Genomic DNA, 51971 nt, shown 5'->3' on the forward strand with positions numbered 1-51971 from the left:
GGGAAAGAAGTCGCAAACTTTTAGAGGTAGTAAAACAGCAGACTTCAGATCTCAAAACTAATATGAACATAGTCGGAGACATTGGTGTCATCAATCCTGCAACCGCCCAAATTCCAAAAACCATACTTGATGACATCATTTACGATCTATTGCTACCCAAGCAATTATGGATGCTTTTAGCCGCAATATTGAGTCTTGGAGCGGTTATCTGGTTTGTGATATCAAGATTCATGCGCAGACGCCGCAGACGAAAGCAAAAACGCTTCTCTACTTGATAGGAATAAAAACGTAAACCGACAATTTTTGGTGATTTTAAAATTGGGAATGGTGCGTTACGCTTTGCTAACAGCACCCTACTGGACTGACACAGCTAAAATAGTGCATTAGCAAAATCCAAAAATCATTAATTGAAATAAATTTTAGGACAAATCTATTGCATCATTTTAGGCGTGTTAGTCCACTACTTTTGAATTTTTTGGGTTTTATTCAATAACTACCATTCCTGACTCCTGACTCCTGACTTCTGACTCCTGACTCCTGACTCCTGACTCCTGACTCCTGACTCCCAAGCCTAATTTTTCTCAAACTTTTCTTCCCACGCATTGTGACTAGCTTTTGCTTCTTGAATCACTGGTGAAGCCGTTATGAGTTTATTTCCCAACCAATTAACTAAGGATAAAGGAAACTTTAAAGGACGAACAATATCTAGAAATAAGACTACACGGTAACCATCAGTATCATTCCAGACCTCGTGGTAAAAAGTATCGTCGAAAATCAAACTTTTACCTTCTTCCCAATATCTGACTTGGTCTTCAACCTGAATTCGACAATTTTCCTTGGGTTGGGGAACAATTAATCCCAAATGATAGCGAATTACACCTTTGTGTTTGCCGCGATGTCTGGGAATATGTTTTCCGGGAGCAAGAATAGAGAAAAATGCTACCTTCATGCCCGGTATTTTTTCGAGTAATTTTGTGGTTTCTGGACAGCGATCGCAATTTTTGGTGGCTTTAAAACCAAAAGCATAGAAAAAATAGGTTTTCCAACGGTTGTCATTGGCGATGCGGGATTGACGTTTGGAAATATCCTGAAAATTTGGTAGGTCGTCTACCCGTTCCAAAACTTGTTTTAGTTCTTGGCGAATTATCCCCGAGTTAGCTTCTAATTCCTTGGCCCAAGGAAACTGTTCCACGTTGAAAAATATTGAATCTCCCACCAAAGAATTTTTGGCGACCAAGTTTTCTAACCATGAATCCTTGGTGACTAATTTCTCTAGATTTTTGACAGTTATGTCCAACAAACCCTTCATATTTAGCAAATTTAAGATATCTAAAACTTGAAACTTGAAACTTGAAACTTAAAACTTAAAACTTAAAATTACAAATAAACTATAGCCTTTGTATCAAATGACGCAATTTTTGTTCTCTGTCTTTACTGGCGATCGCAGCTAACCAAGCACTTGCAATATGAGGTGCAGCCATTAAAACACCAGAATGCAACCGCCATTTGTTCCAAGTAGTCATCGCTCGGAATAGGGGAAAAATATGCCAGAAGCGATTAATGGAACAAACAACACCATCGCCTAGAGATGTTACCTCATGCCACCATCCACAAGGGATAAAGAGAATTTCACCTGGATTGAGAACAACTTCGTAACGATGAGCAAGTGCTTGCTCAAATCTAGGGAATTTTACTAGATCGGGACGTTCGGGGTAAACCTGAGAGTAATTAGCCCGCAGCTTCAAGCCATAACGCAAATAATTAAATAATGATAGTGGGTAGAGGTTGTAAGTTTGAGAAGGTGGAAATAACACCAGCCGCTTTGAACCATACAATTGTACTAAAGTCCCATCCATCGGATCGTAGTGCAGGGGGGTAACATGGGTATCGGGACAAACCCAGAGATTAGGACTAGTCGCCGGCATTTTCAAACCCATGGCTGCTTCTGCTTGCCGAAGTATGGGTGTATCTTCAAGGGGTGTATTTTTGAGAGCACATCTACCTAAATAAATATCTTTGTTGTAAGCCTCTTCACTGCGTACCATTTGCGCATATTCACGAAATGGCATACTGCGAGACTCAACGCCACTGCCGATGTTATCCCACTGATTTTTTTCTTTTTTATACCTTTCCCAACCGTTGAAACGAACGGGATATTTTCGGTCTCCTAATTTCTCACAGAGAAAGTCTAAATCCCAAACAGGCATAGAATCAAGTAATCCAGTCACAACAACTGGAGTGCCATTTTTTTGATATTCTTGGAAAAATTTCTCTGGAGTTAGGGAAGTTTTATCGATTCGCACAACTTCGTGGAAACAATAGTTTTTTGATAATGAATTATTTTCTTCGAGCGATTGTTGCATAAGTCTTTACTTGTTTGCTAATCCTAGTTACGAATTAAGGGGAATATTGGTTTTGATTTCAGTTCGATTATTTTCTCCATTTGCGATCAGAGAATCTAGCTGTGGATAGGAAATTTGTATTTTTTAGTTATATTTAATACTTGAGCATAAATATTTGAAATTAAGAGTAGTTAGTATTTGGGGTTTAAATCAAATGGGAATTTCACCCCCATTATTAAACCAAGGATGATAAAAAAGTCTTAAAAATTACTATATTTTTACTAGTGTTTGCCTGATAACTTGACTTCGCGCTCGATTGCTAATCCTGCAAGGAGTTGTCTATCTTCACTAATATGGGGGAATTTCAAATGGGATTCGGGTATCCCCTTATCTAACAGTCGCTGTCGAACCGTGCTAAAACTACCACTAGCCAAAATTCGCAAACTGGGTGATGGTAATACTTCATGTTGTCGTTTCTCTTCATAGGAAACATTTAGTTGCTGTAAAGCGCTGTCGAATTTTGCCAAAAACTCCTCTGGAGAAGGTATTGAAGAACCAGAGGGTAATTCTACGTTTAACAAGTAGCGAGGTGGAAATTCATTTTCGGAAAGGGTGACACAAAAATTTTCCAGGGGTGAGTTAAATTCTTCTTGAATTTTCTTAACCGCCTGAATTACATGAAATTCGCTTGTTTTTTCACTGGTAGCAGATAATAACCCACCTACGCGGTGACGGAAAACGATTATGGGAGCTTGTTCGTAAAAACCCACCACTTCAACTACATCACCGATATCGTAGCGATACAATCCGTTATAGTTAGTGACCAAAATTCGATAGTATCCCCCAGCCTTAACTTCGGTCGCCAAAAGTGTTTTTGGTTGTTCTGCATCCCATTCTTCTTGGGGAATAAACTCAAAAAAACCGCTGTCAATAGCTAAAATGGCTCCGTCAGTATTTAGATCGTAACAAGCACCAAAAGTTGCTTCAGATGAAGCATAAATTCCCCCAAATATGGGAGTATCACCAAAATAGGCTGGAAATTTTTCAAAATAAAAATCCGATGTTCCACCACGAGCTGTAGCAACAACAGCAAGATTTTGCCACGCTAACAAAGGAGTAAGTTTACCTTCACTGCGAAGAATTTCTTGGAGTTGAGTGGCTCGCTTGGAATTAGGGAAAAATTGCTTTTCTATTGTATGACGCAATTCAGGTTTGATCTTGAGCCAAGGAGCTAATTCTCCATTTTTAAGATTGTGAATTAACTCTTGAGAATACAATTCAAGATCGTTGGCTAGTTGTAGTGCAAGAACAGGAAAGGTGGCTCCAATAATTTTCAAATTCGGATTTTGGAGAGCGAATAACAAACAAATATAGTTACGGGATACTGGATCTAAGACTTCTAGAGCTTCAGGGGGTTGGGCAAAAAGTTGCTTGTAAATACATTTAGTAAATAGATTCAAATGCAAAACACCACTACTGGAAGTCCCGTAGGGAATTCCACTACTTGTACGTCCGCTAATTAACGTTGAAGTTGTCATCAGCATTTCACCCATTGAATTTCCGCGTTTATGAATCGCTTCAGCTGAAAATCCTGTGGCTACTTGGTTAATTCGATTTAAAATTTGACGCGATCGCTTGGTTACGGGGATTAACTTTTGCTTCCCAGTAGAACCACTACTACGATTGAGGTGAACTACCGGGTCGGGTGTGAGAATATTGTTTTCACCTTTGGTAATTCGTTCAACAAAAGGTTCATAACTGCTGTAAGCTAATATCGGTATAAGGTTGCGAAACTGTTCGACATTTTTAATTTCTTGAAGTTTGTATTTTTTTGCAAATTCTGTATTTTGATAAGCTTTTAGTAACGAAAGCAAAAATTCCTCCTGGACAGCCTCAACTTGACGAGTTTTAGTAACGAAATTTGCTTTAGTAACTTTTGTTACTGCAGTAATTATTGATAGAAATAAGTTCGTCATTCAATCCTCACACTAATTTGTTGTCTAGAATATTCAGGGAGTTTATAGCTATTTGCTAAATTAATTAAAACTCATTACAGTAATGGGTGCTCCTGTGCCATATCAGAGTAATTTAAAAACATTAATACATTGGTATAAAAATGAAGCAAAACAAAATTTTATACAGTTTTTCTTATTCCTTTTATTTGTTTTTCTAATGGCATTTTTAAATGGTTTCTATTGCCCGTAAAAATTTGTTTGAAGACATACCTCGCTTTTTAGTGGCGCAAGCAGGTATTATGTTTGCTGTTAGTCTTGTCACAATTCAAACAGGTATATTCAATGGTGTCATTCGCTCAACGTCACTGTTAGTTGATAATTCTCGCGCTGATATTTGGGTGTCATCAAAGCGGATGGTGCATTTGGAGCTTACAGAATCTATTTTGTTTGACCATGTTGTCAGGTCTAGAAAGGTAAATGGTGTCTCCCGTGCTGAAGCATTGATGACAGGAGTATCAAGATGGCAAGTCCCTAAAGGTCAGTTAACTGTGGTCAAGTTGTGGGGATTCGACCCTCAAGGGCAATTATTTGTTCCAGGAGCGGTTCAGAAGGGTAGTGTAAGTGCTTTACAAAAACCCTATACCATTCTTGTCGATCGTAGCGATTTAAGATCTTTACGAATGAAGAAACTTGGCGATCAGGGGGAAATTGGTTCATTACCAGCAAATTTAGTTGGAATTGCTCAAGATACTCAATCTGTACTTTCTAGCGCATTTTTGTTCGCTTCCTTAAAAACGGTCAATGCCTACAACAATAGTCGTGTTTCTTCCAGAGTAGATTGTAAATTGGTATCAGGGGAGTTTAAGTGTACCAACGTTTATGAAAGGGCAAAAGATTCCCAGGACACAAATAGCTCTTCAGTTCCTGAGCCTCAACCTATAAGCCTTAATACTCCTGTATCTTTTATTTTAATTAAGGCAAAGCCCGGACAAGACCTGCAAAAACTGAAACAAGATTTAGAAGCAGCCTCACCTGACACTCGTGCTTATACTCGCGAGGAATTGTCTCAAAAAATACGCGATTACTGGCAAAAACGTACTGGAATTGGATTTATTTTAGGTTTAGGCGCAGTAGTGGGTATGATAGTTGGTGTGGCTATTGTAGGTCAAATCCTTTATTCTTCTGTATCCGATCACATTAAAGAATTTGGAACCCTTAAGGCTATGGGGGCGTCAAATAGGGTAATCTATGGAGTAATTGTCGAACAATCGTTGTGGATGGCAGTCATCGGATATGTTCCGGGTATGCTGCTTTGTTGGGGGCTAGGAAACTGGACTTTAGCCACTCAAGGTATTGTAATTTTAATCACGCCGCTCACTGCTGTTGGCGTTTTTGGGGTTACCGTTCTGATGTGCGTGGGTTCAGCACTGTTTGCAATTCAGAAAGTTAGTCACGTGGATCCGGCTATTGTTTTTAAAGCGTAATTTAATTTTAAGACGTTATTTAAAATCTCTGGTCTGGTATTGTCTTAATGTTATCTCAGCCAGGACTCATATTATGCTCATCTAATCTTTATATTATACAGAAGATTTATAACTAAATGAATTTGTATTACTAATTAGCACCTGAGTACTAAATATCAATATCCTCAATTAAAAGGAATGACTATTTCCAAACAATTTGAATTTATTGGGAATTCTATAATTAACGGCTGGTCCAGACCTAACCCAATTAACATTTATCCAGAGAAATCCTGTGGCATCTTTGCCGAAGGGATAGGAATGACTTATCAATCCGGTAAAGAGCGCTTTGTCGCTCTCAAAGGAATTGACTTACAAATATCTAAAGGTGTAATTCAATTATTGATGGGGCCATCTGGTTCTGGGAAAACCACTCTGTTATCAATTTTAGCCGGTATCCTAACACCAACTAATGGCAGAGTGCATTTGTTGGACAAAGAAATTACAAAAATGTCCCGCAAGCAATTATCTAGATTCCGTCGCGATCATATAGGTTTTATTTTTCAAGGTTTTAATTTATTCCCCGCTTTAACCGCTGCAGAAAATGTAGAATTAGCTCTTAATATCAAAGGTATAAAAGGAAAAATAGCCCGCCAACAATCTTTGGAGTTACTTTCCCAGGTCGGTTTGGCATCTAAAGCACAATTACTTCCCCGCGATTTGTCAGGGGGACAAAAACAAAGAGTAGCGATCGCAAGGGCTCTGGCTGGTAATCCCCAGATTATTATGGCTGACGAACCGACTGCGGCTTTAGATTCTTATAACGGACAAGCTGTAATTGAATTGTTGTGTCAGCTAGCAAAGGAAGGAGGAACTACAGTTGTAATTGTCACCCATGACCCACGGATTAAAGCTTTCGCAGACAATATTACTTTTCTCGAAGATGGCGAAATAGTTCCTGGCGATAGCTAGCTTCCGTATTTCGTTTCTACTTCCAATTGCTACCTCACACACACTGTCCCGTCTTTAACTATTTTTAGTCAACTTTTATCTTGATTTTCATCATTAATTAGCCGTTGCTATTTTTGTTCGATTCTAAATTTTAAAAACTCTAATCTTGTATCCCTAATTTTTATTTTTGTTCCAAATTCTAACTTTTATTTTTGTGCTAATATTTTTGTGCTAAAAATTTTCTAAATATAGGTACTAAATCTTCGCGGCTCGCAACTAAAGTTGAAAATGAGCGATCGCTATAATCTATACCTACGGACAAAGGAAAAGGGTCTGATTTTAAAGATACCCAGCTTCCACCAGCAGCTTGAACAATTACCCACACAGCAGCAATATCCCAAACTTTTGGTGTCGCTTCAACTCCACCTAAAACCGCTCCATTAGCTACTGTTAAAAAGTTATAGCTCGCAACACCCAACATGCGAATTTTACAAGGAAAATCTGTTTTAAGTACTGAAGTACTCCGAGAACAAAGATAAAAAAAATGTTGGCTACTCGGTTCGTCAGGACTTGTATGAATGGGTTCTCCGTTACGAAATGCTCCAGTCGGCATATCTAAACTAGATGAGCCTTGCCAAAATCCATGAAACGTTTGATCTAAAGTTGGTACGTAAACATATCCAAAAATGGGTGTTCCTTCATACAGCAAACCAAGAGAAATTGCCCACATTGGAAGACCGCGTGTGAAATTAGTCGTTCCGTCTAATGGATCGATTACCCAACACCATTTTTTGGGAGGAAAGACCTTTTCTCCTTCTTCAGAAAGGATGCCATGATCCGGAAAAGTAGTAGCGATCGCATTTACAATTTCTCGATCTGCCCATTTATCAGCTTTAGTAACCAAGCTACCATCAGCTTTGGCATCAGCCTGTACTCGACCGAAATCCTGCATTAACTGCCTACCGACTCTCAAAGTAGTTTTTTGAGAAAATTCAACAACCGTGGTCCAAAAATCAGTCATGTAGCTAATTTAATATGTAGTGAGCTGAAAAATAACAAATTAAAGAATAAGAAATTGAATAAATTCTGTGGCGTCTGAGATTAGAATAAGGATATACAATATCTCAATACAAATATCTCAACACAAATATCTCAACACAGACGAATTATAATACGTTCCTTATAATTTCTCGTCTGTTTATGGTTAACCCACCTAAGAACTACAAACAAGGGTAACCAATTACAAATCACCAATTACCAATTACCAACTACCACTACTTGAATTTATTTATACAGATATACTGAATAAAATCTTGAAAAGTCAATTACTGTAATTAGCCAAGCGAGAAAAAATATAATGAGCAACCAAATTGTCGATCGAGTATTACAAAAATATCGTTCGGATTTAGATGGCTTGCTCGACCGCATGCAGCAGCTAGCTGCTGATATAAATAATTTGGAATTACAAAGAACTGCTGATAGCCTCAGAAAAAATATTAACGAACCATTCTTATTTGTTGTAGTCGGTGAAGTAAAAGCAGGTAAAAGTAGTTTTGTTAATGCTTTGCTCGAAGCAGAGGTGTGTGCAACCGATATCGAACCTTGTACGGATTCTATTCAGCAAATTGTTTATGCACGGAATAAGTTTGTCCGGGAAGTAGAGCCAAATCTAAGGAAAATCGGATTACCGATCAATATTCTTAAAGATATCTCTATTGTTGATACTCCTGGAACTAATACAGTCATCAAAGAACATCAAGTTATTACTGAAAGATATATTCCCAACAGTGACTTGACTTTCTTCGTTCTATTTGCAAAGAATCCTTATCAAAAAAGTGCTTGGGATTTTCTCGACTATGTTAGCGCCCAATGGCGTAAAAAAGTAGTTTTTGTTCTGCAGCAAAAAGATTTACTCAGGAGTACCGATCTCGTTAAAAATATCGAACGGGTTAAAGAATATGCTCATCAAAAGCAAATCCAGTCGCCGATAGTATTTGCAACCTCTGCAGAATTAGAATTTAACGACGAGCAAGAAAATAGCGGTTTTAAAGAAATTAGAGAATACATCAAAAATATAGTTTCTTCTGGAGAGAGTTATAAAATTAAGCTGCGTACAGTTAGCCAAACCACTCAGAAGATTATTGAAGCCCTCAACGATGATATTCAAAGGTTAGGTCTACAGTTAAGCTCTGATAAACAAACAGTAGAAAATATCAAAAATAAAATCGAAGCCGGAAAAAAGCGATCCGGTTTTGAAATTAATAATTTAGTCCAACTACTTTGCACTCGCTACGAAAACATTTCAGCTAGGATTAAGCGCGAATTTAGGGATAGTTTTTCAGTCTTCACGGTAATTAGGCGTTCCTTTATTGGTCTGTTCAAGAAAGATGCTTCCATGCAAGCTTGGATCGAAGAATTTAAAAAACGCTGTGAGTTGGAACTCAAATCTTCACTGGAAGAAATTTCTCGTGAGGGAGCGCAGCATTTTGTTGATGGGATCCGTCAACTACTCGAAGGACTAAGTCAAGACCTGAGTAATATTAAAACTGATCGAATTCAAAGCAATAATATTTCAATCAAAATTCTCGAACGCCGTCAGGAAGTAATTGAGAGCGTTAAATTAAAAGTTGAGCAACTACTTAGTGACGAAGGATTCGTTAATTCTTTGAACTCCAATGCTGACAATATGACCGTCGAAATTGTCGGAGGTGCATTTGCTGCGGTTGGGGGGATGATTCTCAACGTTATTGAATTTGCAATCGCAGATGCAATTTTAAATGCAGTTGGTTTTGCTTTTGCTGGTGTTGGTGTTGTAGTCTTCGCTGTTGGGATTGCTTGGCAACGTCGTCGTATCATTAAAAAGTTTGAGGATGCTCTGGATAATGAGCAAGATAAATTTCAAAGCGATGTCACGGCTCGACTCAATCAAAAACTAAATATTATTTACGAAGAAGTCGAACGAATTTTTGTTGAATTTTACGATTATGTAGAGCGAGAAGAACAAGCGATCGCACCAGTTTTGAATAAATATAAAATTATTCAAAAAGATGCAAACGAACTTGAGCGCGATATGGCTATAAGGCTTAAATAGTAGTTTACTTGCACTTACCTAACCTCACAGCCATCTAGGATTATCATAAAAATGAATTCCACCGTGATAGCTGTCAACTGCTTTAATCCCAGAAAATTCCACAGAAATAGTACCACCGGTGCTTTCAATAGTCTCGTCACATAAAGGCTTCACGGCTAACCAATCGCAGTAATACAATGGTTCGCAAATATCTTGATATTTTGGCTCACCTAATTTATGCCAAATATCGTACTCGTCAAAACTTTTATCTTGGTATTCTGTGATTTCTTTATTTGGATCTATTATTTTAGCTTCTCCATAACAATGGAACTCCCAAATAATACCTTCCTCAAGCTTTTCTAACTCATCCACATCTACATAATCAAGGTAGAAGTTCATCTCAAATAAGAAATTAGGAAATATTTTTAAGCAATCCTTTTCAACAAATTTAATTGCATTTTCTACTTTTTTACACAACTCTCTTAACTTAGGTAATGCTTTTTTTCGAGCTATTTCTTCGTTATCAGCAATTAATTCATAGGAAATATTTAATACTGCCACGAGCAAAATTTAACCTTTTCTAAAATATTTATATCCATCAGATAGCCAGTACATAAAACTCTGTACTTACTAGGTGTTGGGTAGTTTAAAATAACTAATATTAATCTCACATGACCTACCAGCATGAAACAGTTGCAAATACAGCGCAAGTGGTATTTATGCTTTGTAGGATCCATAGTTGATAATAAACAATTAGCATTAAAAACAATGCTGCCCTATTAGTTATATGTCAAAAAGTGAATCTGGTTTCGATCGATCCATCCCCGATCCTGAGTGTAACTTCTTTGTTGTCGGTATTGGTGCATCGGCGGGCGGACTCCGTGCTTTGGAGGAGTTTTTTGAAAATATGCCTACCGATAGTGGAGCTGCTTTTGTTGTAATTCAGCACCTATCTCCAGATTTCAAAAGTCTGATGAAAGAACTTTTAGAACGACGCACCCGGATGGCAATATATCGGGTAACGGAGGGGATGAAATTGGAACCAAATTCAGTCTATCTGATTCCTCCAGGGAAAAATCTGGTGGTAGAAAACCAAAAACTGCACTTACTCGAACAAGAGGAAAGAAATCGCCACGGACTTAACTTTCCTATTGATATTTTTTTCGAATCTCTAGCAAAAAACTATGTCGACTGTGCAATTGGGATAATTTTATCCGGTACTGGTAGCGACGGAACCAATGGCTTGCGAGCCATTAATGAAGCTGGTGGCTTTGCAATGGTACAAGACCCCGCTACAGCCGAATTTGATGGAATGCCCCGTACTGCGATCGCAACGGGAGTAGTAGATCGAGTTCTATCTCCCAAGGAACTAGCCCAAGTAATTAATCAGTTGGTGCGATCGGTTTACGCCAACCCTCCAGGGTTATTACCAAAGTCCCCAAATAAATCCAACCAAGATCCAGTTACTTTCCTTAAATCCTACGATTTACAACGGATTGCAACTATTCTCGCTCAACACGAACAAATTGATTTTTCTCACTACAAAACTAGCACTTTATCGCGGCGCATCCATCGCCGTTATCTAATTAGCGGTTGCAATCATCTCAATGATTTTATTCGCTTATTAGAAACCTCTCCGGAAGAGCGGGCGATTCTTCGTCACGATTTGCTAATTAGCGTCACCCAATTCTTCCGCGATCGTCTTGCTTGGGATTTCTTAGAAACTGATGTAATTCCCCAACTAATCGCTCAAACTCAGCCGAAGGAGGAGTTACGCTGTTGGGTGACTGCCTGCGCTACAGGAGAAGAAGCGTATTCCTTAGCAATTCTGTTAGATGAAGCCGTAGCCAAATCGGACAAACCAGTAAGATTTAAAATTTTTGCCACAGATATTGATAAGGTGGCTTTGGAAAAAGCGACCCAAGGGATTTATCCCCAAACCATTGTCAATGATGTTACTTCCCAACGTTTAGAACGTTATTTTGTTCGTAAAGATAATTCTTGGCAAGTGGTACGCAAGCTACGAGAAAAGCTGTTGTTTGCCCCCCACGACCTGACTAAAGATGCTGGTTTTACTCGCATGAATTTAATTACTTGTCGTAATGTTTTGATTTATTTACAATCAGATTTGCAACAACAAGTATTACGAAATCTTCATTTTTCTTTAGTTTCTAAGGGCGTTTTATTTTTAGGAGAAGCAGAAACTCTCGGTCGCATTGAACCTGAATTTAAACCACTACATAAAAAAGGCAAAATCTACCAAAAACGCAGAGATATTAGGTTAACTATGCCTATTAAAGGGATAGAGAAAAATTCTCGTCAGTTTCTTCCTTATTCCCTACCTAAAAATCCAAATGAAAATCGTCTTGAACCAATGCTAGATAAAGCATTTATTGCTTTTTTAGCGAAATATAAAGCGACCTGTTTATTAGTAGATCGAGAACATAAACTTTTTCACACTTTTAATGATGGGATTGAAGTTATAAAAGTACCTTCAGGTAGAACTACTACAGAAATTACCAAATTAATAATTCCCAGTTTACAATTACCTTTAATTACTGCCCTTCATCGTGCGAAAAGAGAGCGTTCTGCAGTCTCTTATAGCGGTATTAAATTAAATGAATTAGACGAATTAGATAAATCGGGAAAAAAAATAGTTAATAATGTAAAACTTGAAGTTACCTATCATGAAAGCAATAAATTAGCAGACGATTTCTTTACTATTTTTATTCAGGAAGATGAAACTCCACAACAGTTTTCAGGAGAACGCTTTGAAGCCGATGCCGAAGCATCACAAAGAATTATGGAACTGGAGTATGAGCTACAACAAACTCGTGAAAATCTCCAGGCTGTAATTGAAGAACTTGAAACTACCAATGAAGAACAACAAGCAACTAATGAAGAGCTAACAGCTTCGAATGAGGAGTTACAAAGTACTAATGAAGAACTACATTCAGTTAATGAAGAACTGTATACCGTCAATGCTGAATATCAATCAAAAATTGAAGAGTTAACCGAATTAAATAATGACATTGATAACTTGTTGCGGAGTACGGAAATTGGCGTTGTCTTTTTAGATCGAAATCTAAGAATTCGTAAATTTACTCCTGCAGCAACTGTTGCAATAAATCTAGTGGAAGCGGATATTGATCGCCCATTAGAACATATTACCCACAACCTAGATTGCCAAAACCTAATCGAATTACTTTGCTCAGTAATTGACAGCCAAAAATTATTAGATAAGGAAGTTAAGCTAGTTAAACAGGATTTTCACCTGTTGATGCGGATCAACCCCTATTTACTAGAAGACGGTAGATTGGATGGATTAGTAATTACTTTTGTCGATATCCACGAACTTAAAACCATTCAAGAACAAATTCGTTTGGTCAATCAAGACCTACAACAATCCAAATCTCAATTACAACAACTAAATCAGGAATTGGAAGCCAGGGTAGAAGAACGCACCTTAGCCCTGCAGCAATCGGAAACTAGACTGAGGGCAATTTTAGAAACAACTTCATCACTAATTTATCTTAAAGACCTTGAGGGACGTTATCTATTAGTAAATAAGCAGTATACAGAATTATTTAGTTTAACTGAAGCTGAATTATTAGGTAAGAACACTCGGGATATTTTTCCTCAACACATTGCTGAAGCTTTAATCGCCAACGAACACCAGGTTTTAGAAACTAAATCAGTTTTAATATTTGAAGAACAACTTCCCATCTCGGACGGTAGCCTTCACACCTATATTGCCACCAAAGCACCTCTGATCGATGCTAATGGTGAAGTATACGCTATTTGTGGAATTTCCACTGATATCAGCCAACAGAAACGAACCGAAGTCGAACTCAGAGAAAGCGCCGAAAGGGAAAGAGCAATTCGCAAGGTCGTAGAAAAAATCCGCAAAAGCTTAAACTTACAAGAAATTTTCCAAGATACTACCGAGCAGCTGCGAAAAACTTTAAAATGCGAACGTCTAGTTCTTTACTGTTTTAACCCCGATTGGAGTGGTGATTTTGTCGCTGAATCTGTAGTGGAAGGTTGGGAACCACTGTTGGGAAATACGATGCAAACGGGTTGGACAGATACTTGTTTGCAAGAAACTCGAGGTGGTCGCTGTAATCAGCACGAAGCTTTTACCGTAAACGATATTCAGACTGCGGATTTGAGCGATTGTCACCGCGAAATGTACGAACAGATTCAGGTCAGAGCTTTTTGTATCACCCCAATTTTTCAAGGGGATAAACTGTGGGGGTTACTAGCTGCTTACCAAAATGAACTTCCTCGGGAATGGAAAGAAGGAGAAGTTCGCTTACTAAGCCAAGCTGGAATTCAATTAGGTATATCCATCGCCCAAGTTGACTTATTTACTCAAATTCAAAACCAATCTTTGCAACTACAGCAAGCAAAGGAAGCTGCAGAAACTGCAAATCAAGCCAAAAGTGCTTTTATCGCTCACACCAGTCACGAATTAAGGACACCCCTTAATGCCATTTTAGGATTTGCTCAACTCCTCAAGCGCGAACCAAGCAATACTCCAAATCAGCAAAGGGGAATTGATGTAATTCAGCAGTCAGGTCAGCATTTGCTAACCCTGATTAACGATATTCTTTACATTGCTAAAATTGAAGCAGGTAAACTTACCCTAGAATTAAAAGATTTTATTTTACCTTCGTTTTTAGATAGTCTAGTAGCCATTATTCGAGTACGTTGTCAACAGAAAGGAATAGAATTTCAATATCAAGTTCTGTCTGACTTACCGACAATGGTACGAGGGGATGAAACTCGTCTGCGTCAACTATTGCTTAATTTACTTAGTAACGCGGTTAAATTTACACCTGCAGGCAAGGTAACTTTTAAAGTTGGCTATACAAAAAGTTTTTCTAGCGAAAACACACTTGGGTCAACAACAAACAAGCCAGAAGAATCAATTGAAGGTAAAATTCGTTTCCAAATTGAAGATACGGGCATAGGTATTACCACAGATAAATTAAAAGAAATATTTTTACCCTTTTACCAGTTAAATCGCCACCAGTCCCCCCAAGAAGGAACTGGACTGGGCTTAACTATCAGCCAAAATCTTGTCGAACAGATGGGTAGTCAAATTCAAGTTAACAGTATTTTGGGTGAGGGTAGTACATTTTGGTTTGATTTAGATTTCCCTGTTGTGGAAACACCCGTAGCTGTTATTCCAAGTAAAGATTCCAACCTTGACATTACTGGTTACACAGGACAAAAACGTCAAATTTTAGTAGTAGATGATTTAGACAATAACCGGGAAGTTTTAGTTAGTTTTCTCGCACCCCTTGGCTTTGAAATCATTGAAGCCAGTTCGGGAGCAGCAGCGATCGCCCAAACTCGACAACATCAGCCAGATTTGATCGTACTAGATTTAGTGATGCCGGGGATGAATGGTTGGGAAGTTACCCGAATCTTAAGACAAGAAGCAGGCTTTCAAGATTTACCAATTATCATTGTTTCTGCTAGCACTCTCCCAGCAGATGAATCCCAGTGTTATGAAGTAGGAGCAAATGGATTTCTTGCTAAACCCCTGAATTTTGAGAAATTACTCCAAGTTTTAGAAGAGTACTTACAACTAGAATGGGTCACTCAAAATGGCTCAACTCGTTCTCTTTTAAATCAAAAATTAGCACCAGTACTAACAGATACCAATAGCGAAAATATATCTCTAGTTACCCCATCACCAGCACAATTAACTCAAATTTTAGAACTGGTTATGCAGGGAGATATCCGGGGAGTTTTATCCCAAATAGATTTTTGGGAACAGGAAGAACCTGAATTAATTCCGTTTTTACAACAAATCCGTCAACTAGCAGAAACTTGTCAGTTGAAGAAGCTTAAAGAATTCGTTAGAAGTAGGATTTAGGAGTAAGAGGTTAATTAACAGGTCTGACCGCTGTTCCCTTTAAACCAAAATTATAATGTCCTAAACGAGGTGTCTGTCGCTATATTTGTCTCATTATTTTTTTAAGTTGGTATTAGAATTCAAATTACTTTCAGACAGATGGGCTTTGCTCAGATAGCTCATCAGAAGATTCAATGGGAATTGTAAAATAGAACTCACTTCCTCGACCTTTTCCTTCACTGCTAGCCCAAATGCTTCCACCCATACCATTAATAATTTGACGACAGATCACTAATCCCAAACCAACACCACCGACCGTACGTCTAAGGTAGCCTTCCGACTGGGAAAACCGGTCAAAAATTACTTCAAGCTGACTTGCTTCAATCCCTCGTCCTGTATCGCTAATCAGTACCTCTAGCATTAACTCTGCAGTGGTATTAGCCGGAGAAATAATTTTGTCTGTTATTGTCTGCTGTATTTTAGCTGCAATAATAATTTCTCCCTCAAGCGGTGTAAACTTACAGGCATTATCTAGAAGTTTGTAGAATACTTCTACTAATCCTTCCACATCTGCTAAAACAGAAGGTGACTCAGGAGATAACTTTACCTTAATTTCTGGTATTGCTTTTACTTGAGAACTCCTCTGAAGTCTGTTTAAAGCTAAATCGAGAGCATACTCAACTTTTGTGGATTCTATATTACGGTATGCTTTTCCTGCTTCTAGCTTAGATAAAGTTAAAAAATCTTGAATTAGTTCGCCCAACCGTTGGCTATCAGAAAGTGCTGTATCTAACATCGCCTCCCGTAATTCATTTGGCATATCTGGTTCGCTAGACAAACTTTCCAGACATACCCGAATTGTTGACAGGGGAGTACGTAATTCATGTCCGACAACAGCAATTAAATTATTTTGAATTCGCTCTACAGCTTCTAATTGCTGGTTTAAATCTACTAAATTGGTATAAGTACTGGCTTGAGTTAAAGCGACCCCTGCACTAGTCGCTACTGCTTCTACTAAAGCTATATCTTCTGATTGCCATTGTAATTGTCCCATTCCCCCACAATGTAATTCCAAAACACCCAAAAGTGTTTCCTGATAGCGAATTGGAACCATTAACCAAGAATTAATTTCAGCCCGGTTAATTTTGTCTTTTAATATGGGATTTTGCTGTAAATAAATATTTTCAGCTGCATTATTAATTACCAGTGCTTCTTTTTGAGTTTGAGCAACAATAAAGATTGGATTATCTACTAGCGACCATTTTTGACCAATTAATGATGGCATGGTTGGAGGTAGAAATTCATACTCAATTTTCACCTCAATATCGCCAGGACGAACACGATATAAAATACATCGATACTGGGGAAAAATTTGACCCAATTCCCGGACTGTAATTTTGAGTATTTCTTCTGGGTTTAGAGAATAACGCTGGATTTGAGCGATTTTATAAATTAAGTTTTCTTTACGTGAAGCTAGGGCAATTGATTTGTAAGCTTTAAGTAATTTGTATTGACTAGCCTGAAGATAAGTGACCAAACGTTGAGTAAAAATATTAATATCAATGGACTGATTTACCAGCAATGAAGATTTACTAGGTAATCTTTTAGTCACATCAGTCAAATCATTCAAACTATACGATTTTCTTGCTTGCTTTATCTTTTCTCCCAACTCGGGACGATAATTCTGAATTATCCCCAATAACCAGTCCGCTGCACTTATAGTTATATCGTACTCAAAAGTCCAAAACCCCTCAAACCTTTTTCCTTGTTCTATAGGGATTCTCATGTCCCTTAATTCTTTCAAGGAAAGCTTTTCCTGACCTACTAAGCAAGCTGTATATTTATCCCCTACTATTACCAAATACTTTTCTCCAGCTAAAGTATCAGTAATTTTTAAGGGAATAGTATTGTAACCAGAATTAAGTTCTTCAAAGTCAGATTTGTTATCTGGTACTGCTAACACGTAAACTTGATTAGTTTTTCGCGCAATACGATAAAAGCGACGTTCTTGTTGGCGAAAAAAGCGTTCATGCTGAAAATTAGCGATGACCAAAGGCGCATCATCACTGGCTAACACCAAATCTTCCATTGCGCGGGTGAGAGCAAGCAAAGAAGATTTGAAATATACCTGGGGACGAAGACTAGAATACTCTGTAACTAAGTCCCGCAAAAGAGAATTAGTCAGATTCATTTTGTTTCTCACCACGATAAAATAATTCTAAGTCCAGTTGAAATGGCAAGAAAACTTCGAATAAAACCATAAGTTCAAGGCTATAGAACTTCTTTATTTAGCCGTCGAAGATCCCCAATATTATTTACTCTATTATTAATTAGTGCAGTTTTGCTGACACATGTATCATTGGGCAAGATCATTTGATTGAAATCTACTCCCTCGAAAATTATTCCTTCCTGGTTGGTATTGCTTAAGTTGGCTTTAGCTAAATAAGCTCCGGTAAGATCGGCGTAGCTCAGGTTAGCTCCCGTCAAATTAGCACCACGCAAGTCAGCATAACTCAGGTTGGCTCCCGATAAATCAGCACCTCGCAAATCTGCTCCTTCTAAGCAAACCAAGCGCATATCTGCATTATTAAAAAGAGACTTATATAAAGTGGCTCGGGAAAAATTAGTCCGAATCAGCATTCCTCGACTAAATTGTGACTTAATTAGGCTGGCTTGGTTAAAATCTGTCCGCCATAGAGTTGCTCCTGTAAGGTTACTCTCACTTAAATTCGACTTACGCAGTACTGCAAAACTCAAATTCACTCCAGCCAAATTAGCTTTCCACAATTTAATCCCCATCAAGTTGACCTCGCTCAAGTCAGCTTGTTTAAGATTGACTTCAGACCTACTAAAATCAAACTTTCCAGAACCATAAAGCTTGATAAATTTGGAAATACTAATCATTTTGGTTCTGTCTTTGTGCGGGTGCAAATAAAACATTTCATCCGGAACTTATACCCTCAAATAATTTAAAGAGCAGATTGTAAATTTCAATTTGTAATTTTCAATTTGTAATTTTCAAGACAGGTCGCAAGAGTCACTATGGTTATTACAAAAATCAGGGAGACCAGGATTTGCTAATTACCTAAGCGAACTGACTGCATAATCTATCCTGAAGTATTTATTAATTTATATTAACTATTGTAGCAAGCAAATGTAACGAATAGTTACTAAAGGTTGACAAAAATAATAAATATAATAAATAAATAAGTCTGATGATTGGCTGTGTCATTAAAGCTAAAGTGCTATCTCAAGCAAAGACTAGAGATAGTTTAAAATAAATATAATAAGATTTTCTTATCGTTAATAATGAATTAATGTCTCATAAATAATTAGTTTGTAACTTTAGTCAATATCTCCATGGAGAGATTAAAGTATACAAACCTCTGTCTAAGTATAGAAAGACCGCGTACAAAAACCTTGCTGTACCGTGATTTAATTAAAGTAATTGAATCAACAGCTTCAGTCACATATTTGATATTAGACTTGTATCGAAAACGTTGTAGAATCGAAAACGTTTTCCAGACATAAATAAAAATTTAAATCTCAAGTTCTCTATTATGAATTGAGTAGAATTATCTATTGCTACTAGCAACAGTAAAGGAAATTCTTCTTAAGGCTAGAATTAAATATTAAAATATATTACAGGAAGTAGATTTATTATAACCATCTTCAGTCCTCCTGCCATGGTAGCTGCTGCTTATGCTGACATATCAAAAGCCATTATTTATGCCTACTTCGGTCGCAAATGCTAAATTGATGGAAACTGAGCCAGAAGAAGGTTCGAGAGATCGCAAACAACAAAGTTTTGCTCGGGAAATAAAAAATTTTTCTCCATTATCTGATGATATTATCCCTAAATCCCAAACTGGTAAATTAACCGTAGCAAAAAGTCATCAAGCAAATAATTCAGAAGTAATTTTACTTGTAGATGATACTCCCAATAACTTACAGGTACTATTTTCTTATCTTGAGGAACAAGGATTTAAGGTATTGTTGGCTGAAGATGGAGAAAGTGCGTTACAGATTGCTCAATCTCAAGCCCCGGACTTAATTTTATTGGATGTTTTGATGCCGGAGATTGATGGGTTTGAAACCTGTCGTCAGCTTAAAGCCCAGTCATCCACTAAAGATATTCCTGTAATTTTTTTAACTGCTCTTTCCGAAACTGTCAATAAAGTTCAGGGGTTTAAATTGGGAGGAGTTGACTATATTACCAAACCGATTGAGCAAGAAGAAGTCTTAGCCCGGATTCAAACCCATCTTACTTTGCAAAAAATGCGCCGCACTTTAGCAGCACAGAATCAAGAACTGCAACAAGCTTTAAATTTTGAAGCTTTAGTACGACGCATTACCAATAAAATTCGCGATAGCCTTGATGAGAGCTATATTTTACGAACTGCAGCTCAAGAGTTAGGGGAAGTTCTTCACCTCAGTAGCTGTCAAATTGAGCTTTATGATTCCGAGCAAATAACAGCTACAATTGCCTACGAACACAGTATTACTTTACCTCAGTGCCAGGGAGAAAGCAGAAAAGTCTCTGATTTTCCCGAACTCTATCGACAACTACTACAAAAAATACCAATTCAACTTGTAGAAAAAATTCCCCAATTCGATCCCCAAGGAATTCAAGTTACCCGCTTAGCTTGTCCCATTTTTGATGATCGCGGCATAATTGGTAATCTTTGGGGACTCAGACCTCCAGGAGAAGTATTTACCGAATTAGAAATTAAACTCATGCAACAGATGGCTTCCCAATGCGCGATCGCCATCCGTCAAGCTCGATTATACGCAGCATCAAATCAGCAGATTGAAGAATTAGCCAAGCTCAATCAACTAAAAGATGATTTCCTGAAAACTATTTCCCATGAATTAAGAGCTCCCATGAGTAGCATTCAACTTGCTGCACAAACTATGGAAACTCTTTTGGTTAACAAAGCAGATCCGAAAAATTCTCCCACTTTTAAGCGAGTTCTAAAAATCTTTCATGAGTCATGTCAACGACAAAAGCAATTATTAGATGACCTGTTGACTCTTTGTTATGTAGATGCAAAAGCTAAAACAATCGCACCGGAATTAGTCGACCTCCATCTCTGGATTCCCGAACTTACCCAACTATTTTTCCGACGCACTCAAAATCAGCAACAAGAGTTAATTCTTGAGCTATCAAAGGAAAAATTAGAGATTTTGGTAGACCCCCTAATTTTGGAGCGGATTATTCGTGAATTACTCAACAACGCTTGCAAATATACTCCTGCAGATGGGAAGATTACGATTCAAACTACAGCTGACCCACAAGCAATTTCCCTTTGTATCACTAATACTGGTGTGGAAATACCTCCAGAAGAGCAAGAATTAATTTTTAATCAATTTTATCGCATTCCCAATAATGACCCTTGGCAATATGGTGGTACTGGTTTGGGACTCACATTAGTGAAAAAACTCGCCCAGATCCTAGAAGCTTCAATTGATGTCGAAAGTGGAAATCAGCGAACTATATTTTGCATTCGCTTTCCCAAACAAATTAATTGTTCTTAGAATTAATTGCTCCTACAATTATTTTTCCCAGTACTAGTTTAGTATCAAATTCTGTTAACTGCTAATTACAATTATCACTTAGTAATCTCCATCACTATAAGTAAGAAATAGCAAATAGGTAACAATAACTGTTAAAAGTAAAGAAATGTAACTTGATAAAATTTGGTCGTCGTGGAAACAAACTTATTTATCCAAAATACTCTAAAAGTAAAGCCTTTATGCATTGGTACTTGGGCTTGGGGCGATAAACTATTTTGGAATTATGGCAGCGATTATGGAGCGAAGGAGGTAGAAGCTGCTTTTAATGCTGCTTTAGATGCGGGAATTACTTTTTTTGATACTGCTGAAGTTTACGGTCTCGGACTTTCCGAAGAACTATTAGGTAAATTCATGCAGTCTACAGAAGAAGATATTCGAATCGCAACAAAGTTTGGACCACTACCGTGGAGATTTACAGGTCAGTCGGTTGTTGATGCCCTGGACAATAGTCTTAAAAGACTTAAGCTAGAAAATATTAGTCTTTACCAGGTACATTGGCCTTTTGCTTTTTTTATGAGTCAAAAAACTCTTATGGATGCTTTAGCCCAAGAAGTAAAGCGAGGAAGAATTAAAGCGGTGGGAGTTAGTAATTATTCTGCAGTACAAATGCGCGAAGCACGTGGTTTATTGGCAGCCCATGGGGTACCTTTAGCAGTAAATCAAGTACGCTATTCTTTGCTGTCTCGTCAAATTGAAACTAGTGGTATTTTGGATACAGCAAAAGAATTAAATGTCACAATATTAGCTTATAGTCCCTTAGCCCAGGGTTTATTAACAGGTAAATATTCTTCTGATAAGAATATAACTCCTGATGGAGCAAGAAAAATAGATCCACGATTTAATCGAGATGCTTTACTTAAAATAGAACCAGTAATATCCCTACTGCGTAGTATTGGGGATAAGTATGGACGAACTCCAGCACAAGTAGCTCTTAACTGGTTAATTGCCCAAGGTAATGTAATTCCCATAGCGGGAGCAAAAACAGCAATACAAGTAAAGCAAAATGCTGGTGCTTTAGGTTGGAGTTTGAGTGAAGATGAAGTTTCTCAATTAGAACTGGTGAGTCGTCCTTGGCTATAAGTATCTGTTAATTAACTTAAACTTTAAGCCAAATTTTATTATTATCTTCGTTCTTTGGAAGTGAGTGAGGTGCAAAAGCTATACAAAGGTAATGAGCTTTGAAACTAATTAGCTCAAACATTAGTAAAACTAATTTTCCAAATTCTATGATCGCTGTTGATTTCTGCAGAACTGTCTTAGGATCGATAATCTGTATTTCAATAAAGATGCAGTTTGTTTTTCTATAAGTTATTGAAGTGTAAAGTGTGAGGCCAGATAGCGCAATCAGTGTGAGTTACGAACTTTAGTTATTAGATATCTTAGGAAAACGGAGTGCGTTTTTTTCCCATCATCATTATTTGTGAGCAGCAAACTGTCAGTAGTGATTTGTAAGTTATGAGCTTTGAGTTGTGAGTCGTGAGTTGTGAGTTCAAAATTTATTGGTATTCCAAATACCTTTTATGAGGCAAAAATTAAAACTTAGAACTCAAAACTCAGAACTCATTCTTTTTTACTCTGCCACATCTATAAGATGATGACTGCAAAGTTATAAATTAAAACTTGAAACTCATAACCAGATTTACTGATTTACTTTAATGTTATGAACCTGACTGACGCGAACCACCGCCAGCAGAACCTATTTGTTTTTCAGATACTGGGGTTTCATTATTTATAACTTTTTTTGGTTTTGGGATCGGACGCTTGTCGAAAGAATTTGAATCCGAGCGTCCACGGTAAGAACGTCGACCGCGATCGCCATCCCGTCGTGATGAAGAACGAAGTTTGGGTTTAGAATTCCGACGCACATCTTCATCAATCATGTCAGCTTCTGAATGGAGCCAAGCAGGACAAGTTTGATCGTAAGCAATTTGTAAAGCAGCAGCAGCTATCGCCTGGGCATCATATTCTTCACTTAGTTCGCGGACAATTGGTAGAAATGATGCTAAACGTTCGCCAGCTAAGGCTTCTTTGACCTGAGACTGTAATTTCTGTAACTGTTTTGCCTCTATTTGTGCCCGAGTAGGAATTGGTAAAACTTGCCAGTTTTGACGAACGTGGCGTTCAAATAATTGTTGTTTGCGTCGTTCAAAAGGTTGAACCAAGGAGATTGCTGTGCCTTCTTTCCCGGCTCTACCAGTCCGACCGATACGGTGAACGTAGGTTTCAACGCTATCCGGTAGATCGAAGTTAATTACATGAGATAGCTGATCCACATCCAAACCGCGAGCAGCAATATCAGTTGCAACAACCCAACGAACTTGGCGATTGCGGAAACGTTTGAGCAGTCGTTCCCGAGCTTGCTGAGATAGGTCGCCGTGATATTCGTCTACGCTATGACCAGCAGCTTGTAGGTGGTTGGTTAGTTCTGCTGCAGTACGTCTGGTACGAACAAAAATCAATGCTGTTTCTGGATCTTCCATTTCCAGAATCGGTCTTAAAGCCTTGGCTTTGCTCCAGTGACGGGGTACCAAGTATGCAAGCTGATTAATTTTAGTGGGAGTAGCTTTTGGTTGCTCAACAGTAACTGTCACCGGCGAACGCAAAAACTTATTGATCAACTGGCGAATTGACGGGGGCATGGTTGCCGAGAACAAAGCTGTTTGGCGTTCTTGGGGAGCTTGAGAAAGAATTTTCTCTACATCGCTGATAAAGCCCATACTCAACATTTCATCAGCTTCATCCAAAACAAACCACTTTACGTGGTCTAATTTCAAGCTACCCCGTTCAAGCAAGTCTATTACTCGCCCTGGTGTACCAACAACAATCTGAGCGCCCCGCTTTAATTGTAAAATTTGGCGGTCAATTGATTGACCGCCATAGATTGCTAACGCCCGTAGTCTTTGGTTACCTATAAACTCCGAGACAGCACTATGAACCTGGATTGCAAGCTCCCTTGTTGGCGCAAGCACCAAAGCTTGTACCACCTTTTGACTTGTATCTATTCTGTCAAGAATCGGTAGAGAGAATGCTGCTGTTTTACCAGTTCCTGTTTGGGATTGACCGACGACATCACGACCCGATAGTAAGTGAGGAATTGCTTGAGCTTGGATATTTGTTGGTTCGCTAAAGCCCAACTTTTCTACCTGTTGAATCCGTGGTTCTGAAAGTCCTAATTCTTGAAACGAAAGACTCATTAATTCTCCTATTCCTTAGTATGAATTATTTTTACTAGTAAACAGATAATTATTGCTAATTATTGATAAAGTCACCGTAGAGGTCATAAGGGTCAGCATCGGTAATAGCAACGCGTACAATGCTTCCTAGTCTGACTTTCTCAGCCGAAATTATACTCCCCCCCGAACTATTTAAGTTGGCAGAGTTTCTAACATAGACTAGTCCGTCAACCTCAGGCGCAAATCTAGTAGAACGACCAATTAGTTCACCTGTTTGCGCATTTTCTTGCTCAATTAAAACATCAACAATTTTTCCGATTTCCTGTTGATTTTTCTGCCAAGAAATTGGTTGCTGAAGTTCCATTAATGCTGTTCTACGCTCATCCATTACCTTTTGTGGTAATTGGTTGGGCAGACTATAGGCTGGCGTTTCTTCCTCCGGTGAAAATGTAAATACCCCAACATGATCGAACTCATGCCGCCGCACAAATTCCATTAGGTGCTCAAAATGCCGCTCGGTCTCTCCCGGAAACCCAACAATAAATGTCGTTCGCAGCACTGCTTCCGGTAATGCATTTTTGATGCCTTCAATTGTGGCATCATTTACTCTTCCTTGCCAGGGACGATTCATTGCCCGCAGGATCTCTGGATGCGAATGTTGCAGTGGTAAGTCTAAGTAAGGTAATACATTACCTGTTTCCTTTATAGCTGCTATTACCTCCTTCGTTAGTCCGGTGGGATAGGCATAATGCATCCTAATCCAAGGCACATTTACTTTTCCCAAGGCACGAAGTAATTCGGCTAAACGAGGTTTACCGTATATATCTATACCGTAATTTGTGGTGATTTGAGAAATCAAAATGATTTCCCTTACTCCCTGAGCAGCTAATTCTTCTGCTTCAGCAACTATCGATTCAATAGTACGCGATCGTTGATTCCCTCGCAGATGGGGAATTATACAAAATGCACATCGATAATCACAGCCTTCAGCAATTCTTAGATAAGCGACCCCTTCCGTTGTTGTCCGGTAACGTGGGGTAGTTTCGTCGGCAATGTAAGTCGGTTCTGCTGATACCTCCTTGACTCGCTCTCCTTTTTGTGTTCGTTCAATTACATCTACTATTTTGTGATAATCGCCAGTTCCTACAACTGCAACAGCTTCTGGTATTTCCTCTAGTAATTGCTGTTGAAAATGCTGCGCCATACAACCGGCGATCACAATTTTTTTATTATCTTCTGCCAGTTCTACTAGGGTTCTAACAGATTCAGAACGGGCTGCTTCAATAAAGCTACAAGTATTGACAATCACATAGTCTGCCAATTCTTCATTGCTGTCTACACCATAACCTGCTTCTACAAGCAGTCCTAGCATATGCTCTGTATCAATTCGATTCTTCTCGCAGCCTAAGTGAGAAATTGCAACTGTTGGCTTGTCACCCATAAATTGAATATTTTTCGTAATATTTTCTTCCAATTACCTAGTTAACATTTGTTTTAATTTTATAAATCGGCAATTTGGTCGAGTTCTAATTCCTTTCACCAACTTTTGATGAGGTCATCAATCTTCTTACGAATTTATCAGACCTTATCAAATATAAAGTTCGTGCTATGATATGATTACTATTTTTTTGCAATCCAGGGGAAATTCAGAATCCCTTGGGTAATTCAGTCTAATTTTTAATTGCAAATTGCTTGTGGGTTTTAATATTAACCTAGCTTTCGCATTTCGCAACTACCCATAGAGACAGCGCCCTCTGGATGACATTGGTGAAGAGGAAAATATCCGCAACCAATTATCCGTGGCGTTTTCCGAGAAGTCGCTATCCCAAGGTAACCGCTTGGTAAAACCTACGCGTTGATAGCGGCACATCTGCCCCCCGACTAAATCATGTGCGGTAAGGATATTTTGGTTAAAGATAAACCAGGATTCAATCCTAACCTTAGAGGTCATCAGTACAGCATTTACGCGCTCTAGCATTTACGCGCTTTGTTGAGTGGCAAACTCCTCTAGCAGCCTCCTTATATCTTAACATAACTTATGGAATGTTTTGTGCAAAATTCCCTCCTAGGAGGGAGGCATGAAACTAATATAAGCAAAATTAAACGCGACTACCATAATTAATTCTGTTAGAGTCAGCGAGACAACTTAAAATTAATTGTTGACGAGCGACCCTTCAGGGGTAACTCTGATGACAAGGCTGAAGTCTTAGGACTTCGGCATTGTTAGACTTACATCGGTAGTACTTTCTGTATAGACCGAATAAAGTAAGCTTAGCCAAAAAAAAATGCCATGTAAGCTCTGCCGTCGTAAAGCTTAACACTGCTTAACACTAATAGCGTTAACTTCATGGGAATGCTGATAAGTGTTAGTCGTAGAGTGTTAATCGACGCAGCTAAGGCTAAAGGCGTAGTGCATTAGACTTGGGATAAGTCCCCATCAACGCAAGATGCCACCTGGCAAAGTAATTTCTTTTGTCGCTTATGTGCACCTTCCCAACTTAAAGGATATGCGCAAGTCTTGACTAAGTGCAGTTTAATGTTGAATGTTCAGTTAAGTCCCTAGAAGAAAAAAACGTGGACTTATATCAGTTATTTAAAACCCGAAGCCCGATTATTGGTGTAGTTCACCTACTACCATTGCCGACCTCGCCCCGTTGGGGAGGTAACTTAAAAACAGTGATTGACCGTGCAGCACAAGAGGCAACAGCTCTTGCCTCTGGTGGTGTTGACGGAATTATTGTGGAAAATTTTTTTGACGCGCCGTTTACAAAGAATCAGGTCGATCCGGCGGTTGTCAGTGCCATGACTGTGGTAGTGCAGCGTATACAGAACTTAGTAACGGTGCCTATAGGTTTAAACGTACTGCGCAATGATGGGATGAGTGCAATGGCTATTGCCACAATTGTCAAGGCACAATTTATCCGCGTTAACGTTTTAACTGGAGTCATGGCAACGGATCAAGGATTAATAGAAGGAGAAGCTCATCAGTTACTGAAATATCGAAGAGAGTTAGACTCTGATGTCAAAATTTTTGCCGATGTTTTAGTAAAGCATGCTCGTCCTTTAAGTTCTGTAAACCTAAGTCATGCAGTTCAAGACACAATAGAGCGAGGTTTAGCAGATGCTGTGATTTTGTCAGGTTGGGCGACAGGTGTTCCTCCAACTCTCGAAGACTTAGAATTGGCAAGAGCAGCGGCAAATGATACACCTGTATTTATTGGAAGTGGGGCAAATTGGGAAAATATTGCTACACTGATGCAGGTCGCAGATGGCGCAATTGTTTCCAGTTCGCTTAAACGTCACGGTCACCGCGAGCAGACTATCGATCCCATTCGGGTGAGTCGATTTGTGGAAGCTGCACGTCGGAGTTGGAACTCCAAAAGTGAAGGAAAGTCTGTTTCAGTAATAAAAGTACATTCTTAGATTGATGAATAAGGAATTGAGAATAGAGAATAAGTAGTAATTAGTAATTGTTTGATAATTATTTTTTTGGTAATTATTGTTTCGATAATTATTTTTGAAAATAGTTTGATAATAAGACTTTACTCTTATTCCCATTCCAATTCCTGTTCCTTATCTATTTGCAGAAGTTATTCATTTCCGATCCGCAATTCCCAATTCTTAATACCCAATTTCCAAGAATAAGTTTATGATTCGTCGTCGTTCTACTCCCTGGATACATAAATGGTCGCGTCCTATCATTGCTGCGATCGCCGGATGTGGTGCTTTAGTTACCGGCTACCTAACAATTGTGAAGCTAACAGGTGGCTCTGCTGCTTGTAGCGCCCAAGCAACAGCAAGTGGTGGTGCTGCTGGCTGTAATGATGTTCTTTCAAGTGCTTGGGGTACAGTTTTTGGTCAACCACTTGCTTTGTTTGGCTTTTTGGCATACATCAGTATGTTTGTGTTTGCTTTAGCTCCCCTAGTAATTAAAACTGGTGACAGTAAAAAACAGCGACAAAAGCTGGAGAACTTAACCTGGTTTTTCTTGCTTATAGGAGCGATCGCGATGACGGTCTTCAGCAGCTATTTAATGTTTGTGCTGTTTACCGAAATCAAAGCAGTTTGTCCTTACTGTATAGCCTCAGCTTTATTTTCCCTCAGCATGCTGGTACTGACGATTGTCGGTCGTAGCTGGGAGGATTTAGGACAAATATTCTTTACAGCTGTTATTGTTGGTATGGTTACCCTTGTGGGAACATTAGCTGTTTATAATGGTGTTGGTTCCCAAGCCAATGCTGGCGATGGAAGTAATCCGAAAGTTGTTTTGCGTCCTTCTGGTCAACCAAAACCACCAAAAGGCTGGGAAGTTACAAGCACATCAGGTGAAGCAGAAATTCAGCTAGCTCGTCATCTAAAAGAAATTGGTGCGAAGAAATATGCTGCTTGGTGGTGTCCTCATTGCTATGAACAAAAGCAGCTATTTGGTAAAGAAGCTGTCAAAGATTTAGATATTATTGAGTGTGCTCCTCGAGGTAATAATCCTCAGCCGGAACTGTGTCAAAGCGTTGGAATTCAAGGCTTTCCCACTTGGCAAATCAATAATCAACTTTACCCTAATGTGCAGTCATTAGAAAAATTATCTGAACTTTCTAGCTACAAAGGACCCCGTGATTTTAAAAATTTTCCAAATGCTTTCCAGTAGTTTAATTATTAATTGTAATTAAATGAATTGTAATTAATATCTCTACAAATAAATCTGCGGTTTCTTTGTGGGAGCTGAGCGGATGCTTGAATGGCATTTTTCTGCTCAGCTTTTGCTTTTGTTGGTAGTTTTGTTGTATTACACTACACATTCCCATAATTCTAGGAACTTGCACAGATACTCACTTGTGTTGTTTACTGATTCTGACTGCTGCTCCCCATTTACAATATCCCAAATTGCAGACCTAATTTTATGGATATTTTAAGTAGGGTTTACTGAATGTCTAAAACCCTTATAAATCAATTATTAAGCCGTTATCTAAACTTGAGAAAGTGCAAGAAATAAGTTTCCACACATTCAAAAACCATGCACTTTTAAAGTGTTCAGATGATTCTTATACCAAGTCCGATTTTTAAAACCCTTTTATATTTCTTGGGATTTCCCCCCACACTTGCCACACCTCCCTCTCTCATTCTAAAAAGGGGAATTAACCCGGACTTAGTATTACTTCCTGTTCTGGCTCCTCAGATTCCCCAAAAAACTTTTTTAGCTAACGCTACGCTATAACAACAGCAACACCTAAGTAAATACACTTAAACAATTAAACTATTTTTTAAGTATTTGTTCTATTCTGTGTTGATCAATTATTAAAAAAACATATGTTTTACAATTACCCCTCCACTGTAATATTACTGATTTATTTTGTTTTTAATATACTTTCATTATTTAGTTGTACTTCAGTCACAAATGCTGAAATTTTTAGTGGGGAGTGAAGAAGGCAGAGGGCAGAGGGCAGAAGGCAGAAGGGAGCAATATGGTAGGGGCTTCCAACCCGCTACCAATTGCAGGCCACCAAATTTTAAATTTGGTGGGGGCCTTAAACCCTTGCTCCCTCCGGTCGCCAGAAGCTCTACGGCACCGGCCTTCTGCCTTCTGCCTACGAACTTCTGCCTTTCCTGGTAAAAAGTCCCTAACCGAACTCAAGTAAAGTAATTATTCGCCAATTCAGGATTTAAAGCTATATATATCGGAAGTTTTACAGCTTTAATGTTGATGATTCTCAAGCTCTATTCTCTTGAATACAGTCCTTAAATCCGTAACCTAAAGCTTCATATCACAAGCTTCAGATTACAGATAAAGCATGTAGTTAAAATCACTTAAAACCAAACTAGTATTTTCTACTATACAAGGCAGTATGGAGTATAATGCGTGAGAAAAAGTTGATACATGCCGGTACTTATACTGTCTATGCAATTAAGAAGATGATAAGGCTTATTTCCTTGTTGGGAATTGTGATTTTTATTTTATCCAAGTTTTTTTTCAAAAATTTAGATAAGTGTAGTTTGAAAGAGGGTTTACGCTCTAAAAAATCCAGAATTGCCAGAAATAGTTTAGTGAAAGTAAGTAATCGATGGGAATGAGCAAGCAACTAGGTAAACGTTTCCTGGGGTTTGTGTTTGGATCTAAACCTTCCCTCAGCAAGGATTACAGAGAATTAGTAGCTGCTTCTAGCGTTACATTTTGTATTTTACTGTTACGTTCCCTGGGTATATTTGAACCCTTAGAATGGAAAACTTTAGATCATTTTTTCCAACTGCGCCCCGAGGAAAAACCCTCATCACGTATTACTATTGTCACAATTGATGAAGCCACCATCAAAGAACCTGGATCTTGGCCAATTAAAGATGAAATAATTGCTGACTTACTCAACAGAATTAACCACTATAAGCCACGGGCTATTGGTTTGGATATCTACAGGGATATACCTATAAAGCCGAGAAATGAAGAATTAGTGGAGGCTTACAAGTCTATTCCAAATCTAATTGGAACTGAGTTGTTATCGGCTAACAAAAATAGTCGGGTTTTTCCACCGAGAGAATTAAGTCAGAAAGGAAAAATTGGTTTTAATAATATTCTCACAGATGCAGATGGTAAAACCCGGCGAGCTTTATTGTATTGGCATATCAATAAGCAAAAACATCAAAGTTTTGCCTTGAAGTTAGCTTTGACCTACCTTAAATCAGAGGGTATTACCCCCAAAAAAGTAAAAAATGACAAAGATGCTTTAAGGCTGGGTAGAGCAATATTTCGACGTTTTCAGTCTAATGATGGTGGTTATGCGGGGGAGAATGATAGGGGTTATCAAATCTTATTTAATTTTCCTAAGCCACCTTGTCCAAAATCTGAAATAAAAACAAAATACTGTGATTTTCATTTCGATCGAGTACCTTTTGAAGATTTGCGCAACTCTCGAGCACCAAAAAAATTGTTCACAAATCGGATTGTTTTAATTGGTTACGTTGCATCTAGTATCAGCGAACCATTTTTAATTCCCTATTCTAAAAATTCGACAAGACCTGGTAAAAGAATAACTGGAATTGAATTACAAGCCTATTTTATTAGCGGATTGATTCAATCAGCGATGACCGGGAGACCGCAAATACAAGTTTGGTTTAAGCTCACAGAATACATATTTATTTTCTTCTGTGCTTATGTCGGTGCTTTCATAAAAAACCGGATTTACTATTCTCCACATTGCTTCGTTGGATTACTGTGCTTATGTCTGATATTATTTGCTGGCTCTTATATTAGTTTTATTTTTGGTTGGTGGATTCCAGTAATACCAGCTTTATTTGCCTTACTTGGTTCAGCTGTTGTATTTACATACCAAATTGCTCAAATTCAAAACGAATTACAACGTTCCAAAGAATTTTTAGCTCAAGTTATTAACTCAATTCCCGATCCGGTTTATGTCAAAAACAGCAAATATCAATGGGTCGTCTTAAACGAAGCCTTTTGTCGTTTGATTGGTCACCAAAGAGAGGAATTACTAGAAAAATGTGAACATGAGTTTCTTCCTGAGGATGAAGCAAATATATTTCGCCAACAAGAGGAACTAGTTTTTTATAGTCGACAACCTCAAGAACATGAAGAGAAAATTACCAGTGCCAATCAAAAAACTCATTTACTTGCCACTAAGCGATCGCTACATAGAGACGGCGCTGGTAATTTTTTTCTAGTTGGCGTGATTCACGATATTACGGAACGCAAGCGCTTAGAAGAAGAACTTAAGCACAAAGCAGAAGAGTTATCTCGCCACAATAATGAATTAAAGTCCAAAGAAAATGACTTACGGTATTTGGCTTACCATGATCCACTTACAGGTTTACCTAACCGGAAATTTTTTACAGAACAATTACAAGAATCTGTGAATTGGGCAAAAACTAGTAGTTTATTGCTGGGGCTGTTGTTTATTGATTTAGATGGCTTCAAACAAGTTAATGATACTTTTGGACATGAATTAGGCGATCGCTTGCTATTGTCTGTTAGTCAGCGCTTAATTAGTTGTTTGCGTGGTAGCGATATAGTTTCTAGATTAGGTGGTGATGAATTTACCGTAATTTTGCGGGCTATACCAACTGTAGAAGTTGCAGCCAAAATAGCCCAGAAAATTCTTGCTGCAATGAATGAATCAATAATTCTTGAAGGTCATATTATCAAAATTTCTGCCAGCATAGGCATTAGTATTTATCCTCTCAATGCCGAAGATTCTCAAACTTTGATTAAACAAGCAGATACGGCGATGTATCGAGCCAAAGAATTGGGTAAAAATTGTTATAGATTTCTTGGAAAAGAAGAATGGCAATTGAAGGTTAATTAACAGTCCTAGAATACTGACTACTCCTATCCTGGTGGAAAATTATCTAATTTAGTGAGAGAGGAAAGTGTGGGAAGTGTGGGGGAGTTAGGGAGTGTGGGAAAAAAGAGAAATTTTTATAGGCGATCTTAGGGCGGGAAGGTAGTAGCAGACATTTGGCAGATAAACAAAATTGCTGTTGATCGAGAATAATCAGTAGAGTAACGTGTTAGCAGAACTTACAACCTGAGGTTAGTATCGTTTTACGCCTACCATGAACATTATTTTCTATAAGTAAATAGGAATTTTAGACTATCAATAATAAAGTTTTCTGCGGGCTTGGAAATAAGTATCTAAGTCCCAATTTGCCTGCGTAGTTAAGTCCTACGTAGTTAAGTCCTAATTTACCCGCATAGAAAGGACAGGCAAAATATTCCATCAGATTGCGCTTAATACTGAGAATTACCTTCACCAGACAAATTATTTTTTCGCACTATTCCGGAATCGTATTCTGTTTAAGTGTATTTACAGGGGAAGTTTTTTTGTCAGAGACAAAATGGACAATATAAACCGTAAAGTAAAAAAATATATGTTGTAGAGGCTAAAACAGTAAATATACTTACGTGCAAACGGTGAAAAAGTAACATTTATTTGAAAATTACAATCAAATGTATGTAAATTTTAATTAATTTTAATTAAGTTTGAGACAGTGTATATACATATTTTTTATCGGAAATTGTCACTTAAAAGACACTATGTGCTTTCTGAAAACATTAAGCTTATCTAAAGATTATTGAGCGTGGGGTTTGACACTCTGGGTAAAACAATACATAAGCAGAAGATTGAACGAGCTTTTAATTACGTATATTTACTTTGTTGTAAGTGATTTTTGATGCCATAAAAAATAATTTGCATCCCATGACCTTACGTATAAAAGTAGAGTAATTTTACGGAGTTTGAGATATGATTTTATAAAGATTTAACTTTTATCCACAAAAGCCGGCACGTAGGCGGAAATAAAGTACAAAATGCTTGCTCGACACCTAACAAAAGGGAACCTAAAAGATGTTTGCGGAAACTAGATTTATCAGTGCCAGTGTAATTGTACTGTTGCTTGGAGTACAGCTAGTAACTCCCAAAATTTCCCAAGCGATAGCAAACCTCACAGATCTGACTCTTTATGGTCCCAAAGCTGTAGCAAGTCATGGCACAGCAAAAACAAGATCGCATCATTTCAGCAAAAATAACGAACTAGATGAAGAATTCCAGCCACCAGATTACGGTGGTCCTGACAGCGAAAGGGGTAGTGGAAGCCGTTGAATGCTTCAAATGAACTGAATAAGAGCCTTGAGATGTTCAATTATTCCATAGTCATAATATTTAGAGTGATGATTTCCAATATCGATCTTCTTTGACCAATGTGTGAGCTTTCCACTTCGGATCTGTTTGGGGAAAATCAAGACGATAATGTCCTCCTCGGCTTTCGGTTCTGAAAGCAGCACTTTGAAGAATTAATAGTGCTATGTCAAGTAGATTTTGAGTTTCTGCCCATATTTGCAAATGTTTTTCTACTGTACTAGGTAATTTAAAGGTTGCACCTTGCAGGGGCTGCAAAGATGATAAAAATTTGCTCAAATCCAAATTAGCAAAATCTTTTTGCCAGGCTTTAACTGTTAATATTGCTTCTTCTAAGCGAGATTCTTCTCGGCATATACCCGCACTTCGCCAAACTAATTTGGGTATATTCTTCCTTATAAATTCCAAATATTCTTCCTGTGGTTTCCATGTATCATTATCAGCAGTATATTCTTTACTAGAGAAAGATGTTCTTTCTCCTTGATTTATGGTCTGAGTGTTTATCTGCGGAGAATTGCTACTTTGAGAAGGCTGAAGTTTTGCCATTTGCCTACCAAAGACTATACATTCTAGCAAGGAATTACTGGCCAGACGATTTGCACCGTGTACTCCGGTGCTAGCAGTTTCTCCTACTGCATATAATCCTTCAATTGAGGTTCTATTCATCATATCTGTGAGAATGCCACCCATCCAGTAATGAGCAGCTGGTGCGACAGGAATGGGCTCGCTAAAAACATCTATACCCCACCGTTCACAGACTTTGATGATATTGGGAAAACGCTGTCGAATTTTTTCTTTAGGTATGGGGCGCATATCTAGCCAAACATTGGCGATGGCGGGATCTGCTGCAGTTTTCTGTAAATGATTAAAAATAGCTCTGCTGACTACATCCCTGGGAGCAAGTTCTCCTTTGATGTGATAATCAAAAACAAAACGTTTTCCTTGATCGTCAACCAAATGCCCTCCTTCACCTCTGACAGCTTCACTAATTAAAAAACGATCTGCACCAGTTTTAGTCAAAGCTGTAGGGTGAAATTGAACAAATTCTAAATCTCTAAGAACTACTCCCGCACGCCAAGCCATGGCGACGCCATCACCAGTACTAACTGCGGGGTTGGTTGTTTGAGCAAATACCTGACCCCCACCTCCGGTGGCTAAAACTACTGAATCAGCTTGGATCCATTGAATTCGACCTTGATAGAATAAGCTAATACCTCGAACCTGTTTTCCTTGCGGTTTTAGCCACAAATTTAAAGCTAATGCTTTTTGAATAACTTGAATATTGGGTCGACGCAGAACTTGAGCGGTCAAAGTATTGACAACTTCTCGACCAGTAGTGTCAGCTGCGTGCAGTACTCGGTGTCGGGAGTGAGCTGCTTCTAAAGTTAAGGCTAAAGTTTTACCATTTCGATCGAAAGCGACACCTAAATTAACTAGAGAACTAATACACTCAGGTGCTTGGTGGGCTAAGAATTCTACAGCATCAACATCACATAATCCAACTCCTGCTTGGATTGTATCTTCAACGTGAAGAGCAGGCGAATCATCTGTAGAAATAGCAGCAGCTATACCACCCTGTGCCCAGTCACTAGCAGAGATGGAAATAGTTTCTTTAGTAATTAAGCCGATTTTTAATTTTTTATTCATGCACAGTGCTGTATAAAGTCCAGCCGCGCCTGCGCCAATTACTAAAACATCAAAATTAGTGGAAATGTTTTCCTGACTCAAAGTATACAAAAGGTTGAATTTAAAAAAGTTAGAGACAAAAAAGACGTTGAATCTAAAAAAGATTGAATTAACAAAAACTTGAATTTAAAAAGGTTTGGACATTTGGTTATTTTCTAGGAGAGAGTTGGAAATTAATATTTACATCCCTTTACCTTATTCTGTAGTTTCAACATCTTGTAAGTACAACATTTTGTAAGTACGATACTTCCTCAACTGAACTTATACTATTCGGGACTTAAAAAATTTCCCATTTTTCTATCAACACAGATACGTATATTAATCGCACTTATGGAAGCTTCTGATAACCCGGACATATCTCCTTCTCAATATAGGATGATTACAATACAAGGTGGTATTAATAATGATTACAAGCTTGATAAAAACTGTGTTACTTACGAACTCTAATCTTCCGAATAGTTTTGGGTTATGACATATGAATAAAAAAGTTCGGACTTACGCGAATAAAACTGGAATATAAACTCTCAGTGCGTAAGTCCGTTCGAGAAAGAAGAAAAACAATTTAATCAAACAAACTTCAATCAAATAAACTCTAATTAAATAAATTTGAATACTTGTTTTTATCTTCTTCCAATCAAATAAATATCTCGCACTTTTTTGAAAGAACCTTATATTAAGTCTCTCATTGACTTATCTGTAAATACCGTTATTAAACCGGTCAGCTCCCTCGTTAAAGATAGCTTCGCTTTTTGTCACTGTAAAATCATCCAAATGAGATTGCAGTAATTGTTTTTGACGATTGCTCAATCCAGAAATATCTAAAACATCTTCTACATTTTCATAAGGAGCGTTAAGAATAACTTTCCGAGCTAAAGTCGGATAGAATCCCGGATATTGCTGGAAAGCTCGCACATTAGTGTTATTTAAATCTATTTTGTCACCATAAACATCTGGTAATTTAGCATCAGCACGATTACGCAAACGAGCTATTTGAACTCCTAAGGTTGGTGTGGATTGGTTAAACATTGTGCTCCTTAGATCGATTGCATGGGCTTGGGGAGCAAATCCCAACCATCCAAAACATCCTATCAGCAAACTAAAAACAGTTAATACACGCGCTAATAGTTTCACGATTCTTCTACCTCTTTCCATCGGACAAAAACCAAAATTTCAAAAATCAAAACTCTTTATTAAGAGCGGCTCAAGTAATAGCAATTACTATTTGCCAAGATTCCCCAAAATACGCCATGAGGAATGCAGTAACTGATAATTGTTCGTTGATTCAAGTTTGACGAACATACAGTACTCATTCACAACCAATATACAGCGTATTAATATCTACAATACTTGCCGCTATTAGCTTTTAACTTATTTTTGTCAAAAATTATCAAAATTTATGCTCAGACTTTTAAATTTACAGTCTTTTTCAGACATGCATATTTAAGTCAAAATTTCAAGCAATAACGGCAGCTAGTAGAAATAAAGCATCTACTAAAATTGTACTTAAAACTGCACCACTAAAAGCATAGTAGTGACTTTCTGGTTTCCGTAAAGGTATTACTCCAAGTATTAACAATATTGTAGCTAAAATAAATGCCCAGCCTTGTCCCCAAGGTGTCTGTACTTGTGCTAAAGCGCTTTGCAATATTGGTCTGACTAAATCTGGCTCAACCTGCATTATCTGTCGCCAGTGTGGAATCAAACCTACCAAATAAAAATATACATCTGTGAGTGCAGTGCCCAGTAAAGAACCTAAATAAAACCAATTACCTATTTTGCCCCAATTTCGATACGCACACCATAAAGCAAAAGGTAAACCAATAGATTCTACCGGTAAATGCCATAAAGGTTCCCAACGTAACCAACCCCAGTAAATCGAACCAGCTAACCAACTCCAGCTGAAACCTATCAGCAAATCACCCCATAAATAGGTGCTGTAACGGGACATTAACAATTTACCCAACCAAACCCAAAATCCCGTCAAGGCTAAACTCACCCAAGGTAGCGATCGCACTAATGGTGCTTCTATAAATACTGGCACTGATACCAAAAATACTGAAAAAGCAAATACTAGCCAAATTCCCCTAGAACTGAATTTATTTGTAAAGCCTACAACCAGGGGAGAAACTATTCCCTTATCCATGATTTCTTCCTTATCCTCACATTCCTCACAAATTTTTTCCTTGAAAATTTTTTCTTCAAAAGAAGAGAATCGAGCACCAGAGGATGAAAAAAATGTATTGTTAATCAATTTTTTAATATTTGTTACTTAACTTTACTTTATGTAATCTAAGATATCATAATCGAAAATGCCCCCAGGGGGCATATTTATGTTACCTCAACTACGCTTTTTTTCAACAAAAAACCCAAAATAGGCACAAAAAAAAGCAAATTTTAGTCAAAAAAAATACTTATTAAAAATATTGAGAAGAGTAGTTTTGCTAACAAAAATAAGGTTTAAATTAAACTTTGTTACCAGTTCAGATCGAAATATTTAGTGCGAGATTTTTTAAGACTTCAGAAAGTATAAATAAAAAGTAAAAATACAAGTAAATAAAAACTGTAAAAGCAGGTATTCTGGAGCGAGAACAGGGTTTGATTCTGAGGCAAGTTCGATATCGCCTTGCTACAAAGCTTTGGAAACTTATTTCCTGGAAGCAGACGATGACACCCAAATTTACAATCGCGAGTAACTTTTATTGAAGTGAGTAATTAGATGGGTATCTCAAAACGTATATTTTTTCCTATATTGACGGCTTTATCTGCAATTTTATCGGTTGCTATCTTTTCTCTTCCGGTTTTAGGTTCTGAAACAACTGCTGTTGCAACAACAACCCAAATGAATATTTGGCAAGCAATTGTTTTAGGGTTTGTTCAAGGTGCAACTGAATTTATTCCCATTAGTAGTACAGCACATTTAAAAGCCGTTCCGGTACTATTAGGTTGGGGAGATCCTGGAGTAGCTTTCAGTGCCATGATTCAGTTGGGTAGTATTGGAGCTGTTTTATGGTACTTTTGGAGATTACTAATAGAAGTGATTGGCGGTGCATTCGTTGCTTTGAAGCGTTCTGATTATCAAGACAATAACTTCAAAATTGCTGTGGGTATTGCTGTAGGTACTCTACCAATTGTCTTTTTTGGTCTTTTGATCAAAGTTTTTTTCGAGGATTTTTACGAAAATAGCGTGCGCAGCATGACAATGATTGCATTAGCTTCTATTCTTATGTCTGTATTAATGGGACTAGCGGAAAAGCTGGGTTCGAGGAAGCGTAATTTCGATAAGCTGAGCGCTAAAGATGGAATATTAATGGGCTTTGGTCAACTTTTAGCTATAGTACCAGGAGCTTCTCGTTCTGGTTCTACTATAACTACCGGATTATTTATGGGTTTGGAAAGAGAAACTGCAGCGAAGTTTTCATTTCTATTGGGTATTCCTGCTATTACTCTACCGGGAATTGTCGGACTTAAAGATTTACTTGAAGCTGATTTGGGAAATATGAACGTATTAATGCCTTCGATCGCAGGGTTAATTTCATCAGCAATTTTCTCTTATTTAGCTATCGCTTGGCTGTTAAACTTCCTCAAAACCAGAAGTAATTGGATTTTTGTTTGGTATCGCCTGGTATTTGGAATTGCAATATTGGGCTTAATATCAACTGGGATATTGCAAAATATATAGAAATAATACTCGATGGTTAAATGTTTTTTTGAGTTTTACCAAAAAATAACTTGAGGCTAATTCTCAGAAGTTTGAGTTGTTGTTTACATATTCAAAACAAGAATAATAATACATAAATCACTTCTTAGACCTCCTAAATTCTGGGAAATTGAAAGTTTTCCAGAATTTAGATTTTAAGCTAGTAAAATGCTATTTATATCAAGCAACTTCATACAAAACTTCTAAGTATGTAACTTGTATTACTTCGTAAAAAACTTGTTACTCGTATTTAAATTTATTTATTGGATAATAATTATTTTAATGTCACTTCCAGAATTGAAAATGAAATTAAAAGTATTTTGGGAGTGATGTTGGAGCGGGTATTGAAGAAATTTTGAGCAAATTATTGAAAAAATATGGGGTAAAAAATAAGTAATTTTCCACCCCTATAAATGGTAGATATAAATCTAATACATTGCTCTAGTATCCTAATAATTTAGGATAAAACTATAAAGTGAAAAACTTGTGAAGATAAAGGAGATTTTCTTCATTTAACCTAAGTTTAATAAATTTTCTACTTTCTGTGCTAAAGTCATTGGTTCAAAAGGTTTAGGAATGATTCCTGTTACCTCTAACTGAGCAAATTTACCTGGCTCAAGTAAATTATATTTGGCTGTAATAAAAATTACTGGAATCTTCATGGTGAGTTGATTAGCCCTCAGTCTGACTAAAGTATTTAACCCATCCATTTCTGGCATCATCATATCTAATAGAATGGCATCTGGTTGTTTAGATTCGGCATAAATTAATCCTTCACTTCCAGACTCAGCTGTGGAAACTTGCCAACCACCAACTGTTTCAAAGCAAAGTCGGGCGATTTCTCTAATATCTTCTTCATCATCAATGATGAGAATACGTTTATTGGTCACCGTATTATATTTTCTCCCTTATAAATATCCCTCTTACAAAAAAGAGAATGCTTTATTTGAGCGGCAAGAATGAATGGATTTAGCTTCTTATCTACACGCAAAATTACTAATTAAGAAAAACAAAAATTGTATATGACAGACCAATTTAAATATTTCTCATTTTATTGATATTTATAACTAATATTTAGGAATGTAAAAGGATACGGCATTAATCCGTACCCTTGACGATTCGATATTTAAATTTGAACGCTTATTTAGCAATCTTAGGATTTACTCAAAATGGAGTAGAGAATCAGAAAAATAAGATTCTCAAATCCTTCGACAAGTTGAAAAAGCGAAAGTTTATGTGGCTCCGACACATTTGAGCCGAGTCATCCTAGGAAACAAACTCTAGTGGGAAAATCAATGCTGCTTTAAGAAAAAACTTGGTATGGATAAGAATAAATTTTATAAGTTGGACTTGTAAGCTGGGTACTAGCTCTGAGGTACGAGAAGAAAATAAAAAAGCATGCATGGCAAACTTTACCAGGAATATGTGCTGAAAATAGTAGAGAATAATTGAGATTTTTCATATTTACTTATGAGAACTCAATTTTGTTAACTTACTTGGTAGCCGTTAAATTCCCCTAAAAATTTTTCAGCTAACTCCTAAAAAGTTTGCTTATGCACAGGTCACAACCTTAGGTAATAGTTTTTTACCCCGTACAGGTGTTAACTCTAATATTAAAAAATGAAGAAGTTGTGAAGGTGCAGATTTTTTGGAGCAATTTCTTCCCAAGAAAGCTGAGATTAAATTATTCGTACTATTTTAGAATTTTTGTTCTCAACATTTCCAACCCAGAATTTCCTCTACTTGATTGGTTAATTTCATTGGGTCAAAAGGTTTTGGAATCATCCCTGCTACTTTGAGATTAGCAAATCGCTGTTTATCCATAGATTGTAGCTTGGCTGTTAGTAAAACTACAGGAATATTTTCGGTGCTAGCATTTCCTTGAAGCTGATCGAATGTAGCAACACCATCCATTTCCGGCATCATTACATCTAAAAGAATCGCATCTGGTTGTTCGGCTTGAGCCTTAAATATACCTTCATCACCAGATGTAGCAGTAAATACTTGCCAACTGCTCACTGCTTCAAATGTCAATTGAGCAACTTCCAGGATGTCTTCATCATCGTCAATAATGAGAATCTTTTTCGCACTCATTTTCTCAACTCTCCTTATCCTCTAAAATAACCAGTTTGAGTAGGTTAATGGCACGCTGTTCAAATTCTTCTGGTGTAACTCGTGCTTTAGTTAGCAATAAAGTCTTTCCCAGTTTCAGACGTTTTTGGTCTTTTTCGCTCAAATCAAAAGCGGTATACACAACTAAGGGCAGATTGGATAAATGTTTGTGTTGACGTAACTTTTCTACAACATCAAAGCCGCTAAGCAAGGGTAATGTTAAGTCCAATATCATCAAATCTGGAAGTAAAGCTAAACTCTGCTCTAAAGCTTCTTGTCCGCTTTTGGCGTGGTATGTTTCAATTCCGTGACGCTGGAATATGGAAATTATTACTTGTGCTAAGTCTGTATCATCTTCTACTATTAGAACTTTACTTGTTTGTTGTGTGTTGGATTTTTTTTTTGAGCTTGAGCTATTATCTTTAGCTAAGGCTAAGGATTCACCTGAATAAGTAGTAGTTGTCGTCGCTGCTTCTTTTTCCTGTGATAAAGGTATTTGACAATAAAAAGTACTACCCTGATTTTCAGTGCTTTGTGCCCATATAAATCCGCAGTGTTGCTGAATAATGCTACGACAAATAGCAAGTCCCAAACCAGTCCCACCCTTTTTGCGCGAGTCAGAAGCATCCACTTGCTGAAAACGTCCGAAAATAGATTCTAGTTTGTTACTTGGAATACCTCGACCCCGATCGCGAACTTGGAAAAGGATATACGGTGTAGAAGAATTGGAGAAATTTAAATTTCCTTGTTGTTGCGGACTTATCCTGGCTTCTTTGACTTCAGCCGTTAACCATACTGTAGAACCAGAGGGTGAAAATTTAATGGCGTTGCTGAGTAAATTAGTTAGAACTTGGATAATGCGATCAGGATCTGCCCAAATTCTAGCTGACACAGAATTCACTGATAAAGTTACTCCTGCTTTTTGGGCGATATCTCGCATCACTTCAACGGCAGGATGGATTAAGTTGGCGACATCGCAGATTTGCTTATTCATCTGTACTTCGCCAGATTCTATTCGTTCAATATCCAGGATGTTATTAATCAAACGAATCAGGCGATCGCTATTATTAATCGCAATTTGAAGCATCCGCTGTGCTTGTTGAGGTCGAGTTTGCAAGACACCACCGGCTAATAAACCTAAAGAACCTCGAATTGAGGTTAGGGGAGTACGCAGTTCATGGCTGACAACCGAAATAAATTCATCTTTAAGACGCTCCACTTCTCGACGTTGGCTAATATCTTTCATAAAGCCATAATGACCGCTAAAGCGTTGTTCGGAATCGTAGGCTTTCACCATGACCAGTATTTTGTCAAAAACCGAACCATCTTTACGTACAGCTCTCACTTCTATTTCTGCTTTTTCCGAAGCTAACATCCTTTCGTAAGCCTTATTAGCTTTTTCTCGGTCTTCTGGATGGACAGTTTGTTGCCATATGCTTCCCTTTAATTCTTTAGCTTTATAGCCCAACAAGTCAGCGTACGCAGGATTGACTTTAAGATAATGTCCGGAAACATCTAATTTTGAAATACCTACTACCGCACTTTCTAGTGCTTTATTTTGATCGCGTAGTTCTTCTTCTACTTTTTGACGTTCCCTTACTTCATTTGCTAATTCACGATTTTTTGTCTCCACTTCTTTTGCATATTTTTGGGAACTTTGCATCAGATAAATTGCCCAAGTTAACAATGCAGGTGTTATCAAGCCATTGCTTAAAACAAAATTTTTAAAAGGAGAATATTCTCCCCTTAAAAATGCTGGTTGGGGGTAAATGCGAAGTCGCCAAATAACATTTCCGATCTTAATTTCCTTTTCTTGACTCCAACGATTTTCTATACGACTATCGAAGTCAATATCTGAACTGCGGTATATTTTATTTCTACCTTCAAATACTTCTACAGCAAATTCCCGCTTGATTTTTTCATCTAAAATGCTATCAATCAAAGACTGAGTCTGAAAAACACCCACTATAAATCCATCAAAAGCATTTTGATGCTGATATTGGGAAATAGATTTAGATTGGGAAACAGATAATTGTTCTTTTAATTTTTCTCTGACAAATAAGGGGACGTAAATTAGAAATCCCTTAACTCCTCGTTCCAGAATGACCGTAGGTGTTAACTCGGGATTTTGGTGTTTTTTTGTCGTCTCCGAAATAGTACGATGTTCTTCAAGTAATAAATTTATGAGTTCAAATTCCTTCGGATCTGACTCGGGAACGAGCCAACAAACCTCATACTTGCTATTTACCCACCCAAGTACTTTGTAACCGGAATAATCGTGAACATAATTAGTTGCATCTGCAGTCCACTCTTCCCAGGAAGTTCCACCTCCAACTTCCCAGCGTTGTGCCATACGAGTTAAGGCTAAAATACGATTTTCAATATTAACTGTAATTTCTTGGCTAATATTTACCGCAGCTAATTTAACATATTTTCTGATATGAAAGCTTTGGTATATTGACAGACCCTGCCAAAAACACAGACTCATAAATATAACCGCAATACTCACAAATACTGTCATCATCGCCTTTGCCGAATTTTTGGTTTAATCTTGCTGGCGTTTTTTCTCATCAGTATTTAATTGTGCTGATGACAATATTCACTTATTTGCTGCTTCAAATAGATAAGACCATAAATAATATCTTGGATTCACCAAACCAAGTTAGTAAAATAATTTATTTTGATTTAATAATTTTGGAATTGTAAATAGTAAGGCAAAATTAATTACACAGAATAATTACATAAAATAATTACATAAAACGTTAGTTAAAACCTTTACTCTAACTGGGGATATATGTGCCAATATTTATATCCAATTCTTAATGGCCCGTAAAAACATTACATTCCAAAAAAAAATAGCGCACCAACCTAAAGGTATAAAAATTATTTTATGTAAGTCTCATTACAATATTTCTATTTAAGTATGGATAAATTCTATTAAATTGTATTGCAAATTACAAAAGCTACAATTCAAATATTAAAAAGTTTTACTTGGTAATTTACTTTTAGCTCCTGATACCAAACCAGATTTTTAAAACCCCTTTATATTTTTTGAGATTTCCGCTACACTATCCAACTCTCATTCTTAAAAGGGTAATTCACCGGGATTTAGTATGACTCCTGACTCCTGACTCCTGACTTCTAAATCTAAATACTTAATTTCAGTTCCTAACTTCTGTCGTGCTTACATCCCACTTACGTTAACGCTCTAAGCGCTGAAAAATACGAGTTACTAATTCAGATCCAATAATTGGCTTACTTAGATAATCATCTGCACCAGCTGCGAGCACCTGTTGAATTGTCTCTAAATCTGTATGAGCAGTAATAAAAAAAACTAATAAACTACTAGTTCGGGGATCGTTTCGCACCACCTGACAAAGTTCTATCCCACTCAAAGAGGGCATTTCAACATCAAATATTAATACATCTGGATGCATCGCCTGCAAATTTTCCCAGAAATTTAACGGATTATCTAATGTTGAAACTTCAAACCCCCTATTTTGTAATAAACTTGACAGTAGGTAAAGAATATCGGGGTCATCATCTACAATTAAAACCTTAGCTTTATATTCGCGCTTAAGTTGCAAAATATTAGTGATTGTTTCTAAAACTAACTTAGTATCTGCAGGTTTTTGTAAAAAAGCTTTTCCTCCCAAACGTGCTACCTGCACCCGCTCAAGTAAGTTATCTTCGCTAGTTAAAGCTAATACTGGAATCTTTGGTACATGGGAGTTAACTTCAGCTAGTAACTTTAATCCTTCCCCATTATTGCCACCTGTAATATCAAGTATTACAGCATCAGGGGTTTGACGTGAAATCAGCTTTCTGGCAAATTCTGGATTTATGGCTATTTCATATCTCATCCCCCAAGTCTTAATCGAATCGCACAATTCTTCTATCAGACGTTCATCTCGGTCAACTATTAGTATTAAAGGACGTTGGTCATTTTCGGGTAAATTAGATTCAGGCAAATTAAAATGTTGATGAGAAATTCCCTGCTCTAATTCTTGGTATAAACTTTTAACTAATTCTGACAGTTGAAGCTTTTGTTTTTGAGTAAAGTTTACTCTTGCTGCGATTAAAGTTTCAATTTGATGAGCTAAATAGGAACCATGATTCAAGCCAAACATACCTAAATTACCAGTTAGTTTGTGAGCATTTTGGTATGCAAGTGAGAATAATTCATTATCAAATTCACCCTGAAGTAATAGTATTGTTGCTTGTTCGATTGGTAAAACCAAATTTTTTAGTTTTTCTTTTTTCTTTATCCAAGCATTTGTAGTAATACTACGTAATTTCTGCTCGACCTCAGAAGAATCTTGCTGCGGAGAAATATTTTTCTTACTTGTTTTGTGGTTTTTCTGTTTTAATTTATTTTCCTGTGGGTCTATCTTCCCTATTTGTCTTAAACGATAACCAATACCGTACACGGTCTCTACTGGATCTTCGGTTACTCCTGCTTTTTTGAGCTTCATTCGCAATCCTTTGATATGAGCTCTAATCGTATTGTCTCCCGGAGCTTCCTCAAAAGACCAAAGTTGCTCTACGATCGCATCTAAAGTAAATGTGCGGTGTGAATTACGTAGAAAAAGCTCTAGTAAACTATATTCTTTTGGTGTTAAGGGAAGGAGTTTATTTTCATAACTTACCTGACAAATACTGGGATCTAAATTTAGTGAACCCCACTTTAGTAATGGTGGTAAAACCGAATTATTCCGGCGGCGCAGTAAAGCACGGACGCGAGCTAAAAATTCCTGTAGGTCAAAAGGTTTAGTAATGTAATCATCCGCCCCAGCATCCAAACCAATAACTTTATTAGTACTGCTTTCTTGAGAAGTCAAGAGAATAATAGGTGATAATATATTTTGCGAGCGCGCTTGGCGAATCAAGGTGATTCCATCTAATTTTGGGAGCATTACATCCAAAACAATTAGGTCGTAGGTCAAAGCATTCGCTAATTCCCAACCTTTTTCACCATCCTCAGTAACATCTACAGTGTAGTGTTTCTCCCTCAGAGCCTTAACAATTGGCTCAGAAATTAATTCATCATCTTCAACTATTAAAATTCTCATAAAGCCCAAGCTTCAGGAGTTGACTAAAAATTGTGCTATAAATCACAAACAATCTAAGCAACTAAATAGTTACTTATCATGTGAAGTTTAGATGTAGTTTAACTGAATAATGAGGATAATTTTACTGTTTGTCGTAATATTTAATACGTTGTCTCTAAAAAACATTGAAAAAGATAGAGTTTTCAGATTTTTTACCTTCTTTGAAACACATTTAATTACAAACTGCTTCTCGTCGCTAACTACGAACTCTGGTTCTCAAAGATGTAGAATATGCAATGCTTTATATGATTTAACCCAGTTTAATCATTGTCGTTATGAGTACTATCAAGCCAGCCCGTATTACCAAAGTTTTGCCAGATTCAATTGCTGCTGATATCGGATTTGAACCAGGGGATGCAATTGTGAGCATAAACAATACTCAACCCCGGGATCTAATCGATTATCAATTTTTGTGTGCTGATGAAGTTCTAGAACTGGAAGTTTTAGACTCATCTGGTAAAACTCATCACGTAGAAGTAGAAAAAGACTACGATGAAGACCTAGGGCTAGAATTTTCCACAGCATTATTTGATAATTTAATTCAGTGCAATAATAATTGCCCGTTTTGTTTTATAGACCAACAACCACCAGGTAAACGCTCCAGCTTGTACTTGAAAGATGATGATTATCGCTTGAGCTTTTTGTATGGTTCTTACTTGACACTGACGAATTTACCACAAAGAGAATGGCAACGCATCGAACAAATGCGTTTATCTCCCTTGTACGTTTCAGTTCATGCAACAGAACCAGATGTGAGAATTAGACTACTAAAAAACTCCCGAGCAGGACAGATACTAGAGCAGTTGCAGTGGTTTAAAGAACGACGATTACAGATTCATGCTCAAGTTGTAGTATGCCCCGGTATAAATGATGCTCAGCATCTGGAACAAACTCTGTTAGACTTAGCGTCATTTCATAGCGTTGAGATTCCGACTGTTGCATCGGTAGCGGTGGTACCAGTTGGTTTAACGAGATTTCGTCCCCAAGAAGATGAACTCGTATCTGTAACGCGTGAAAAAGCCCAAGAGACCATAAGGCAAGTACAATTGTTACAAGAGCAATTTCGTCAACGCTTTGGTTATACCTTTGCTTGGTTAGCTGATGAATGGTTTTTAATTGCTGGAGAGGAATTACCATGTGAATCTGAATACGGAGATTACCCCCAAATTGATAACGGTGTAGGTTCGATCCGTTTATTTCTAAAAGAGTTTAATATTGCTGCAAAAAATTTGCTCCCACAAAAAGTATCAAAACGTGAATTTACTTGGGTGGTTGGAAATGCAGTTGAAAAAGCATTTATGCCAATTGTTCAGCGATTAAATATAGTGGATGGATTAGAAGTTAAGATGCAGGCTTTATCTAGTGATTATTGGGGTCAAAACATAAGCGTTACTGGGTTACTAACTGGTCATGACTTAATTTTGAATCTTAAAGATATGGATTTAGGAAATGGAATTTTATTGCCAAATGTAATGCTCAAACATGGCGAACTAGTATTCTTAGATGATATGAGTGTAAGTGAAGTTGCACAAAAGCTAAATACAACTATATTCCCTGTCGCAAACCAAGAAGAACTAATAAAAACTTGTATTCAAAATTAAATTTAATTATTCATTTGTAAACTCAATTAAGTATTTTGTGGAGTAATTATTTAGTAATTGTTCCGTATTATTCCCAGAAAATTAATTATTGTCTGAATTTGAATAATTCAAGTTTTCCTCAACTCAGATTTTACAGTTGGGGAATAATAATGATGAAAATCTTAAATCAAATAAGTTTTTTGATTATATTGAGTCGGTAAGCTAGGTAATAAATATTAATAGGTCTAAAATAAATTACATCGAAATATTTTTTACAAAGCTTAAATCTCAATTTTAATTACATAGTCATTCATAAATATTTAATTGCTTGGGGGTTTAGAGTGATAAATATCAAGTTTGAAAATAACAAGTCGAGTATTAAATCAAGTAATAGATTAAGTAATAGATTACAATTTAGCTTAAATTTTGATTTGAAAAGAAGTTTGATTTTAAAGATACTATCTAAATTTATATTCAAAAAAAATAACTTACAAAAACTGGGATTATTTGTTTTAAACTCACAATTTTTTATCTTAAGTAATTACTGGACACTTCCTGCTAGCGCTACAACAGAAAAACCAGTTTTGAGTATTATTTATAGTCAAGAAAATGCTAACCAATGGGAGGGAATAACTAAGCGTTTGCAGGCTGCAAATGTAAGTTACTGCATTGTACCTTTATCTCAGATTAGAAGATCTGCAGATTTGGGCGATCGCAAAGTATTATTTTTACCGAATGTAGAAACATTGACACCTGCTCAGGCGATCGCCTTGGAAGAATGGATGAGCAAAGGGGGAAGATTAATTGCCAGTGGTCCAACAGCGAGTTTATCTGCACCCGGAGTTAGACAGTTGATGCGAACACTTTTGGGTGGTTATTGGGGATTTGGTTTAAATCAAGCGCAAAATCTCAGACCCTCAAAAACTAATTTTGGGCGATGGTCTGAGGAAGATAGCCTATTTGGGAAAGTCCGGGGTGGTGTAGTTGTTCCAGAAAATTTAGCAGCTCAAACTGCTGCAGTTTGGGACTCCAAAGATTCGCCCACAGCAGTATTAGCAACTCAAAGAGCTACTTTTTTTGGTTGGCGTTGGGGTGTAGATACGGCTGCTTCTCCTGATTTGGATATAGCTTGGTTAAATAAGAGTATCCAACGCTACATGAATACGCCAGGAACAAAAAGTTCAGTTGTGGGAGCTTCTGCAAATTGTTTAACTTCAGTAGCCAAGTTACAGCAGCCAAAACAAATATCTCAGACTTCCAGAAGTTCACTTTCTACAGATTTAGGTTCTAGTAATTCCAATAATCCTAAGAACTCAAATAATTCAGATTCAAATAATTCAAATTCAAATAATTCAAAAGTTTCTAGAACTTCAAATCAGGTTTCACCTTCCCACAATCGAGAAATAATTCAGATAAAGCCAAGACAAAGACAATTTGAAGCAATAGACCATCTACAAGATAGGATACCTCCAGTAACTATACCCAATTCTCGAGGAACTATAAGTCATCCTCAAACACTTGCACTGCAAAGAGATCTAGGAAATTTGATTGGGAGAGTTAAAAGTGCAAATCTAGCAGTCAGAGCTAGAAATGAAAACATAAATCTACAACAAACAGCTGTCAAACAAACAGCTAACTCATCTACTCCTTCCCAAACAGTTACCTCAAGCCAAGACACTTTAGTGCAAGCAAAAAAATTACTAAATAACCTACCAAGTTTAATCGCTGCAAAAAGATATCACAGAGCGCGTCAAAAAGTGACCTCTGCAAAAGCAAGATTATGGCAGCAATTCCCTGTGAATAATTTGTTTGCTCCACCAGAAATTCGCTCTATTTGGCTGGATCGAGGGACTATCGTTCGTGCTGCAAATGAGAAAGGACTCGCCAAAATCTTTGATAATTTAGCAAAAGCTGGAATTAATACCGTTTTCTTTGAAACATTAAATGCGGGGTATACAATATATCCAAGTAAAGTAGCTCCCCAACAAAATCCTTTAATTCGCGGTTGGGACCCCCTCGCATCAGCAGTCAAATTAGCCCATGAAAGGGGGATAGAATTACATGCTTGGGTGTGGGTATTTGCAGCAGGGAACCAGAGGCACAACAAAATTCTCAATATTAAATCTAACTATCCAGGTCCGGTACTTGCAAAACATCCGGACTGGGCTGCTTACGACAATCGGGGAAGAATGATTCCATCAGGGCAAAATAAACCTTTTTTCGATCCAGCCAATCCCCAGGTCAGAAAATATTTAATCGAACTATATGAAGAAATAGTTACTCGCTATCAGGTAGATGGCTTGCAATTAGACTACATTCGTTATCCTTTCCAAGATCCCCGTGCTAACCGTACCTATGGTTATGGTAAAGCAGCAAGAACTCAATTTAAACAAAAATGGGGTGTAGACCCACTTTCTATTTCTCCTCGCCAAAGAGATTTATGGAACAAATGGACAAAATTTCGTACTGAGAGTGTAGATAGCTTTGTCAGGGAAGTTTCCCAGCGACTGCGAAAGAAAAAACCCAACTTAATTTTGTCAGCAGCAGTATTTCCTTTACCCAAACGAGAGCGTATTCAAAAATTACAGCAACATTGGGAAGTTTGGGCGATGCGGGGTGATGTAGATTTAATTGTTCCCATGACTTATGCTTTGGATACTTATCGGTTTGAGAAACTAGCACAACCTTGGATTATTTCACGTGAATTAGGTTCTAGTTTATTAGTACCTGGCATTCGTTTATTAAATTTACCTACACTCGGAGCGTTCGATCAAATTCAATTAATTAGAGATTTACCTGCTAGCGGTTATGCATTATTTGCAGCAGAAAATCTGAATCCTCAATTACAAAAAGTATTTAGTCGTACCCAAGGAAAGACTGGAACAGCTAAAAAACAACCAATTCCCCATCGTCAACCATTCCAAACTGCCACAATACGTTATGCAGCTTTACAAGCAGAATGGAAATTAGTTTCCCAAAGCCGGGAATTACAAATTTCACCAAAAGAACTAACAAAATTTAAATCTCAAGCAAAAGTTCTCCAGCAGGCTTTAGAACAGTTAGCGCATAATCCCAATTCTAGTCAGTTAGTAACAGCTAAAGCATCTCTAACTCGTTTCCAATCCCAATTTCGTGTTTGGATGCGCTCACACTTCAGACAAAATCCTTACCAAGTGAAAGTTTGGGAAAATCGCTTAGCAACCATTGAGAGATTACTGCGTTACGGAGAAAATCTCCAAAGAGTTCGGCGAGTGCAGTAATGAGTAGTAATGGGTAATGGGTAATTGGTAATTGGTAATTGGTAATTGGTCATCCCAATCCCCAATCGCCAGTCGCCAGTCACCTGTACCTAATCCCCATTCCCCATAAGTATAAATAATCATATGTATAAAATTCACAAAATTAAAAATTATTGCCAAACTGTAAATAAATGTTAAGGTAGTATTACAGACAAAAAAACAACTTGTCTGATACATACTTAAATCAAAAACAGCAATTATCCGTACCATGACAACCGCATTACAAAGACGCGAGAGCGCATCTTTATGGGAACGGTTCTGTCAGTGGATCACCAGCACCGATAACCGCCTTTATATTGGCTGGTTCGGCGTACTGATGATTCCTACATTATTGGCAGCAACCACCTGCTTCATCATCGCATTTGTAGCAGCTCCTCCCGTAGACATCGACGGTATCCGCGAGCCAGTCGCAGGTTCCTTGATCTACGGAAACAACATCATCTCTGGTGCT

At 37.5% G+C, this 51971-nt stretch carries 32 protein-coding genes and 1 pseudogene (1 of these 33 only partly in view); 15 read left to right on the plus strand and 18 right to left on the minus strand.

Annotation, left to right across the window (positions count from 1 at the left end; translation table 11 throughout):
* Positions 1–275, plus strand: partial view of a CapA family protein gene (locus tag BC008_RS24255; protein ID WP_058183948.1) — the end only. It extends 1009 nt beyond the left edge of the window; only the last 275 of its 1284 coding nucleotides appear in the window; the start codon falls outside the window, past its left edge; the stop codon is at positions 273–275.
* A gap of 296 nt (positions 276–571) precedes the next feature.
* Here BC008_RS24255 and BC008_RS24260 read toward each other — a convergent pair whose 3' ends face one another.
* From BC008_RS24260 to BC008_RS24270, 3 genes are all read right to left on the minus strand, one after another.
* Positions 572–1309, minus strand: a complete 738-nt coding sequence (locus BC008_RS24260; RefSeq protein WP_027842861.1) for an aspartyl/asparaginyl beta-hydroxylase domain-containing protein — start codon at positions 1307–1309, stop codon at positions 572–574.
* A 79-nt stretch (positions 1310–1388) separates the two neighbouring features.
* Positions 1389–2363, minus strand: coding sequence for a cupin-like domain-containing protein (locus BC008_RS24265; RefSeq protein WP_027842862.1), 975 nt, complete (start codon positions 2361–2363; stop codon positions 1389–1391).
* A gap of 260 nt (positions 2364–2623) precedes the next feature.
* Positions 2624–4318 (minus strand): GH3 auxin-responsive promoter family protein, encoded by a 1695-nt coding sequence (locus BC008_RS24270; RefSeq protein ID WP_027842863.1) that lies wholly within the window; start codon positions 4316–4318, stop codon positions 2624–2626.
* Between the two features lie 209 nt (positions 4319–4527).
* On the opposite strand from BC008_RS24270, the gene BC008_RS24275 reads away from it, so the two are divergent.
* Complete coding sequence (locus BC008_RS24275; protein WP_027842864.1) at positions 4528–5781, plus strand: FtsX-like permease family protein; 1254 nt, start codon at positions 4528–4530, stop codon at positions 5779–5781.
* 177 nt (positions 5782–5958) lie between these two features.
* A complete protein-coding gene (locus BC008_RS24280) occupies positions 5959–6729 on the plus strand; it encodes an ABC transporter ATP-binding protein (RefSeq protein WP_027842865.1) in 771 nt (256 codons plus the stop codon).
* Between the two features lie 196 nt (positions 6730–6925).
* On the opposite strand, the gene BC008_RS24285 is transcribed toward BC008_RS24280, so the two are convergent.
* Positions 6926–7729 carry an inositol monophosphatase family protein gene (locus BC008_RS24285; RefSeq protein WP_027842866.1) on the minus strand — a complete coding sequence of 268 codons (804 nt, stop codon included), beginning with the start codon at positions 7727–7729 and terminating at the stop codon, positions 6926–6928.
* 336 nt (positions 7730–8065) lie between these two features.
* Between BC008_RS24285 and BC008_RS24290 the strand changes: the two genes are divergently transcribed.
* A complete protein-coding gene (locus BC008_RS24290; protein ID WP_027842867.1) occupies positions 8066–9799 on the plus strand; it encodes a dynamin family protein in 1734 nt (577 codons plus the stop codon).
* A 24-nt stretch (positions 9800–9823) separates the two neighbouring features.
* On the opposite strand, the gene BC008_RS24295 is transcribed toward BC008_RS24290, so the two are convergent.
* Entirely contained in the window at positions 9824–10339 is a 516-nt protein-coding gene (locus BC008_RS24295) for a hypothetical protein (RefSeq protein WP_058183949.1), read from the minus strand.
* 226 nt (positions 10340–10565) lie between these two features.
* Here BC008_RS24295 and BC008_RS24300 point away from each other — a divergent pair, with 226 nt between their 5' ends.
* Positions 10566–15668 carry a chemotaxis protein CheB gene (locus tag BC008_RS24300; protein ID WP_027842869.1) on the plus strand — a complete coding sequence of 1701 codons (5103 nt, stop codon included), beginning with the start codon at positions 10566–10568 and terminating at the stop codon, positions 15666–15668.
* A gap of 130 nt (positions 15669–15798) precedes the next feature.
* Here the strand turns inward: BC008_RS24300 and BC008_RS24305 are convergent, their stop codons facing one another.
* Positions 15799–17838 carry a DICT sensory domain-containing protein gene (locus BC008_RS24305; RefSeq protein WP_027842870.1) on the minus strand — a complete coding sequence of 680 codons (2040 nt, stop codon included), beginning with the start codon at positions 17836–17838 and terminating at the stop codon, positions 15799–15801.
* A gap of 80 nt (positions 17839–17918) precedes the next feature.
* Positions 17919–18551 carry a pentapeptide repeat-containing protein gene (locus tag BC008_RS24310; RefSeq protein ID WP_201026170.1) on the minus strand — a complete coding sequence of 211 codons (633 nt, stop codon included), beginning with the start codon at positions 18549–18551 and terminating at the stop codon, positions 17919–17921.
* 825 nt (positions 18552–19376) lie between these two features.
* Between BC008_RS24310 and BC008_RS24315 the strand changes: the two genes are divergently transcribed.
* The gene (locus tag BC008_RS24315) at positions 19377–21185 is read left to right on the plus strand and encodes a hybrid sensor histidine kinase/response regulator (RefSeq protein ID WP_201026172.1); all 1809 of its coding nucleotides are present in this window, start codon (positions 19377–19379) and stop codon (positions 21183–21185) included.
* Between the two features lie 171 nt (positions 21186–21356).
* Positions 21357–22304, plus strand: a complete 948-nt coding sequence (locus BC008_RS24320; protein WP_027842872.1) for an aldo/keto reductase — start codon at positions 21357–21359, stop codon at positions 22302–22304.
* Between the two features lie 578 nt (positions 22305–22882).
* Here BC008_RS24320 and BC008_RS24325 read toward each other — a convergent pair.
* From BC008_RS24325 to BC008_RS48630, 3 genes are all read right to left on the minus strand, one after another.
* On the minus strand, positions 22883–24418 hold the full coding sequence (locus BC008_RS24325; RefSeq protein ID WP_027842873.1) for a DEAD/DEAH box helicase: 1536 nt from the start codon (positions 24416–24418) through the stop codon (positions 22883–22885).
* Positions 24419–24473: 55 nt separating this feature from the next.
* Entirely contained in the window at positions 24474–25838 is a 1365-nt protein-coding gene (rimO, locus tag BC008_RS24330) for a 30S ribosomal protein S12 methylthiotransferase RimO (RefSeq protein ID WP_027842874.1), read from the minus strand.
* 291 nt (positions 25839–26129) lie between these two features.
* Positions 26130–26375 (minus strand): hypothetical protein, encoded by a 246-nt coding sequence (locus BC008_RS48630; RefSeq protein WP_153009657.1) that lies wholly within the window; start codon positions 26373–26375, stop codon positions 26130–26132.
* Positions 26376–26971: 596 nt separating this feature from the next.
* Between BC008_RS48630 and btpA the strand changes: the two genes are divergently transcribed.
* The 4 genes from btpA to BC008_RS24360 all read left to right on the plus strand — a co-directional run bounded on the left by btpA (position 26972) and on the right by BC008_RS24360 (position 33999).
* Entirely contained in the window at positions 26972–27820 is an 849-nt protein-coding gene (btpA, locus tag BC008_RS24335) for a photosystem I biogenesis protein BtpA (RefSeq protein WP_027842875.1), read from the plus strand.
* 226 nt (positions 27821–28046) lie between these two features.
* Positions 28047–29042, plus strand: a complete 996-nt coding sequence (locus BC008_RS24340; protein WP_027842876.1) for a vitamin K epoxide reductase family protein — start codon at positions 28047–28049, stop codon at positions 29040–29042.
* Between the two features lie 1417 nt (positions 29043–30459).
* Positions 30460–32703, plus strand: a complete 2244-nt coding sequence (locus tag BC008_RS24355; RefSeq protein WP_027843659.1) for a CHASE2 domain-containing protein — start codon at positions 30460–30462, stop codon at positions 32701–32703.
* Positions 32704–33744: 1041 nt separating this feature from the next.
* Positions 33745–33999, plus strand: coding sequence for a hypothetical protein (locus tag BC008_RS24360; RefSeq protein ID WP_027843658.1), 255 nt, complete (start codon positions 33745–33747; stop codon positions 33997–33999).
* Positions 34000–34059: 60 nt separating this feature from the next.
* On the opposite strand, the gene nadB is transcribed toward BC008_RS24360, so the two are convergent.
* The 3 genes from nadB to BC008_RS24375 form a co-directional block, all read right to left on the minus strand.
* A complete protein-coding gene (nadB, locus tag BC008_RS24365; RefSeq protein ID WP_027843657.1) occupies positions 34060–35763 on the minus strand; it encodes an L-aspartate oxidase in 1704 nt (567 codons plus the stop codon).
* A gap of 648 nt (positions 35764–36411) precedes the next feature.
* The gene (gene psbU, locus BC008_RS24370) at positions 36412–36852 is read right to left on the minus strand and encodes a photosystem II complex extrinsic protein PsbU (protein ID WP_201026171.1); all 441 of its coding nucleotides are present in this window, start codon (positions 36850–36852) and stop codon (positions 36412–36414) included.
* 322 nt (positions 36853–37174) lie between these two features.
* The gene (locus BC008_RS24375; protein WP_058183951.1) at positions 37175–37864 is read right to left on the minus strand and encodes a DUF3120 domain-containing protein; all 690 of its coding nucleotides are present in this window, start codon (positions 37862–37864) and stop codon (positions 37175–37177) included.
* 573 nt (positions 37865–38437) lie between these two features.
* On the opposite strand from BC008_RS24375, the gene BC008_RS24380 reads away from it, so the two are divergent.
* Positions 38438–39400 carry an undecaprenyl-diphosphate phosphatase gene (locus BC008_RS24380; protein ID WP_027843654.1) on the plus strand — a complete coding sequence of 321 codons (963 nt, stop codon included), beginning with the start codon at positions 38438–38440 and terminating at the stop codon, positions 39398–39400.
* A 530-nt stretch (positions 39401–39930) separates the two neighbouring features.
* Here BC008_RS24380 and BC008_RS24385 read toward each other — a convergent pair.
* The 4 genes from BC008_RS24385 to BC008_RS24400 form a co-directional block, all read right to left on the minus strand.
* Positions 39931–40308 carry a response regulator gene (locus BC008_RS24385; RefSeq protein ID WP_027843653.1) on the minus strand — a complete coding sequence of 126 codons (378 nt, stop codon included), beginning with the start codon at positions 40306–40308 and terminating at the stop codon, positions 39931–39933.
* A gap of 823 nt (positions 40309–41131) precedes the next feature.
* Positions 41132–41512 carry a response regulator gene (locus BC008_RS24390; RefSeq protein ID WP_027843652.1) on the minus strand — a complete coding sequence of 127 codons (381 nt, stop codon included), beginning with the start codon at positions 41510–41512 and terminating at the stop codon, positions 41132–41134.
* 4 nt (positions 41513–41516) lie between these two features.
* Positions 41517–44018, minus strand: a complete 2502-nt coding sequence (locus tag BC008_RS24395) for an ATP-binding protein (RefSeq protein WP_235595927.1) — start codon at positions 44016–44018, stop codon at positions 41517–41519.
* Between the two features lie 712 nt (positions 44019–44730).
* On the minus strand, positions 44731–46602 hold the full coding sequence (locus BC008_RS24400; RefSeq protein ID WP_036265669.1) for a response regulator: 1872 nt from the start codon (positions 46600–46602) through the stop codon (positions 44731–44733).
* A 314-nt stretch (positions 46603–46916) separates the two neighbouring features.
* On the opposite strand from BC008_RS24400, the gene BC008_RS24405 reads away from it, so the two are divergent.
* Positions 46917–48242, plus strand: coding sequence for a TIGR03279 family radical SAM protein (locus tag BC008_RS24405; protein WP_027843650.1), 1326 nt, complete (start codon positions 46917–46919; stop codon positions 48240–48242).
* A 434-nt stretch (positions 48243–48676) separates the two neighbouring features.
* Positions 48677–51481 (plus strand): family 10 glycosylhydrolase, encoded by a 2805-nt coding sequence (locus BC008_RS24410; RefSeq protein WP_027843649.1) that lies wholly within the window; start codon positions 48677–48679, stop codon positions 51479–51481.
* Here BC008_RS24410 and BC008_RS49670 read toward each other — a convergent pair.
* Positions 51434–51604, minus strand: coding sequence for a hypothetical protein (locus BC008_RS49670; RefSeq protein ID WP_161938154.1), 171 nt, complete (start codon positions 51602–51604; stop codon positions 51434–51436). The two genes, BC008_RS24410 and BC008_RS49670, sit on opposite strands and share 48 nt — an antisense overlap.
* 124 nt (positions 51605–51728) lie before the next feature.
* Here BC008_RS49670 and BC008_RS24415 point away from each other — a divergent pair.
* Positions 51729–51971, plus strand: a pseudogene (locus BC008_RS24415) (photosystem II q(b) protein); the annotation flags it as partial.

It is taken from the genome of Mastigocoleus testarum BC008, assembly GCF_001456025.1.
Taxonomy (GTDB): domain Bacteria; phylum Cyanobacteriota; class Cyanobacteriia; order Cyanobacteriales; family Nostocaceae; genus Mastigocoleus; species Mastigocoleus testarum.

Bases quoted from the DNA above. Each gene is read 5' to 3' on its own strand.
- BC008_RS24260 (WP_027842861.1), bottom strand. From the start codon at position 1,309: ATGAAGGGTTTGTTGGACATAACTGTCAAAAATCTAGAGAAATTAGTC.
- BC008_RS24265 (WP_027842862.1), bottom strand. From the start codon at position 2,363: ATGCAACAATCGCTCGAAGAAAATAATTCATTATCAAAAAACTATTGT.
- BC008_RS24270 (WP_027842863.1), bottom strand. From the start codon at position 4,318: ATGACGAACTTATTTCTATCAATAATTACTGCAGTAACAAAAGTTACT.
- BC008_RS24275 (WP_027842864.1), top strand. From the start codon at position 4,528: ATGGTTTCTATTGCCCGTAAAAATTTGTTTGAAGACATACCTCGCTTT.
- BC008_RS24280 (WP_027842865.1), top strand. From the start codon at position 5,959: ATGACTATTTCCAAACAATTTGAATTTATTGGGAATTCTATAATTAAC.
- BC008_RS24285 (WP_027842866.1), bottom strand. From the start codon at position 7,729: ATGACTGATTTTTGGACCACGGTTGTTGAATTTTCTCAAAAAACTACT.
- BC008_RS24290 (WP_027842867.1), top strand. From the start codon at position 8,066: ATGAGCAACCAAATTGTCGATCGAGTATTACAAAAATATCGTTCGGAT.
- BC008_RS24300 (WP_027842869.1), top strand. From the start codon at position 10,566: ATGTCAAAAAGTGAATCTGGTTTCGATCGATCCATCCCCGATCCTGAG.
- BC008_RS24305 (WP_027842870.1), bottom strand. From the start codon at position 17,838: ATGAATCTGACTAATTCTCTTTTGCGGGACTTAGTTACAGAGTATTCT.
- BC008_RS24310 (WP_201026170.1), bottom strand. From the start codon at position 18,551: ATGATTAGTATTTCCAAATTTATCAAGCTTTATGGTTCTGGAAAGTTT.
- BC008_RS24315 (WP_201026172.1), top strand. From the start codon at position 19,377: ATGCCTACTTCGGTCGCAAATGCTAAATTGATGGAAACTGAGCCAGAA.
- BC008_RS24325 (WP_027842873.1), bottom strand. From the start codon at position 24,418: ATGAGTCTTTCGTTTCAAGAATTAGGACTTTCAGAACCACGGATTCAA.
- rimO (WP_027842874.1), bottom strand. From the start codon at position 25,838: ATGGGTGACAAGCCAACAGTTGCAATTTCTCACTTAGGCTGCGAGAAG.
- BC008_RS48630 (WP_153009657.1), bottom strand. From the start codon at position 26,375: ATGCTAGAGCGCGTAAATGCTGTACTGATGACCTCTAAGGTTAGGATT.
- BC008_RS24340 (WP_027842876.1), top strand. From the start codon at position 28,047: ATGATTCGTCGTCGTTCTACTCCCTGGATACATAAATGGTCGCGTCCT.
- BC008_RS24355 (WP_027843659.1), top strand. From the start codon at position 30,460: ATGAGCAAGCAACTAGGTAAACGTTTCCTGGGGTTTGTGTTTGGATCT.
- BC008_RS24360 (WP_027843658.1), top strand. From the start codon at position 33,745: ATGTTTGCGGAAACTAGATTTATCAGTGCCAGTGTAATTGTACTGTTG.
- BC008_RS24375 (WP_058183951.1), bottom strand. From the start codon at position 37,864: ATGGATAAGGGAATAGTTTCTCCCCTGGTTGTAGGCTTTACAAATAAA.
- BC008_RS24380 (WP_027843654.1), top strand. From the start codon at position 38,438: ATGGGTATCTCAAAACGTATATTTTTTCCTATATTGACGGCTTTATCT.
- BC008_RS24390 (WP_027843652.1), bottom strand. From the start codon at position 41,512: ATGAGTGCGAAAAAGATTCTCATTATTGACGATGATGAAGACATCCTG.
- BC008_RS24395 (WP_235595927.1), bottom strand. From the start codon at position 44,018: ATGAGTCTGTGTTTTTGGCAGGGTCTGTCAATATACCAAAGCTTTCAT.
- BC008_RS24400 (WP_036265669.1), bottom strand. From the start codon at position 46,602: ATGAGAATTTTAATAGTTGAAGATGATGAATTAATTTCTGAGCCAATT.
- BC008_RS24405 (WP_027843650.1), top strand. From the start codon at position 46,917: ATGAGTACTATCAAGCCAGCCCGTATTACCAAAGTTTTGCCAGATTCA.
- BC008_RS49670 (WP_161938154.1), bottom strand. From the start codon at position 51,604: ATGATTATTTATACTTATGGGGAATGGGGATTAGGTACAGGTGACTGG.